Genomic DNA, 44912 nt, shown 5'->3' with positions numbered 1-44912 from the left:
CTTAGGCTCGCTCTCCTCTGATCGCAGGTGCTTCTTCACGGTGTTGCGAGCCAGGCCTGTACGCCTTGAGATCTCGCGGATGGACATCTGATCCCGCAATGCCCAACGTCTGATGACATTCAATGTCGCCACGTCTATCACTCCTAATTTCCCCCTGCTTTTAAAACAAGCAGAGTAGTGCCTACGTGGGTCAGTTTTGGATGGAAATTACTGCGCTAAGTGGATCAGATTTCGACGGAATTCAACAGTGGACCGCTTTTGAAGCTGCGGTCCCCGAAGAAAGAGAGAAAGCGGTGCTTTCCGCAATGCATGCTAACAAGGCCTATCGAACGCTACTTTCACCAGCAGAATCGCTGAATTCCCTTACCGTTGGAGCAGCACACGCGGACTCGCTTGTGGTTAGACAGCAGAACCACCATGCGATTGATCCTTTTGTTCGGGACGCACTGCCCAATCTTAGTTCTGCGCTCGGGTTGGGACATAGGCGAATTGTTAAGCCAGACATTCTGATGAACGGCGGACGTGAATTGGTTCAGATGAGGAGCACAAATCCGCATCTCCACATAGCGCCGGTGATGCTGACCCAGCGTGCATTCGGTCTTCTGGCTGCCGCCCCGGACCCGGTAGGTGCGAATCTCTCGAAAACCGCGCATACCTTCGGTACTAGTGCAGCAACAGCATTGGCAACTCGCGCAGCACATCAAATCCTCGATGCTCTGGTATTTGATGAATCTGCGGCCTTGCCTGACGCTCCTTCAGAATTTCACGGATTACTCGCAAAGACATTGCTGGTCCATGGTGCATCTTGGGGGACAAGTGGAGATTTGCTTGAGCCAATATTTGGGCCATCGGACACTCGGAAATACAACGAGAGAAAGGACAATGTCACGCGTCATCTCGGCTATGGTCCAGTAGATGTTCCAAGAACTCTGGAGTGCGCGCGCAACCGCGCGACGCTAATCGGATATGGAGAACTTGTGCCGGGCTACGCACGGCTTTACCGAGTCCCTCTCCCAAAGACTCTGAATGGCGCGCTAGATTTTCGAGCTGTTACCTTCACCATGGCATGGTTCTCGCCGGTCAATCCTCGTCATCAGGGCTACCGGGTTGCGGCCTTGGATATCACTCCAGGGGGTGATCCAAGCTACTCGTTGGCGCTGGGGCGAACGCCAGGTCAACCGAGCTTCGCCACGACAAAGCGGGGAAGCGTGCTTCATGAGCGAAGAGAAGGAGATAGGGCAGCGCCTTATGTGGACGGGGGTGACTTACTCATTCGAGTTTCATGTCGATCCGCAGCTGGAGAGTATGTTGAACCTGTTCCATACGCAATCGCGATATCTATTGAGGTTGGAGCGCAGTCTGCAATTGATGTGTATGACGAGGTCCGAGCTGAAATTGATGCAAGAGTGCGTGCGTGATGTCATCGTTCCGATTAGGTTAGATGAGCGTTTGTCGGAAGGCCGTAGGCGGGATCCCTGCCCACTCTTTGAACGCCCGAATAAAACTCTTCTCATTCCGAAACCCCGAAGCCTCGGCCACTTGCTTGATGGGCTTTGAGGTTCTCAGCAACAACTCCTTCGCCTTCTCAAACCGCACCTCATCCTTAAGCTGCTGCAGCGAAGCGCCTTCTTCCTGAAGCTGCCGGTGCAATGAGCGCGCAGACATATTGAGTGCCGCCGCCAAAGTCTCCGCATTGTGCGAAGCCACCGCCGGGTTCGCCAGCGCCTGCCGTACCTGCTCTACCAGCAACCTGTCGCGCCGGTACTGCAACACCGTCAACGGCAAAGCGCGCTGCAGCATTTGCTGCAAGGCCTTTTCATCACGCCGCAGTGGCAAGGCCAGGTAGCGCGCATCAAACCGTATCTCGGCCTGCGCTGCATTGAACTGCAGCAGCGGCCCGGGGAACATCAGCCCATAGGCCTCTACATGCGACGGCGCGGCAAACGGAAAGCGTGCGCCCTGCAGCGGAATGCGTGAATCCACATACCAGCAGGCCAGGCCGTGGATGTTGCGCAGCACGTGGACCAAAGCAAACTCACCGACCTGGCCGGGCTCTTTCTCCTCAACCGTAATGGCTGCGGTATCGCCGGATGTGGTGACACGCAGGGTGATGTCGCCGGCAATCAGGGCATGGTGTCGGCACCAGCGTTTGAGGGCCACGCCCAGGTTGGGTGAGCTGATGGAGGCGCGGGCCAGCATGCCGTAGCTGCCCCAGGGCAGTTTGCGGCTGAAGGCGCCCAGGCCTTCGTCGTCCAGTTCCTGCATGGCGGCGCCTGACAACAGCTCCATCTGGCGTGCGGTGATGTGGGCGTTGGCTTGCTTGAGTTGCGTTGGCGTGATCTGTGCCAGTTTCAGGGCTTCTTCCGGGCTTTGGTTGTAGCGTTTGTAGGCGGCTGCAATGCTTCTGGAAAAGGCCATGGGGGTGGCGGCTTTGGGTGGGGTGGTGGGCTTGGCGGGTGCTTTGGTGGGCATGGCGGCAATTTTCCGCTCAGGTGGCAGGATTTGCAACCTCGTTGGCTGTATGGATGGGGCGGGTTTTCGCTAAGCTGGCTCTTTAGCGCTAATCTGGCGCTAAGGTAGGGCCCACGCGCCCGAAGGTCTGGCGCAGGCCAGCCCCGTTTCAGCGCCTTTCACCCGTATTTCAGGAATTGCCATGCCCGCTCTGGAGACAAAACTCAACGCCCGCTCTGCCGACTTTCAGGCCAATGCCGCCGCCATGCAGGCGCAGGTAGACGACCTGAACGCGCAAGTCGCCAAGGCCGCCCTGGGCGGCGGCGAGGCCACGCGGGCGCGGCATGTGTCGCGTGGCAAGCTGCTGCCACGAGACCGCGTGCAGATGCTGCTGGACCCGGGCACGCCTTTCCTCGAGCTCGGCCCGCTGGCCGCCAAAGACATGTACCCCGATAGGGACGGCACCGACAGCGCACCCTGCGCCGGCGTCATCACCGGCATTGGCCGCGTCAATGGGGTCGACTGCATGATCGTGTGCAACGACGCCACGGTGAAAGGCGGCACCTACTACCCGATGACGGTGAAAAAGCATTTGCGCGCGCAGGAAGTGGCAATGCAAAACAACCTCACCTGCATCTACCTGGTTGACTCAGGCGGCGCCAACCTGCCGAATCAGGACGACGTGTTTCCGGACCGCGACCACTTTGGCCGCATCTTTTATAACCAGGCCAACATGAGCGCGCAGGGCATTGCGCAGATTGCCGTGGTCATGGGCAGCTGCACGGCCGGCGGCGCGTATGTGCCGGCCATGAGCGACGAGACCATCATCGTCAAGAACCAGGGCACCATCTTTTTGGGCGGCCCACCGCTGGTGAAGGCGGCCATTGGCGAAATCGTTTCAGCCGAAGACCTGGGTGGTGGCGATGTGCACACGCGGCTTTCGGGCGTGGCCGACCACCTGGCGCAAAACGACGCGCATGCGCTGGCCCTGGCCCGCCAGGCCGTGGCCAGCCTCAACAAAACCAAGCGCTTCGACCAGGCCCTGCGCACGCCCGTGCCGCCGCTCTACAGCCCGCAAGAGCTGCATGGCGTGATTCCGGTCGACCCCAAAAAGCCGTATGACGTGCGCGAGGTGATTGCCCGCATCGTCGACGGCAGCGAATTTCATGAGTTCAAGGCGCGCTTTGGCCCCACGCTGGTCTGCGGCTTTGCGCACATTGAAGGCATGCCCGTGGGCATCATCGCCAACAACGGCATTCTGTTTAGCGAATCGGCCCAGAAGGGCGCGCACTTTATCGAGCTGTGCTGCCAGCGCAAGGTGCCGCTGGTGTTTCTGCAGAACATCACCGGCTTCATGATCGGCCGCAAATACGAAGCAGAAGGCATTGCCCGCCACGGCGCCAAGATGGTGACGGCTGTGGCCACGGCCCAGGTGCCCAAGTTCACGGTAATCATTGGCGGCAGCTACGGCGCCGGCAACTACGGCATGTGCGGCCGGGCGTATTCACCGCGCTTTTTGTGGATGTGGCCGAACGCGCGCATCTGCGTGATGGGCGGCGAACAGGCCGCCGGCGTGCTGGCCACCGTGAAGCGCGACGCGATTGAAGCCAAGGGCGGCACCTGGAGCGCCGAAGAAGAGGCCGCCTTCAAGCAGCCCGTGCTCGACCAGTTTGGCCACCAGTCACACCCGTATTACTCCACAGCGCGCGGCTGGGACGACGGCGTGATTGACCCGGCGGATACGCGGCGTGTGCTGGCGCTGGGCTTGTCGGCCACACTGAACCAGCCGATTCCTGATACGAAGTTCGGCGTGTTCCGCATGTGATCAAAAAAGCCAGCCGGAAAGGACAAATGAGATGAACCATCTGAACATCCAGGTCGAGGCGCTGGTGGCGACCGTCACGCTGAACCGCCCCGACGTGCGCAATGCTTTCAACCAGGAGGTCATTGCCGAGATGACCCAGGCTTTTGTCGAGCTGGGCATGCACGACGAAGTGCGATGCGTTGTGCTGGCGGCCAATGGCCCGGCCTTTTGCGCAGGCGCCGACCTGAACTGGATGCGCAGCATGGCCGACTACACCCATGCGCAAAACCTGGAAGACGCGGGCCGCCTGGCGACCATGCTGCAGGCTGTTTATGAATGCCCCAAGCCGGTGGTTGCCCGCATACAGGGCGACGTGTATGCCGGTGGTATCGGTCTGGTGGCAGCCTGCGACATGGCTGTGTCAGTGGACACGGCGGGGTATTGCCTCAGCGAGGTGAAGCTGGGCCTGATACCCGCCACCATCAGCCCGTATGTGATTCGCGCGATGGGCGCGCGGGCGGCGCATCGCTATTTCCTCACGGCCGAGCGTTTTGATGCGGCCGAGGCCTTGCGCATTGGTTTTGTTCATGAGGTGGTGACGGCCGAGGCGCTGGACGCCAAGGTGGCCGAGCTCGTGAAGGCACTTGTCAATTCAGGGCCTGAGGCCGTGAAGCTGTGCAAGCAACTGGTGCAGGACGTGGGCGGCCAGCCCATCACGCCGGAGCTGGTGCAGATGACGGTGGAAAGCATTGCCGACGTGCGCGTGAGCCCCGAAGGGCGTGAGGGCGTTCAATCCTTCCTGCAAAAACGCAAGCCCTCGTGGCTGCCTTCAAAACCCGAATGACGCCATGAACACGCTGGACACCGCACAACTGATTGCTCTCGCCGGTGCATTGGGCTGGGCCAGTGGCGTGCGCCTGTACCTTGTCGTGCTGTTGACCGGTCTGGCCGGCTTTATGGGCTGGGTAGAGCTTCCGCAGGGCCTGCACCTGCTGTCCAACCCGGTGGTGCTGGGCATCAGTGGCTTCATGGTGTTCATTGAATTTTTTGCCGACAAGATTCCGGGGCTGGATTCGTTGTGGGATGTGGTGCACGGCGTGATCCGCATCCCTGCGGGTGCGGCGCTGGCCGCCGCCGTGTTTGGCGCAGACAACGGCCTCGGCGCATTGGTAGCAGCCCTGCTGGGCGGCACGCTGGCCGCTACCAGCTTTGCGGCCAAGGCCACGACGCGCGCAGCCATCAACACATCGCCCGAGCCCTTCAGCAACATCGGCGCCTCGCTGGTGGAAGACTCGCTGGTGCCGGCCGGCCTGTGGCTGGCGATTGCGCACCCGCTGGTGTTTGTGGTGGTGCTGGCTTTGGTGCTGGCGCTCAGCATCTGGCTGATCCGCGTTTGCTGGCGGTTCCTGCGTCAGCTGTTTATCCGCGTGGCTCGCATTTTCAGCGGCAGGCCGGACCCCGGCACCGCTTCCGCTTTCACCTTGAAGTCTCCTTTCTCAAAGAACGACCATGTTTAAAAAGATCCTTATCGCAAATCGCGGTGACCAGCGGCAAAGCCGCGCAGCAGCGAAGCTAAATTGCATGGCACGCGAAGCGTGCGCAGGGTATTTCACCGCGAAAGTTAACCATGTTTAAAAAGATACTCATTGCCAATCGCGGTGAAATAGCCTGCCGAGTGGCTGCTACTGCCAGGCGCATGGCCATCCAGTCTGTTGCGGTTTATTCCGATGCCGACGCGGGCGCCAAGCATGTCGGCTTTTGCGACGAGGCGGTGCACATCGGCGGCAGCGCGCCCAAAGACAGTTACCTGCGTTGGGAGCGCATCATTGAAGCCGCCAGGGCCACGGGCGCCGAGGCGATTCACCCGGGTTACGGCTTCCTGAGCGAGAACGAGGAATTTGCGCAGGCCTGTGCCGACGCAGGGCTGGTCTTTATTGGCCCACCGGCCTCGGCCATCAAGGCCATGGGCCTGAAGGCCGAGTCCAAGCAGCTGATGGAAAAAGCCGGCGTGCCGCTGGTGCCCGGCTACCACGGCAGCGACCAGGACCCGGCGCTGCTCAAACGCGAGGCCGACCGTATTGGCTACCCGGTGCTGATCAAGGCCAGCGCGGGCGGCGGCGGCAAGGGCATGCGCGCGGTCGACAAGACGGAAGACTTCGATGCGGCTTTGGCCTCATGCAAACGCGAGGCCATCAACAGCTTTGGCGACGATGCGGTGCTGGTGGAAAAATACGCCCAGCGCCCGCGCCACATAGAGATCCAGGTGTTTGGCGACACGCATGGCAATTACGTTTACCTGTTTGAGCGCGATTGCTCGGTGCAGCGCCGCCACCAGAAAGTGCTGGAAGAGGCGCCGGCGCCCGGCATGACGGAAGCCATGCGCAAGCAGATGGGTGAGGCCGCCGTGGCGGCGGCGCGTGCCGTGAATTATGTGGGCGCGGGCACGGTGGAGTTCATCGTCGAGCAGCGAGCCGACGGCAGCATGAATTTCTTCTTTATGGAAATGAATACGCGTCTGCAGGTCGAACACCCCGTGACGGAAGCGATCACCGGCCTGGACCTGGTGGAGTGGCAACTGCGCGTGGCCTCAGGCGAAAAACTGCCGCTGGCGCAAGATCAACTGCGAATCCACGGCCATGCCATCGAAGCGCGTATCTGTGCCGAAACACCCGACAACAACTTCTTGCCCGCCACCGGCACGCTGCACGTCTACAAGAAGCCGGCGCACACGGCATTTGAAAGAGGACAGGTCCGGGTGGATGACGGCGTGCGTGAAGGCGACGCGATTTCGCCTTATTACGACTCCATGGTGGCCAAGCTCATCGTGCATGGCGCCACGCGCGAAGAAGCGCTGGCCCGGCTGGACGATGCGCTGGCGCAGACCCGCATCGTGGGTCTGAGCACCAATGTGCAGTTCTTGCGCTATGTGGTGCGCAGCCCGTCGTTTGCCAAAGCCAACCTCGACACCGCGCTGATCCAGCGCGAAGAAGCTGTGCTCTTCAGGCAGGAGCCGGTGGGGCTGGCCATGGCGGGTGCGGCGGCGGTGGCCAAAGCACTGCTGGATGAGCGGGCCATGGAAGGCGCAGACCCTTTCAGCCGCCGCGACGGCTGGCGCTCGCATGGTGTGATGGAGCGCCGCTTTGAGTTTGAATTTCACGGCGAACCCGCCAAGGCAACGCTTGCCTATCTGCACGACGGTGCGCTGCGTCTGACGATTGACGAGGCATCGGGCCCGCTGGTATTTGCCGAAACCGCCCAGGGAATTGACGTGCAGTTTGCCGGCCAGCGCATGACGGCCGCCGTGTATGCCCAGGGCGAGCTGGACCATGTGTTCACCGCGAAAGGCGCCACGCAAATCCTTTCCATCGACCTGCTGGCGCATGCGGGCGAAGCGCAGGCCGAAGGCGGCCGCCTCACGGCGCCCATGCCGGGCAAGGTGGTGTCGTTTGCTGTCAAGGCGGGCGACAAGGTGAGCAAAGGCCAGCCACTGGCGGTGATGGAAGCCATGAAGATGGAGCACACCATTGCCGCGCCGGCCGATGGCGTGGTGCAGGAGCTGCTGTATGCACCGGGCGACCAGGTGAGCGAAGGCTCGGAATTGTTGAAAATAGCCGTTTGATTTTTACTTTGCCTTGATTCAAACGGGATTCTTTTCAATGCGCATCAGTTTTTGCTGTTCCGATATCAAACCCCAGCCTTGGGTAGACGGCCTGAAGGCCGAGTTTCCCGATGCGCAGGTGGAGTTGTGGTCCGCCGGCGCGGCGCCGGCCGACTACGCGGTGGTCTGGGCGCCGCCCCAGCAGTTCTTTGACGAGCAGCCAAAGCTCAAGGGCATCTTCAACATTGGCGCCGGTGTCGATGCGCTGATGAAGCTGCGGCTACCGGCAGGTGTTCCGGTGGTGCGGCTGGACGACGCCGGCATGTCCGTGCAGATGGCCGAGTTTGTGTGCCATGCGGTGATTCGCCATTTTCGCGAGCTCGATGGCTATGAGGCCGATATTGCCGAAGGCAAATGGTCGTACCGCAAGCCGCGGCTGCGCACCGACTATCCCATTGGCGTGATGGGCCTGGGCGTGCTGGGCGAGCGCGTCGGCCGCGCGCTGGCCCAGTTTGACTTTCCGGTCAATGGGTGGAGCCGGTCGCCCAAGACGATTGAGGGGGTGCGGTGCTTCTCAGGCGAAGTGGGCGGGCAGGATTTTCAGGAGTTCCTGGCGGCTAGCCGCATCCTGGTGTGCCTGCTGCCGCTGACGTCTGAAACGCGGGGCATCATGAACCTGGACACCCTGTCGCAGTTGCGGCCCGGCGGCTATGTCATCAACGTGGCGCGCGGCAGCCACCTGGTCGATGGCGACCTGATCACGCTGATCGACAACGGCCACCTGGCGGGCGCCACGCTGGATGTATTCCATGTTGAACCGCTGCCGGCAGATCACCCTTTCTGGAAACACCCGAAAGTCACGGTAACCCCGCACACCTCGGCCCGCACGCTGCGTGAGGAAAGCATTGCCCAGATTGCGGGCAAGGTGCGTGCCGTCGAACGCGGGGAGCGGGTTGCTGGTATTGTTGATCCACTGCGTGGCTATTGAAGCGGCTGTTGAAGCGCAGGCCCCGGAGTTTCATTGATGCCATCGTCCACATCTCACCGCCTGCTCAGTGTTTTGGGCTGGCTGTTGCTGGTGCCCAGCGGGCTGACAGCCCTGGGGGCTCTCTGGCTGCTGGCCTCAAGCCTGGGTCTTGGCAGCGACACCCGCACGGTAGCCGGGCGGGTGGTGGGACATGAAGCGTCCCGCCTGAAGCTCAGCACGGGCCAGAAAAGCATTGTCGAATTTTCCGCGCACGATGGCCGTACCCTGCGTGTGGCCGACCCCTTGGTGCGCCAGGGCGGCGCCATTCACAAAGTCGGTGAAACCGTGAAGGTGCGTTACCCGGCGGAAGACCCGGTGCAGGCCCAGATTGTGGGGTCGGTGCTGGTGCAGGGCTTTATCGGTGGGGTTCTGTTGTTGTTCAGTGCGCTGGGTGTGCTGGCCGGCTGGCTGCTTTTGTGGTTGCGCCCGCGCAGCGCGGCACCTGCGGCCGCCTGACCTTGAAATCGAATACGGAAAAACCATGTCCTTGCCCTCCAAAGTCAAAATTGTCGATGTCGGCCCGCGCGACGGCTTGCAAAATGAAAAAGCCCAGGTGCCTGCCGCCGTAAAGATCGAGCTGGTGCACCGCCTGCAGGACGCGGGCCTGACCGAGATCGAAGTCACGAGTTATGTGTCGCCCAAGTGGGTGCCGCAGATGGCCGACAACGCCGAGGTGATGGCGGGCATCAAACGCAAGCCGGGTGTGCGCTATTCGGTGCTGACGCCCAACATGAGAGGCTTTGAAGCCGCGATTGCGCCGCCGCGCGAGCTGTGGCCCGACGAGATCGTGGTGTTCGGCGCGGCCAGCGAGGCTTTCAGCCAGAAGAACATCAACTGCTCGATTGCCGAAAGCATTGAGCGCTTTCGCCCCGTGGTCGAGGCCGCGCGTGAAAAAGGCATTTATGTGCGGGGCGCGATGTCCTGCACCGTGGGGTGTCCTTATGAAGGCGACATTGCGCCTGAACGTGTGGACATGCTCGCCGGCCTGATGAAGGGCATAGGCGTGCAGCATGTGGGTGTGGCCGACACGATTGGCGTGGGCACGCCGCTCAAGGTGCAGCGTGCCATGGAGGCGACGCTCAAACATTTCGACATCAACGATGTCTCCGGGCATTTTCACGATACCTACGGCCAGGCGCTGGGCAATACGCTGATGGCATTGCAGATGGGCGTATGGCAATACGACACCTCATCGGCCGGCCTGGGCGGCTGCCCGTTTGCCAAGGGCGCGACGGGCAATGTGGCGACCGAAGATGTCGTATACATGCTGCATGGCATGGGCATTGAGACGGGCATTGACCTGGACAAGCTCATTGATGCGGGAAAATTCATCAGCGATTTTCTGGGGCGCAAGCCGAACTCCCGCGCGGCAACCGCGCTTCTTAACAAACGAATGAATTGACATGTGTGGCGCTGAATTGAAATCGTTACCGGAAGGCGTGCAGCGGGTTGCCGCAGTGCTGCTGGACAGCGGCCACCTGCATGCACCCGTCATGCTCGACGATGCCGCGCGCACCGCGCAGCAGGCGGCCGATGCATTGGGTGTGCAGGTGGGCCAGATTGCCAAGAGCATTATTTTTCGCCGCAAGTCCGACGATGCCGCCGTGCTGGTGGTGACGTCCGGCGACCAGCGGGTCGATGAAAAAAAGGTCGAGGCCATGGTGTGTATCGACGGCAAGCGCCTGGCACGGGCCGATGCGGAGTTTGTGAAGGCGCGCACGGGGTTCTCCATAGGCGGTGTGTCGCCGCTGGCGCATGCCACGCCCTCCGTGACGCTGATTGACCGCTCGCTGTTCCGCTTTGAAACCGTGTGGGCCGCCGCGGGCCACCCGCATGCGGTGTTCCAGCTGTCGCCGCAGGAGCTTGAGCTGCTGACGGGCGCGCCGGTGGCGGACTTTGCGGTGAATGTGGACGAAGACAAACTGGCACGCAAGCATGCGATCGAACTGGTGTCCCTGCGCGCGGCCACACTCGACGATGAGCCCGACGTCCCGTCGCCCTGCATTTCCGTGTGCCGCATGAACGCAGCGTCGGGCCTGTGCGAAGGCTGCTTTCGCACGCGCGATGAAATCGCGCAGTGGAGCGGCGCTGACGATGCCGGCAAGCGCCATATCTGGACATCCATCGGGCAGCGCATGACTGCGATGCAGCCATGACCGGCGAGAACACGACGATGAAGCCGGCAGCCGGTGATGCGCCCGCGATCAAGCACATCACATGCTACTTCGACGTCATTTCGCCTTATGCCTTTTTGGCTTTTGAGCGCCTTCCCGAAGCGCTGAAGGGTGTGAGCTACAGCGTGGCGTACACGCCGGTGCTGTTCGCGGGCATGCTCAAGCACTATGGCCAGCTGGGCCCTGCGGAGATCGCCCCCAAACGCGACTGGACCTACCGGCAGGTGCTGTGGCTGGCACACAGCCTGGGTATCGCGATGAAGATGCCGGCCAGCCATCCCTTCAACCCCTTGCCTTTGCTGCGCCTGGCTGTGGCCTGCGGCCCCGAGGGGCAGGGCGGCACGCCCAACCGCTATGCGTGCGAAACCATCTTTCGCCATGTCTGGGGCGAAGGCGGTGAAGCCGGCGATGCGGCCCGTTACGAAGCGTTGGTCAAGCAGCTCGCGCCTGCGCGCGATGTACAGGACGAGGGCGTGAAGGCGCAGCTTAAAAGCAATACGGAAGCGGCGATTGCCAAGGGCGTTTTTGGTGTACCGGCGTTTGAAGTCGACGGCAAAATTTTCTGGGGCCTGGATGCGTTGCCGATGCTGCGCGAGTACCTGCTCGGCAGTCCCTGGTTTGAGGGTGATGGCTGGAATGCCGTGTGTAAGGTTGCGACGGGCATTCGACGCGGGGCCTAAGAAGGTTTTAAGCGTTTTCCCTGAGGTGCTTCGCATGCTGAAAAGTTCTTCAAGGGTTTCCCCTTGACTTGTCAGCCACGCATAAGTTTCGTGAAAGCTCCTGTTAGTTTCACGTCAGAGCTAGGTCAGCCACAACCAAAATAATGAAGGTAGCTTCCATACCGGAAGTCTCATTATTTTGGAGACAACATCATGGCAACAGCCGTCGACAACAGGCCGATGACAGCCGAGCAGAAGAAGGTGATTTTCGCCTCCTCGCTCGGCACCGTATTTGAGTGGTATGACTTCTACCTCTACGGTTCATTGGCAGCCATCATTGCCAAGCAGTTCTTCAGCGGACTGGACTCGGGCTCTGCCTTCATCTTTGCGCTGCTCGCTTTTGCAGCCGGCTTCATCGTGCGCCCCTTCGGCGCGCTGGTGTTCGGCCGCCTGGGCGACATGATCGGCCGCAAGTACACCTTCCTGGTCACCATCGTGATCATGGGCCTGTCGACCTTCATCGTCGGCCTCTTGCCCAACTACGCATCCATCGGTGTCGCCGCCCCGGTGATCCTGATTGCCCTGCGCATGCTGCAAGGCCTGGCGCTCGGCGGTGAATACGGTGGTGCAGCTGTCTATGTGGCCGAGCACTCGCCACAGGGCAAGCGCGGCGCCTACACCTCCTGGATCCAGACCACAGCCACGCTGGGCCTGTTCCTGAGCCTGCTGGTCATCCTGGGTGTGCGTACCGCCATGGGCGAAGTCGCATTCGCCGACTGGGGCTGGCGCATTCCGTTCATCGTGTCCATCCTGCTGCTGGCCGTGTCGGTCTACATTCGGTTGTCGATGAACGAATCTCCTGCCTTCCAGAAAATGAAGGCTGAGGGCAAGACCTCCAAGGCACCGTTGTCCGAGTCTTTCGGCCAGTGGAAAAACCTGAAGATCGTGATCCTGGCGCTGATCGGCCTGACCGCCGGCCAGGCTGTGGTGTGGTATTCCGGCCAGTTCTACGCGCTGTTCTTCCTGACGCAGGCGCTCAAGGTCGACGGCCCCACGGCCAACATCCTGGTGGCTTATTCGCTGATCCTGGGTACGCCTTTCTTCGTGATTTTCGGAACGCTGTCCGACAAGATCGGCCGCAAGCCCATCATCATGGCCGGCTGCCTGCTGGCTGTGGTCACCTACTTCCCCGTGTTCACTGCGCTGACCAAAGCCGCCAACCCTGACCTGGCCGCGGCACAAGCCAAGAACAAGGTGGTTGTGACCGCCGACCCGAAAGAGTGCTCGTTCCAGTTCAACCCGACCGGCACCGTCAAGTTCACCAGCTCCTGCGATATCGCCAAGCAGGTGCTGGCAGGCGCTTCGGTGAGCTATGACAACGTCGCCGCACCCGCCGGCACCGTGGCCACCATCAAGATCGGCGAAACCGCCATCCCCAGCTACAACGCCAAGGGCCTGAGCGCCGACGACGCCAAGAAGAAGGACGCCGAGTTCAAGAAAGCGGTCGCGGACGACCTGAAGGCTGCCGGCTACCCGAGCAAGGCTGATCCAGCCAAGGTCGACAAGGTCATGGTCACGGTCATCCTGTTCTATCTGGTGCTGCTGGTCACCATGGTGTACGGCCCGATCGCCGCCATGCTGGTGGAGCTGTTCCCGACGCGCATCCGCTACACCTCCATGAGCCTGCCGTACCACATCGGTAACGGCTGGTTCGGTGGCTTGCTTCCCACCACGGCTTTTGCCATCGTGGCGCAGACCGGCAATATGTACAACGGCCTCTGGTACCCGATCATCGTCGCCGCCATGACGCTGGTGGTTGGCACCTTGTTCATCAAGGAAACCAAGGACGTGGATATTTACGCCAACGACTGATGGGTATTTGCGCCGGTGCGGGCCAGGAGCCCGCACCGGTCTTTTCAGGCTGAAAAGCCTTGTGTTTTTTACGGGCCCTCGTCATCCATTTGCCGGGGGCTTTTTTTTGGGAGAAAGAAAGATGTGGAAAATTGTTGTGGGTTTTATCGTGATTGCCGGGCTGGCATTATTTCTGTTGAACAAGGGCGGCGATATTGATCTGAGTGGTGAAAAACATGGTGCTTCGCGGCTGGATGTACCTGTTGTTGCGGCTGCTTTTGGGGTTGGTGCGGGCGGTTGAGTGAAGGGATCAGGCTGGCAGCGCGTGGCGCATTCGCAGGCAGGACAGTGCCGCGACATGCCCGAAATAGGTGCGGCGCAGGTAAAAATGAGGTAAATTGAATTAACAGAGACAAAACAAGCCATTACAGCGTCTCTGAATATCAAGCACCGCATGGTGGCGCCCTCGCGCATTTACTGGAGACCAGCCGATGATTTACACCAAGACGGAAGCCGGCCAGACCGCCGTACAGAACCGAACCGTCGCATTGACCCCCCGGCAGCGCTCTGCCTTCATCATGTTTGACGGCAAACGCAGCATGGCCGATGTGGTCAAGGCCACCTCAGGATTCGGCGTAACCGCAGAAGACATCAACCACCTGATTTCGCTGGGCCTGCTGGCACCGCTGGCAGTGCAGCCGCCTGCCGAGCCAGTCCCTGAGGTGTCGGCGCACAACGCCGACGGCAGTCCCACCCTGAATGCGCAAGAGCATTATTCAAGGGCTTACCCCATCGCCACGCGGCTGACGGCCGCCCTGGGCCTTCGGGGTTTCCGGCTGAACCTTGCGGTGGAAGCCGCAGGCGACATCGACAAGCTCAAGGAGCTGGCACCCAAGATCAAGGAAGCTGTAGGCCCCGAGAAGTTCAAGGAACTTGAGCAGGCGCTGTACGGTTGAGCAAACCCGTACGGCTTGGCGCCGCAGGTGTGCGAATTCTCAAGCAGGGGCCGCGATCCGGCTATGCCGGGCGCAAGGCGCCTGTCCCCCTTGGGGGGAGGTGACGCTACACGAAGTGAGCGTCGGCAGGGGGAATCTTCAAACCTGCATGGCTTGGCCGCGGGTCTGCGAATTCTCAAGCAGGGGCCGCGATCCGGCTATGCCGGGCGCAAGGCGCCTGTCCCCCTGGGGGGAGGTGACGCTACACGAAGTGAGCGTCGGCAGGGGGGGTGCTATTTATCTCTTGAATTTTCCGTCGGTGCCGATGATGGACAGATCGGCAAAATCCAGCCCGGTATGGTCTTCGGGGCTGTAGCTCACTTCCAGCCCGCCGATATCAATCTTGCGCATGCCCTCCAGGGCCGCCTGGAGTTTCTCGCGCGTGGGTTTGGCGCCTGCCCGGCGCAAGCCCTCCACCAAGACCTTTGCAGCAGCAAAACCTTCCAGCATCGCGGGGCTCACGTCGGCTTGCCCCTTGGCCTTGGCCAGCTCCTGTGCCTCCTTCACCATGGGGAAGGCGATGGAGCGCTCATACGGAAACACCTGCGTGACGATCACGCCACGGGCGTTGTCGCCCAGGCTTTTCACAAAGCCGCCCGAGGCATTGTTCGAAAGCGTCACGATCTGCGCCGTGGAGCCGCCCGCGCGGAAGGCCTTGATGCCGTCGACCACGGCCTGCCCTGAGGCCACCATGATGACGGCCTGCGCGTTGGATTGGTAAACCTTGGGTGCGATCGGCGCGAAGTCGGGTTTGGAGCGGTCGAATTTTTCCAGTACAGCGGGCTGCAGCTTGGCAGTCGTCAGCCCTTTTTGCGCGCCCATCACGCCGTCAGCGCCGAAGCTGTCGTCGGCATACACGATGCCGATACGCGTGATGCCCATGGAATGCAGGTGAGTGACCGCTTTCTCAGCTTCACGCTGGTAGGTGGCGCGTACGTTGAACACATGTTTTTTGACGGGCTGGTGCAGCACCATGGCACCGGTAGAAGGGCCGACCAGCGGCACGCTGTTTTTGTCGAGCAGCGGAATGATGGCTTCGGTATGGGGTGTACCGCGGGTCAGGAACATAGCCAGCACGTTTTGTTCTTCAATCAGCTTGCGTGCGTTTTCGACCGCCAGCTTCGGATCGAATTTGTCGTCGAGCGACACCAGCTCAATCTTTTGCCCGCCCACGCCGCCCTTGGCATTGACGGCGTCGATGTAGAGCTTGGCGCCTTCCGTGGTTTCCTTGACGCCGGCGCCCACGGGGCCGGTGAACCCTGCGGTCTGCCCGACAAGGAGTTGCGCATGGCTGGCCTGGGCCACGGCCACCATCGCGATGGCGGCGCACCATCTGCTGAGTTTTCTCATGTTGTTCACAGTATCTCCATCCGGGTGAAATGATGTATCCATAAGTGAAGCATGAAAGCGCAAAAAATGCGATCAGGAAAACCAGAAGCCGCCCTAATTGACGTAGCTAAAAGTGTGCAAAAAGGATATTAATCCCTACGTCCTGCACAGCCGATTGCCCTGTCTAGAATGTTTGACCTCTTCAGGAAAGACTGCACTCATGTCCCAGGGAATCATCCGCATTCGCGGCGCGCGCCAGCACAACCTCAAAAACCTCGATCTGGATATCCGCACCGGTGAAATGACGGTAGTTACAGGGCCCAGCGGCTCGGGCAAATCCTCCCTGGTCTTTGACACGCTGTTCGCCGAAGGCCAGCGCCGTTATGTGGAAACCTTCTCGGCCTACGCACGGCAGTTCCTGGACCGCATGGACAAGCCGGCCGTCGACAAAGTGGAAGGCGTGCCGCCCGCCATCGCCATCGACCAGACCAACCCGGTGCGCAGCTCGCGCTCCACCGTGGGCACCATGACGGAGTTGAACGACCACCTGAAGCTGCTTTACGCGCGCGCCGCGCAGCTCTTCGACAAGCAGACCGCCCAGAACGTGCGCCACGACACGCCTGAATCGATTTATGCCGAGCTGATGGCGCGCACCAAAGAGGGGGATCCGCGCGTGGTGTTGACCTTTCCGGTTGAGTTGCCCGGCAACACCAGCGCCGAGCAGGTCGAGCAGTGGCTGTCTGTCAGCGGCTTCACGCGCGTGCATGCCCAGCGGGACGTGGCCACGCCGGCCGGTCCGCACAAGCTGCTGGACGTGGTGGCCGACCGTTTTCGCACCCACGCGGTGGAAAAAGCCCGTGTGATGGAAGCCATCGAGACGGCATTGAAGCGTGGCGGGCGACTGAACATCTATGTAAAACACGCAGAGGATGGTCAACCGGATGTGATGTGGCGCTTCTCTACTGGCCTGCATTGCCCCGACAGCGACCTGCGTTATACCAACCCCACGCCTTCGCTGTTCTCTTTCAATTCGGCCATGGGTGCCTGCGAAACCTGCCGCGGCTTTGGCCGCGTCATCGGCGTCGACTACGGCCTGGTGATTCCCAACGACAAGCTCACCCTGCGCGCCGGCGCGATCAAGACCATCCAGACCCCGGCCTGGAAAGAAGCGCAGGACGACCTGCTGCGCCACGCCGAAGCGGCGGGCGTTCCGCGCGACACGCCCTGGTACAAGCTCACGCCCGAGCAGCAGGGCTGGGTCATCAACGGCACACCGGGCTATAAGGACGGCAACTGGAACAAGCAGTGGTACGGCATCAAGCGCTTCTTCGAATACCTTGAAAGCAAGGCCTACAAGATGCATATCCGCGTGCTGCTGTCCAAATACCGCAGCTACACGCAGTGCGAAACCTGCGGCGGCGCGCGCCTCAAGCTCGAGTCTTTGCTCTGGCGCCTCGGTTCCAAAGAAGCCGCAGATGCGGTGCTGCCGCCCAGCCAGCGCTTCATGCCGGTGGGCGTGCACTGGAGCCGTGAACAGCTCGAAGCCCTGCCGGGCCTGGCGTTGCACGACCTGATGCGCCTGCCAATTGACAGGCTGCGGCAGTTCTTCAGCGGCCTCTCACTCGACGTGATGGGCGACGATGCCGAATTGCAGGCGCTCAAGTCGCTGTTCGAAGAAATCCAGACCCGCGTGAAGTACCTCTGCGATGTCGGGATCGGCTACCTCACGCTCGACAGGCAAAGCCGCACGCTCTCGGGCGGGGAAGTGCAGCGCATCAACCTCACCACGGCACTGGGCACCTCGCTCGTCAACACGCTGTTTGTGCTCGACGAGCCTTCCATCGGCCTGCACCCGCGCGACATGAACCGCATCACCCAGGCCATGCACCGCCTGCGTGACGCCGGCAACACGCTGGTGGTGGTCGAGCACGACCCGGCCGTCATGCTGGCAGCCGACCGCCTGATCGACATGGGCCCCGGCCCGGGCGAGAAGGGCGGCCAGATTGTGTTTGACGGCACGCCCGACGACATCAAACATGCCGACACGCTGACCGGCGCCTACCTCGGCTCACGCAAGCAGGTGGGCATGGGCTTCAAGCGCGCGGTGACTGACAACACCCCGCGCCTCATCCTCGAAGGCGCGCGTGACCACAACCTGAAGAACCTGACCGTCGATTTTCCGCTGCAGCGCCTGGTCTGCGTGACCGGCGTCAGCGGCTCGGGCAAGTCCACGCTGATGCAGGACATCCTGGCGCCGGCCTTGCTGCGCCAGTTCGGCAAGGCGACTGAAACGCCAGGCCTGCATGACCGCCTGATGGGCGCCGACCACCTGACCGACGTGGTGTTTGTTGACCAGTCGCCCATCGGCAAGACGGCGCGCTCCAACCCGGCCAGCTATGTGGGGGCGTGGGATGCGGTGCGCGACCTCTTCGCCCTGGCGCCCTTGGCCAAACAGCGCAGCTACACCGCCACCAAGTTCAGCTTCAACAACGGTGACGGGCGCTGCCCGACCTGCGGCGGTTCGGGTTTCGAGCATGTCGAGATGCAATTTTTGAGTGACGTCTACCTGCGCTGCCCCGACTGCGACGGCAAGCGTTACCGCGCCGAGATCCTTGAAGTGACGATTGAGCGCAAGGCGATTGGCGACGTCAAGCCGCGCCTGCTCAATGTCTCTGACGTGCTGGACCTCACGGTGAGCGAGGCGATTGCCCTCTTTGCGCAAGACCGCGAAGTGGTGCGCGCGCTGCAACCGATCGTCGACGTAGGCCTGGAATACGTGAAGCTGGGCCAGCCCGTGCCCACGCTGTCGGGCGGTGAGGCGCAGCGCCTCAAGCTCGCGGGTTTCCTCGCCAATGCCAGCAAAACCACCAGCGCCAGCAAGCAGGCGCTGGCGCTCAGGCAGCCGGGCCGCGGCACGTTGTTTTTGTTCGACGAGCCGACCACCGGCCTGCACTTTGACGACATCGCCAAGCTGATGCGCGCGCTGCGCAAGCTGCTTGAAGCCGGCCATTCGCTGATCGTCATCGAGCACAACCTCGACGTGATCCGCTCGGCCGACTGGCTGATCGACCTCGGCCCCGAAGGCGGGGAGGGCGGTGGCCTGCTGGTGGCCCAGGGTACGCCTGAAGAGGTGCGCCAGCATCCGACTTCACACACTGCGCTGGCGCTGCGCGAATACGAGCAGGCCATGGGCAAGGTGCACGGCGTTGAAGAGTCGCGTCCCAAGGTCTGGGCCACACGGCCGGCGTTTTCCAACCTGATCCAGATCGTCAACGCCAAAGAGAACAACCTCAAGAGCCTGTCGGTCGACATTCCGCGCGGCAAGTTCAATGTGGTGACCGGTGTGTCGGGCTCGGGCAAATCAACGCTGGCGTTTGACATCCTGTTCAACGAAGGGCAGCGGCGGTATCTTGAATCGCTGAACGCCTACGCACGCAGCATCGTGCAGCCGGCCGGCCGGCCTGAAGTGGATGCGGTCTACGGCATTCCCCCCACCGTGGCGATCGAGCAGCGCCTGTCGCGCGGCGGCCGCAAGTCCACCGTGGGTACGACCACCGAGGTCTGGCATTTCCTGCGCCTGCTCTACGTGAAGCTGGGCATCCAGCACTGCACCAAAGACGGCGCAGCCGTGATGCCGCAAAGCCCGGAGAGCATTGCCGCACAGCTGATCAAGACCTACCGCGGCCAGCATATCGGCCTGCTGGCTCCGCTGGTGATTGCCCGCAAGGGCGTCTACACCGAGCTGGCCGACTGGGCGCGCCCACGCGGCTACACGCATCTGCGCATCGACGGCGAATTTTTGCCGACCACGGGCTTTCCGCGCATTGACCGATTCAAGGAACACACGGTCGAATTGCCGATTGCCGATATCCATGTCTCGCCCGACAACGAGGCCGCATTGCGCGCCGCACTGGCAACCGCTCTGGAGCACGGTAAGGGCGTTGTCCATGTGCTGGCCCCGCTCGATGGCCTGCGCGGCGCGATGATGGCTGGCGCCAGCGCCAAAAACATCGGCAAGCTGATCGCTTTCTCAACCAAGCGCGCCTGTCCGATCTGCGCCACCTCGTATGCCGAGCTGGACCCGCGCCTCTTCAGCTACAACAGCAAACACGGCTGGTGCCCCGACTGCGTGGGCACGGGCGTGAAGCTCACCAAAGAGCAGCGCAAGGTGTTTGACGACTCGGTGATGGACGACGACAACAAGGGCCGCGAGCAAAGTTTTGCCGAACCCGAGGTGGAAGACGTGGCCGGCACCGCCTGCCCGACCTGCGAAGGCACGCGGCTCAACGCCAAGGCCCGCGCGGTGAAGTTCGCCAGCGTCGGCATTGCCGACATCGCGGCGCTGTCGGTGACGGACGTGCGGGGTTGGGTTGAAAAACTCGCCCTGCTGGGCCGTGAGGCCGGCATCGCGCGCGACCTGATTCCCGAAATCAAGAGCCGCCTTGAATTCCTCGAAGACGTGGGCCTGGGCTACCTCACGCTGGACCGCGGCGCGCCCACGCTCTCGGGCGGCGAGGCGCAGCGCATCCGTCTGGCGGCGCAACTCGGCTCCAACCTGCAGGGCGTGTGCTATGTGCTGGACGAGCCGACGATTGGCCTGCATCCGCGCGACAACCAGATTTTGCTGAGCGCGCTGGGCAAACTCAGCGACCGCGGCAACACGCTGGTGGTGGTCGAGCACGACGAAGACACGATCCGCCGCGCCGACAACATCATCGACATCGGCCCCGGCGCAGGCAAGCGCGGCGGCACGCTGGTGGCGCAGGGCACGGCGGCGCAGCTGTCGGCGGTGCCGGAATCGCTGACGGGCCGCTACCTGGCGAACCCCTTGATTCACCCGCTGCAGCTGCGGCGCGAAACGCGCAAGGGCGCAGCGCCGGTGGCCGTGGCGAAGGAAGCAGCCGTCGACGTGAACGCCAAACCCGTGAGCAAGCAGAAGGCGGCCACGCTCAAAGCCGCCGCTTTGAAAGCCGCCGCAGCCAGTGCCAGCGCGCTGCACAATGCGGCGCCCGCGGCGGCCGGGCCTTTCACCTCCTGGCTCACCGTGGTCAATGCCGACCTGCACAACCTCAAGGACGTGTCGGTCACCGTGCCGCTGTACCGGCTGGTGGCGGTGACGGGTGTATCGGGTTCGGGCAAATCAACGCTGGCGCGCGACGTGCTGCTGACCAATGTGCACGCGGGTGTCATGCAGCGCTCGACCAAATCTGGGCGCGATGCCGACGACAAGGGCAAGACGCCCGACTGGACCGGCTGCGAACGCATCGAAGGCTATGCGGCGGTAGACCGCGTGCTGGAAGTCGACCAGACGCCCATCGGCAAGACGCCGCGCTCCTGCCCGGCCACCTACATCGGTTTCTGGGACACGATCCGCAAGCTTTTTGCCGACACTCTGGAAGCCCGCGCGCGCGGCTACAGCGCCGGGCGCTTTTCCTTCAACACCGGCGAAGGCCGCTGCCCCACCTGCGAAGGCGCGGGCGTGCGCACCATCGGCATGAGCTTCTTGCCCGACGTGAAGGTGCTGTGCGAAACCTGCCACGGCGCGCGCTTCAACCCCGAAACGCAGGCCGTGACCTGGCGCGGGAAAAACATCGGCGACGTGCTGAAGATGGAAGTGGACGAGGCGGTGGATTTCTTCTCTTCCATGCCCAACATCAGCCACCCGCTGCAGTTGCTGAAAGACGTGGGCCTGGGTTACCTCACCCTGGGCCAGCCTTCGCCGACGCTCTCGGGCGGCGAGGCGCAGCGCATCAAGCTGGTGACCGAGCTGAGCAAGGTGCGCGACGACATCACGCGCCGCGGCCAGAAGGCGCCGCACACGCTGTATGTACTGGATGAACCCACCGTGGGCCTGCACATGGCCGACGTGGAAAAGCTGATCCACGTGCTGCACCGCCTGGTCAACGGCGGGCACAGCGTGGTGGTGATCGAACACGACCTGGACGTGATCGCCGAAGCCGACTGGGTGATCGACCTGGGGCCGGACGGCGGCAACGCAGGTGGGCGCGTGGTGGCTTCGGCACCGCCTGAGGCGGTGGTGAAGCTGGGCACGCACACCGGGAAGGCTTTGCAAAGCGTATTGAACAGATAGTAGATAGCACCCCCGTCGGATTCATAAGCTCACCCCCGTCCAGGCTCACTGCGTGTAGCCTGTTCCCCCTTGCAGGGGGCGGTGAATTAGTTCACCCCGTCGGACGCTCACTTCGTGTAGCGCCTTCCCCCTTCCAGGGGCGGCGCCTGCGGTCTGGCTAAGCCAGTCCCGCGGCCCCCTGCTTGCAGGGGGGCTTATGGTTTGCTATTGAATTGATAGCTGCTTGCGTTCGTCCTGTATGGTTGAAACGCTTAAAACGCTTTAAGATTTGGCTGACGCCGACGTGACAAGCTTTCAGGTGTTGCCCTGATGCAATGGCGGCTTGCTGCACGCATGATATGGGCTTCAAGCCGCCATACTTTCAGGATCAGGAGATACACCGATGCAACGCCGCCCTTTACTGCAGATCACCGCCGCCCTGGCCATTTCCCTCGCCGGCGTGTGGGGTGCGGCCCATGCGCAAAATTTCCCGGTCAAACCGATCAAGCTGATCGTCGCCTTCCCGGCGGGCGGGCCCACCGACATCACCATGCGTTCGCTGGCCGACAACGCCTCGAAGATTCTGGGGCAGACGGTGATCGTTGAGAACAAGCCCGGCGCGGGCGGCACCCTGCCGGCCCAGCAACTGCAAAGCGCGCAGGCTGACGGCTACACGCTGGCGCAAATTCCGCTGGGCGTGTTTCGCCTTGGCTACACCACCAAAATCAACTGGGACCCGGTCAAGGACATCAGCTACGTGATCAATGTGACTGGCTATGCCTTCGGCATCGTGGTGCCTGCCGACAGCCCGTTCAAGACCTGGGCTGACTTTGTCGCCTATGCCAAGGCCAACCCCGGCAAGCTGACCTACGGCTCGACGGGCACGCTGACCAGCCCGCACCTGACGACCGAGCTCATCGCACAGAAGGCCGGCATCGAGCTGCAGCACGTACCCTACAAAGGCAGCGCTGACCTGATGCTGGCACTGGTCAGCGGCCAGCTGATGGCGGGCGCCGACAGCACCGGTTTTGCGCCGCAGGTCGAGGCCGGCAAGCTGCGCGTGCTCAATACCTGGGGCGAGAAGCGGCTCGACAAATTCCCGAACGCGCCCACGCTGAAAGAGCTGGGCTACGACATCGTGCAGAACTCGCCCTTTGGCATAGGCGCACCCAAAGGTACGCCGCGCGAGGTGGTCAAGCGCCTGCACGACGCCTTCAAGAAAGCGATGGAAGAACCGAGCTACGTCGCGGCGCTGGGCCGCTACGACATGCTGCCCAACTACCTGAGCTCCGCGGACTACACGAAGTTTGCGCAAGACACAGTTGGGCGCGAAAAAGTGTTGATAGACAAGCTTGGGTTAGCCAAGCCCAACTGAAATAAGCACACCCCTATCGGGACTCACTGCGTGTAGTCCCTTTTCCCCTTGCAGGGGACGAGGCTTGCGGCCCGGCAAAGCCGGTTCCGCGGCCTCCTGGGCTTCTTCGGGTCTATTTGCTGACCGGGTTTGCCAAGACAAACAATTCGTCGGCTAACTGTTCCGCCAACGCGGGCTCTACGCCAGCACCAAAAATCAACCGGTAAATGATGGGGGCCATCATGTGGTCCAGCACCTGCTGCACGGTGGGTGTGGCGTCGCCGCGGGCCTGGGCGCGTTTGACCAGAACCGTGGCTTCGTTGCGGCGGTTTTTCAGGCAATTGGTTTCTTCTGATCCCGCCAGCGCGGCAGCGGCCTTCAGCAGTGAGGCATTGCCTGGCTTGTTGAGGTGGTTGATCAGTTCTTTGGCCCAGGCCGTGAGTTCGGCTTTCAGGTCGCCCGTCTCAGGCAGGGGGCGGTTCGGGTCCAGCCGCTGCTGGGCGGTTTCGCCGAGCAGGCCGTTCACGTCGCCCCAGCGCCGGTAAATGCTGGAAGCACTCACGCCGGCGCGCTCGGCCACGGCCGGCACGGTGACTTTGTCGCGGCCCTCCTGGGCAATCAGTTCTTCCAGCGCCTTGCGCACCACGATTTGCACCTGGGCGCTGCGTCCGCCGGGGCGTTTGTTCTGGGGCGTTTGGGAGGTGCTCATCAGGGCGAATTTTAGCCTAAAAGCAATGATGTTTGCGTTAATTTTGCAGTTGGCGTAGAATTTGCAAACGCAAATAAATTTGCTTTAAGAAAGTCGAGCGTTTCCCCATGACTGCACCAGCCGCCCCCTCTTTGCAATCATCACCCACCAAGGCCGCCCGCTGGCAACTGCCGCCCGCAGCCGCCTTCCCTCTGCTGGCGATCCTGCTGTTCGCGTTCTTCGTGGCGGGCAGTGCGCCGTCGCCGCTGTTTGTCGTGTTCCAGCAGCAGTGGGACTTTTCGCCCGCGCTGCTGACGGTGGCCTTTGCGATTTACGCGATTGCGCTGCTGGCCTCGCTGCTGGTGGCCGGCTCGCTGTCTGACCACATCGGCCGCCGGCCCGTGGTGTTTACCGCTTTGTTGCTGCAGGCCGGCGCGATGCTGACCTTTTTGCTGGCCGAAGGCATAGGCGGCATCATCGCCGCGCGCATCGTGCAGGGCATCGCCACCGGCATGGTCGGCGGCGCGCTGACGGCGGCGGTGGTGGAAGCCGCCCCCGCCGCGCAGAAACGCCTGGGCGCGATGATCGGCAGCGTTTCGCCGCTGGCGGGCTTGGCCGTGGGCGCGTTGCTCACCGGTATCGCCGTCAAGTTCACCTTGCACCCGGTGCCGCTGGTGTTCGGCGTGCTGGTCGCCATCTGCGTCGTGGGTGCGGTGGCCACGCTGTTCCTGCCCGAAAGCGTCACGCCGCGCCCCGGCGCGCTGGCTTCGCTGGTGCCGCGCATCTCGGTGCCGGTGCAGGCGCGCGCCGAATTTGTGCGCGGCGTGCCGACAATGCTGGCGGTGTGGTCGCTTGCGGGCCTGTACCTGTCGCTGGTGCCTTCCGTGCTGCAGCAAATCTTTGGCATCCACGACGGCATCGTTAACGGCCTGGCCATTGCGGCCTTCTTCGGCCTGGGCGCTGCTTCGCCGACTTTGTTGAGGCGCTTTTCGCCCGTGCGCATGAGCGCCATCGGCATGAGCTTGCTTGCCGTGGGCGCAGGTCTGGTGGTCCTGTCGCTGGTCACCCGTTCCGTGGCGCTGTTTTTCGCGGGGACGGCGCTGGCCGGTTTCGGCGGCGGCTCGGCTTTCTCCGCGCAGGTGCAGACGCTGGCGCCGATGGCACAGCCGCACCAGCGAGCGGAGTTGTTTTCTGCGCTGTACGCCATCAGCTACCTGGCCTTCAGCGTGCCCGCCATGCTGGCAGGCCGCTTGATCGCGCCGCTGGGCTTGCCTGCCACGGTAGAGGGTTATGCCGCGCTGGTTCTGGCGGTAGCGGCTCTCGGCGCCTGGTTGCGCTGGGGCTCAGTGCGCCGCCAATATAGCTAACCCCTGCTGACGCTCACTTCGTGTAGCGTCCCCTCCCCTTCAGGGGACGGTGCCTGCGGCCGGGCAAAGCCCGATCCGCGGCACCCGCTGAGGTAACGCGGGGCAGCCGCGGTTGTTAATCCAGTAAAGCGCGCGCCATTTCGGTGAAACCTGCGCCGCGCTCGCCCTGGGTGACATAGCGCGGCAGGTGCGCCAGCTGCGGCACAAAGCGCGCGATGTTGGCCACACCCACGCTGTTGGCAAAGGTCTTGAACATCAGCTGGTCGTTGGTCGAATCGCCCACATAGACCCATTGATCCATCTCGGCGTCCAGGTCGCGCTGCCAGAGCTGCCGGACTATCCAGCGCGCGCCTTCGAGCTTGTTGTGGTTGCCATACCAGCCGTTGATGTGGATGCTGCTGACGGTGGCGTGCATGCCCTCGCTTTTCATCAGCGCCACCACCGCAGCGATTTGCGCGTCGCTCAAATGCACAAACTCACTGTGATCGATGGCGATGTCGGTTTCGCGGCCCGGCGAGTCGGTGGCGCGGGTGATGCCTGGCAGCTCGCGCTCGATGCGCGCCAGCACGGCCTGCATGCGGGCGAAGTTGGCGTCGCGAGTCGCCGCATCCTGTTGATACAGCTTTGATAGCGGCTTGCGCCCGTCCTGCTTGGTCTGCCGGCCATTTTCCTGTTCGGAAAGCAGCGCCACCGCACCGTTTTCGGCCACGATGGCATCCACCGGCCAGGTCACTGCGAAGGGTTCGCTCCAGCCCACCGGCCGTCCTGTGATGGCCACGACCTTGAAACCTCGCGCTTTCAATTCGCCCAGCGCAGCCAGCGCATCGGCCGTGATGGCGCCTTCAGTGGTCAGGGTGTCGTCGATGTCGGTGAAGACGCCGGTGATGCGGCGCCGCTGGCTGTCCGGCCAGGTGTTCAGTTCTTGCATGGTGAAATTTTCGCACTGAATGTGGCCCCCACGCTCCCCCACTTCGTGTGGGTCGCTGCCCCCCGAGGGGGCCGCCCGCCTGTGGCCCGGCAAAGCCGGTTCCACGGCTCATGCTGGCTTGAAGATTCAGGGCGGATGCAGCGGGAGTATTTCACCAGTGGGGGCCGAGGGTCCGGCTTTGCCGGCCCCAGGCGCCGCCCCCTTGAGGGGGGAACGGGCTACACGCCAGTGAGCCTGGACGGGGGTGATTTGTTATAATCATGGCTTCCTGAGGAGCGTTGCAACCCACTCCATGTGGTCTAGGCTCAGGACTTTCATTTGCAACCACGCTCACCCGCATGTGCTTTCAAACCGGGTGAGGCTAACAACAAACTCCCCGATTGACGTACAGGCTCGTGGCTATTTTGCCCAGTTTGACCTATGACTTTTGGAGTTACCAAATGAGCGCCGTCCTGAAACCTTCCACCGACTACACCATTGCCGATATTTCGCTTGCCGCCTGGGGCCGCAAGGAACTGAACATCGCGCAAACCGAAATGCCCGGCCTGATGGCCATCCGCGAAGAATTCGCGAAGGCGCAGCCGCTCAAGGGCGCACGCATCACCGGTTCGCTGCACATGACGATTCAGACCGGCGTGCTGATCGAAACCCTGCAGGCCCTGGGCGCTGAAGTGCGCTGGGCTTCGTGCAACATCTTCTCGACGCAGGACCACGCTGCCGCCGCGATCGCCGCCGCCGGCACGCCGGTGTTCGCCATCAAGGGCGAAACCCTGGCCGACTACTGGGACTACACCCACAAGATCTTCGAATTCAGCGGTGCCAAGGGCACGCCTGAAGAAGGCCCCAACATGATCCTGGACGACGGCGGCGACGCAACGCTGCTGATGCACCTGGGCACCAAGGCCGAAAAAGACGCCAGCCTCATTTCCAAGCCCGGCAGCGAAGAAGAAATCTGCCTGTTCAACTCGATCAAGGCCAAGCTCGCGCAAGACCCGACCTGGTACAGCCGCCGCCTGAAGAACATCATCGGTGTGACCGAAGAAACCACCACCGGCGTGTTGCGTTTGAATGAAATGTCGGCCAAGGGCACGCTGGCCCTGCGCGCCATCAACGTGAACGATTCCGTCACCAAGTCCAAGTTCGACAACCTGTACGGCTGCCGCGAATCCCTGGTTGACGCCATCAAGCGCGCCACCGACGTGATGGTCGCCGGCAAGGTTGCACTGGTTGCCGGCTACGGCGACGTGGGCAAGGGCTCTGCACAAGCCTTGCGCGCCCTGAGCGCCCAGGTGTGGGTGACCGAGATCGACCCGATCAACGCCCTGCAGGCCGCGATGGAAGGCTACAAGGTCGTGACCATGGAATACGCCGCCGACAAGGCTGACATTTTTGTGTCCGCCACCGGCAACAAGAACGTCATCACCTATGAGCACATGGCGAAGATGAAAGACCAGGCCATCGTCTGCAACATCGGCCATTTCGACAACGAAATCGACGTTGCTGCACTCGAAAAATGCACCTGGGAAGAGATCAAGCCGCAAGTCGACCACGTGATCTTCCCGGACGGCAAGCGCATCATCCTGCTGGCCAAGGGCCGCCTGGTCAACCTCGGCTGCGGCACCGGCCACCCGAGCTTCGTGATGTCGTCGAGCTTTGCGAACCAGACGATCGCACAGATCGAGCTCTTCACCAAAAAAGACGCTTACGAAGTGGGCAAGGTCTATGTGCTGCCCAAGCATCTTGACGAAAAGGTCGCCCGTTTGCACCTGAAGAAGGTTGGCGCTGTGCTGACCGAGTTGAGCGACGAGCAGGCTGCGTACATCGGTGTCAGCAAAGCAGGCCCGTACAAAGCCAACACCTACCGCTACTGATCCCGCGCTACTGCGCGGCCGTGATGCGTCGTTGCGGGTCCCTCCATGAATCCTCACGTACCTCCAGTACGCTCCGGTTCATGGGTCCTCCCGCGCCTAGCCTGACGGCCGCTCGCGACGCGCTGAGCCCTTTTTTTCTGGAACTACATGCGCGCTGACCTATTCCTCGTCGAACACGGCCATGCCGCCACCCGCTCCCAGGCCCAGCGCCTGATTGCGTCGGGTGTGCAGTGGCGTCCTGAAAGCGACGCTGCCTGGAAGAAGGTCGCCAAGAACGGCGACGAGATTCCGCCCGGCGCTGAACTGCAGTTGCTGGACACCACCGAAGCCAAGTACATCTCGCGCGGCGGGCTCAAGCTCGAAGGCGCGCTGAAAGCGACCGGCCTGAAGGTGGATGGCTTGCGCTGCCTTGACGTGGGCCAGTCCACCGGCGGCTTTACCGACTGCCTGCTGCAGCACGGCGCCATGCAGGTGGTGGGCGTTGATGTGGGCCATGGCCAGCTGCACGCCAGCCTGCGTGAAGACCCGCGTGTGGTTTGCGTCGAGGGTCTGAATGCCCGTTCCATGACCGCCGCCGACCTGGTGGCCGGCCATGCGGGCGACAGCGGCGACATGGATTTTCCGGATGACTTCGATGGCGATGGGGATGACGCCGACCTGGATGAAGCGAGCCTGGCCGCAGAAGCCAACTTCGACTTCCTGACGGGCGACCTGTCTTTCATCTCGCTCACGCTGGTATTGCCCGCCGTGGTTCGCCTGCTCAAACCCGGCGGCGACCTGCTCATGCTGGTCAAGCCGCAGTTTGAATTGCAGCCTGGCCAGATCGGCAAGGGCGGCATCGTGCGCGACCCGGCGCATTTCGAGTTTGTCGAAAAGCGCTTGCGCGACGCCTGCGCAGCGCTGGGGCTGGAAGTGAAAGCCTGGCTGCAGTCACCCATTGAAGGCGGCGACGGCAACCGCGAATTTTTTATCCAGGCCGTCAAGGGCCAGGACGTGGCGGGCGAAGACCAGCCGCTGCCGGCCGCGCCGCAGCGCAAGGTGGCCAAGCGCGTGCCACGCAGCGAAATGCGCGCCTCCCGCGCGCCGCACGAAGACTCCGAACTTGCGCATGCCGGCCAACCTGGCCCTGCACGTGGCAAACGGCGTGACAACAAAACCGATACGACAAACAACGACGAGTGAGATCCGTGATGAGCCTGAACCTTCCCCTCAGTTTTGAATTTTTCCCGCCCAAGACACCTGAAGGCGCCGAGAAGCTGCGTGTGGCGCGCCAGGCGCTGTATGCGCACAAGCCCGAGTTCTGCTCGGTGACGTTTGGCGCGGGCGGTTCCACGCAGGACGGCACCTTTGGTACGGTGAGCGAGATCCTGGCCGAAGGCGTGGCGGCGGCCTGCCATTTCTCGTGCGTGGGTGCGACCAGGGCCACCGTGCGCCAGCAACTCACCACCTTGCAGATCATGGGCGTGAAGCGTCTGGTGGCCCTGCGCGGCGACCTGCCCAGCGGCTACGGTGCTGGCGGCGAGTTCCATTACGCCAGCGACCTGGTGGCGTTTATCCGCGCCGAAACCGGCGACGCCTTCCACATCGAAGTGGCCGCCTACCCGGAGATCCATCCCCAGGCCAGATCGGCCGACGCTGACCTGCAGGCCTTTGTGCAAAAGGTCAAGGCCGGCGCCAACTCGGCGATCACCCAATATTTCTTCAACGCCGACGCCTACTATCGTTTTGTCGACGACGCGCAGGCCCTGGGCGTGGACGTGCCCATCGTCCCCGGCATCATGCCGATCACCAGTTCCACGCAGCTCATGCGTTTTTCCGATGCCTGCGGCGCTGAGATTCCGCGCTGGATCCGCCTGCGCCTGCAGGGCTTTGGCGACGACACCGCGTCCATCAAGAGCTTCGGCCTTGATGTGATCAGCGGTTTGTGCGAGCAGCTCTACGCAGCCGGCGTGCCCGGCATCCATTTCTACACGATGAACCAGGCCGCAGCGACGACCGAAATCATCGGGCGACTGCAGCGCGCCTGAGGCCGCCATCCATGCTGCAGGGGGCCTGCCGGTCTGCCGTCACCCTCAGCGCTGCGGTGCTGCTGGCCCTGCTGGCCGCGTGTACCACGCCGCCGTCCAACAAGTCATCCACCGCGCCGGGCGCTGGTACTGCTGCACCGGTGCCGCGTCCTTCACGTCCCGCCACCGATGCATCACCCGTGATCGGTGAGATGGCCGACGAGGTGCCGCCTTCTGCCGCTGCACCCAGGCCGTCGCTGCTGGCCGGCGAAGTGCCCCGCGAATTCCAGCGCGGCCAGGCTTCCTGGTACGGCCCGCGTTTTAACGGCCGGCGCACCGCCAGCGGAGAACGCTTTGACATGCAGGAGTTCACCGCTGCGCACCGCACGCTGCCTTTTGGCACCATGGTGCGTGTGCACAGCCTGGTCAACGGCCGCGACGTGGACGTCCGTATTACCGACCGCGGCCCCTACAGCGGCAACCGCATCATCGACCTGAGCCGTGCCGCGGCGGAAGAGCTCGGCATGCTGGGCATGGGGCTGAAGGAAGTTGTGCTGCTGGTGCCGGAGTCCACGCCGGAGGTCGCGACGACACCCGCGCCTGCGGCCCGGAAGCGCCCGCCTGCAAGGCGGCGCCCAACGGCGCCGCGTACGCCGCGCTGACCGAGGCGCGCTCGCTCAGTTCACAAAAGTCACGTCGTCCCTGGGCTGAGGCGGGATCTTGATGGCCAGTGCCTTGACGGGCCCGCTGGTCACCAGCGTACCGCCGTGTGCCGTGCCTTTGGGAATGATGATCAGCGTGCCCGGCTTGAACTCCTTGCGCTCGCCGCCCAGCCACATGGCGCCACTGCCTTCGATGATGTACTGGATCTCGTCGGTTTTCGGGTGAATGTGTTTGGCCACATTGCCGGACTGAATGCCGATGGTGGCGTTGTCGGTGATGACCAGCCCCTTCGCATTCATTTCGGGATTCGGTGTGCCGGGAATGTCGCTGTGCTTGAGCGCGGCGAGGTCAATCATCGCCGGCGCCAGGGGCACGGCCTGCGCGTGCGCATCGGGCAGGGCGTGCTGGGCCAGCGGCGACAGCGCAATCCCGGCCACAAAAGCCAGGGTGATGGAAAAGCCGAGGACGGTGGTGGTATGGCGCATGGAATCCTTTTTGTGGGGTGTTGTGTATGGGCGGGCCAGTATGCCCATGTTGCGACGGGCTTGCCAATAGCGGTGACCCGACCCGCAACCGGTCTTTTCGCTTCGCCGCAGATCTTGCCGCCACAGCCCTGAGTTGCTTGCTGTTTTGCTATCTATTTAATAGCTGCTTGCGCCTGCCCCCATTGAATTGAAGGCACTTTTTGCATTAAAAATAGCCTTAAAACCGCCCGGGAAACGGCGTCAAGTCGCCGTGAACGCTTCCGGAACCGCTTTTGACGCTGTTTTTGGGGCTTTTTCATGCATGAAATTGGCCTCTAGATCAATAAATACGGGCGCAAGCAGCTACGAATTCGATAGCGACTTGAAGATTCGCCCGATGATCGCGTTGTCGGCACAGACGGTGTGGGTTCGGGTCAGCGTTCGACCGGCTTCACCTGCTTCACCCGGCTGCACACAGGGTCAATCCAGCCGCCAGCGCAAACCGCTTCAATTTATTAGAATTTCAGTAATTCCTGAAAATTCAATAACCCAAAGAGGCCCCGCGCCATGAACCTTGCCCCCCTGACCCAGCGATTTGTCCTCCATTTCGGTGAAATGGGCAGCCGTTGGGGCATTAACCGGACCGTGGGGCAGATTTATGCCTTGCTGTACGTCTCGCCGCGGGCCTTGAATGCCGATGAAATCGGCGAGGCGCTGGCGTTTTCACGGTCCAACGTCAGCATGGGGCTGAAGGAGTTGCAGTCGTGGAACCTGGTGCGGCTGCAGCACCTGCCGAACGACAGGCGCGAGTATTTCAGTGCGCCGGAAGACGTCTGGGCCATCTTCCGCACACTGGCCGAGGAACGCCGCAAGCGCGAGATTGACCCGACGCTTTCAATGCTGCGCGATGCGCTGATGGAACACCCGGCCAACCAGGACGACATTCACGCCCAGGCGCGCATGAAGCAGATGCACGATTTGATCGAGCTGATGACGGGCTGGCTGGCCGATGTGCAGAAGATGGACTCGGCCACGCTGATGAGCCTGATGAAGATGGGCGCCAAGGTGCAGAAGCTGCTGGAGGTCAAAGACAAGGTCGCCAGCAGCATGAAGGCCGGTTTGACAGGCCGCACCGCATCCAGCAAAGTGGCGGCGAAGCCCTCCGGCGAGCTTCCCGGCCCAGCAGCACCCGCTGCCAACCTTCCCGACGAAAACAGGAGTTGATGATGGACGGTTTAGACGCATTCCTGTTGGCCCGCATCCAGTTCGCGGCCAACATCACCTTCCACATCCTGTTTCCCACCATCAGCATTTCGCTGGGCTGGGTGCTGCTGTACTTCAAGCTGCGCTTCGTGAAAACCAAAGCGCAATACTGGATGGACGCCTACCAGTTCTGGGTGAAAATTTTCGCGCTGACCTTTGCCCTCGGTGTGGTCAGCGGCATCACCATGAGCTTCCAGTTCGGCACCAACTGGCCGGGCTACATGCAGAAGGTCGGCAACATCGCCGGGCCGCTGCTGGCCTACGAAGTGCTGACAGCCTTCTTTCTGGAGGCCACCATGCTGGGCGTGATGCTGTTTGCGCGTGAACGCGTGAGCGAAACCATGCACACCATCGCCACGCTGCTGGTGGCGGGCGGCACCACGCTGTCGGCTTTCTGGATATTGGCGCTCAACTCCTGGATGCAGACGCCGGCGGGTTTTGAAATGATCAACGGCCAGGCGCATGTGACGAGCTGGTTCGAGGTGATCTTCAACCCCTCTTTTCCTTACCGTCTCACGCACATGCTGCTGGCGTCGGGGCTCACGGTGGCCTTTCTGGTGGCGGGCGTTTCGGCCTACCGCTGGCTGCGTGATGACCGCGGGGCCGAAGTCATGGCCGGTCTGAAGACGGGCATCTACATGGCCGCGATGCTGATTCCGCTGCAGATCGTCGCGGGCGACCAGCATGGCCTGAACACGATGGAGCACCAGCCGGCCAAGCTGGCCGCCATGGAAGGCATCTGGGAAACCCAAAAAGGCGTGCCCGCGGTACTGTTTGCGCTGCCCGACCAGGCCACCAAATCCAACCGCTATGAAATCGGCATTCCCAAGCTGGCGTCGCTCTACCTCACGCACAGCCTGGACGGCGAGGTCAAGGGCTTGAACGAGTTCGAGGGAAAACATCCGCCGGTGGCGCCGGTGTTCTGGGCCTTTCGCATCATGGTCGGGGTGGGCGTCCTGATGCTGCTGGTCAGCTGGGCCAGCGTGTGGCAATTGGCACCCTGGAAAAAAGACCCTGACCGTACGCTCACCGTATGGCATGCGCGAGTTCTGGTCGCCATGACATTCGCAGGCTGGATCGCGCTGATCGCCGGCTGGTATGTGACTGAAATCGGCCGGCAGCCCTGGCTGGTGACGGGCGTGCTGACGGCGGCTGATGCCGCCTCAAAAGTGCCTGCGCCACGCATTGCGTTGACGCTGACGCTTTACCTCGCGCTGTACGCGGTGCTGCTGGTGTCTTATGTGTCGGTGGTGTTTTACCTCGCGCGGCACAGGAAACATGCGGACAAGCCGTTCGGCGATGACAGCACCGCCGGTGAGCCCGAGAAGGACCTCAACGTCGTGAACTACCCCGAAAAAGAAGGAGCCTCCAATGCTTGACCTTGCCCCTGACCTGACGCAAGCCGCCGGCTGGATGCCCATCGTCTTCCTGGTGGTGATGGGCCTGGCCATGCTGGCCTATGTGATTCTTGACGGCTACGACCTGGGCGTGGGCGTGTTGATGCGCACCGCCGGCGATGACGACAAGGACACCATGATCGCCAGCATCGGCCCCTTCTGGGATGCCAACGAAACCTGGCTGGTGCTGGGCGTTGGTATTTTGCTTACCGTGTTTCCGCTGGCGCACGGCGTTATTCTGGGCGCGCTGTATTTGCCCGTGGCCTTCATGCTCATCGGCCTCACGCTGCGCGGTGTGGCCTTTGACTTCCGCGTGAAGGCGCGCGCCAGCCACAAGCCGCTGTGGAACCGCATGTTCTACACCGGCTCGCTGCTGGCGAGCTGGTCGCAGGGCTACATGCTGGGCTCGCTGATCACCGGGTTTGCGGCGACCTGGTGGACGATCGTGTTCAATGCCGTCATCGGCGCGGCGCTGGTCGCGGCGTACTGCCTGCTCGGCGCCGGCTGGCTCATCATCAAATCCGAAGGTGAATTGCAACTGCAAGCCGTGCGCTGGGCCAGGCGCAGCCTGCTGTTCACTGTGATCGGTATCGGCGCCATTTCGGTGGCCACACCGCTGGTGAGCCAGAGCATTTTCGACAAATGGTTTTCGTTTCCGAACATCGTGCTGCTGCTGCCGATCCCGGCAGCCACGGCGGTGCTGTTCGGTGTGATTTTCCGCAGCCTGCAGCGCCTGCCTGTGCGCCTGGCGCAGGGCAATGAATACGGCGCCTGGGTGCCCTTTGGCGCGACGGTGGGCGTGTTTTTGCTGGCCTTCTACGGCCTGGCCTACAGCCTCTTTCCGTGGCTGGTGATCGACAAGCTCACGATCTGGCAGTCGGCCAGTGCGCCCGAGGCCATGGGCGTGATCCTGGCCGGCGCGGCGGTGGTGCTGCCGATGATCATCGGCTACACCGTGTTCGCTTATCGCGTGTTCTGGGGAAAAAGTACCGCTCTGAAATATTGACCCCCACGGTCGCTCACTGCGTGTAGCTCCCTGCCCCCCGAGGGGGCCGTTGCGCCTGTGGCCCGGCAAAGCCGAAAAATGGGCATACCCCTATCGGGCTCACTGCGTGTAGCCCTTTTCCCCTTGCAGGGGACAGTGCCTGCGGCCCGGCAAAGCCGGTTCCGCGGCCCCTGCTGAGTTAAAGAGTTCTTTGGGCATTACCAGTGGGGGCCGAGGGTCCGGCTTTGCCGGCCCCAGGCGCCGCCCCCTGAAAGGGGGGAACGGGCTACACGAAGTGAGCCTGGACGGGGGTTATAGACTAATCTCAGGCGCGGGCGCGATGGATTCGAGTTCGAGCAGAAAGGCTTCGGCTGATTCGTAGCGGTGCTCGGGGCTTTTGGCCATCAGCTTGTTGACGACACCTTGCAATTCTGCGTGCACTGCGGGCAGGGCGGGGGTGTCGGCATTCAGGTGTTTGGCCAGCAGCAGCTCGAGCGATTCGGCAACGTAGGGCCTGCGGTTGGCCAGCATTTCAAACAGCATCACGCCCAGGCTGTAGAGGTCGGACTGCGCCGTTACCTTGCGGCCTGTGGCCTGCTCGGGGCTCATGTAGTAGGGCGTTCCAACGACGTCACCGTGGTGGGTTTGGGTCAGGCCCATGCTGGGGGCCTGCAGCATGGACTTGGCAATGCCGAAGTCGGCCAGCGCCACGCTGCCGTCGGCGCGCAGCATGACGTTTTCAGGCTTGATGTCGCGGTGGACGATGCCGTGCGCATGGATGGCCGACAGCGCCTGGGCGACCTCGCGCGCCACCGTCAGCGCCTGCGAGCGGGCCAGGTCGGGCCCGAACAGGCTGCGCAGGTCACCGCGTTCGAAGTACTCCATCGCGATGTAGGCGTGTTCGTCGGTGAATCCCTGGTCGTAGATCTTGATCACGTGCGGATGGTCGATCTTGCAGAGCAGGGCGTATTCCTGGATGAAGCGCACCAGGTGTTCCGAGGCTTCCTTGCCGCGTGAGTCCAGCACTTTGAGCACGATCGGCAGGCCGTCGGATTCACGCTCGCTCAGGTAGACCTCGGTCATGCCGCCGGCGCCGATCTTGCGCGTGATGCGGTAGCCTTTGAGGCGTACCGCCTCGCTGCTGGCGTCAAACCGCAGGTCTTTCAGCGCCGAGAGCTTGGCGTCCAGCGCGCCCTTGACCGCGCGTGCGGTGATGTCCGAATTGGCGCGCACGGCGTCGCTGATCTCGCTGGCGCGCTCGGTCAGGCTGGCCATGCCGTGGATCTTGTCGTCCATGGTGGTGATGAGGCCCGTGACCTCGGCCACATCGATGGCGAGGTTGCGGCCGGGCAGCGAAAGCGAGGTGTGGATGCCGGTCTGGATACCGGTGCCGGCTTCGCCGAGCGTCTGCTCGCTGGCCATCACCGTCCAGCCCTTTTCTTCGGTGGCGTCTTCCAGCCGCGAGGCCAGCGTCACGGTTTCGCCCACGGGCGTGAGTTCCTTGGTCTGCTGCGTGCCGAGCTGGCACAGCGTGACGGCGCCGCTGTGGATGCCGATGCCCATGGCAAACGGCGGCAGCGCGCGGCCGCCGAAGCGCTGCTCCAGCCAGTCGCGGAATTCATGCGTGGCCAGTGCCATGGCAAGAGCCGCAGAAATGGCGCGGCGCGGGGCCGGCAGCGGCGAGCCGGTGAGGGTGTCGACAAACACCGCCATCAGCCCGTCGCCGACAAACTTGATGTGCCGGCCGCTGTTTTTCAGCACGGGTTCGGAGATACGCTCAAAATATTCGGTGAGCAGTTGCGACACTTCCGCGGCATTGAGTTTTTCAGCCAGCGAGGTGAAATTGCGGATGCTGGCCACCAGCACAGTGGCATTGGGCAGTTCTTCGGTTTGCGCGCTGGCCGGAATATCAACCGGTACGCTGTCGGGGCGGCTGCCGCTGATGCGGCTGGCAAAAGCTGCGCGCAGGCGTTCTTCGCCGGCGGCCACCCCCGAGTCGATGGCTTCACTCACCCGTGCTTTTTTCTTCAGCTGCGCATTGACGGCGTCGAGCAGCTCGGCACGGCTGAAGGGTTTTGACAAATAGTCGTCGGCGCCGGCCGTCATGCCGCGGCGCATGCTTTCGCGGTCGTCCAGCGCGGTCAGCAGCATGAAGGGGGTGTTGACCAGCAGCGGGTCGGCGCGCACGGCTGCCAGCAGTTCAAAGCCGTTCATGCCGGGCATGCCGACGTCGGAGACGATCAGGTCGGGGCGGCTTGCGCGGGCCTGCTCCAGGCCCTGCCGGCCATCTGCGGCCGCGGCCGTTTCAAAACCTTCAAGCTTGAGCAACCGCACGATGTTGCTGCGGATGGCGTCGTCGTCCTCAACGATCAGGATCAGGGTCATGGGGTTCCTTGAGAAATGGGCAAGCTGATCGTGAACTGTGTGCCTGCTCCCGGCATGCTTGCCACCTCGATTTTGCCGTGATGCAGGTCAACGGCGTGTTTGACAATGGCCAGGCCCAACCCGGAGCCCTGGCGGTTGCCTACATTGGAGCCGCGGTGAAAGCTCTCGAACAGGCGTGGCAGGTCCGAGGGCGGAATGCCGATGCCTTCGTCGCTGACGCGCAGGATCAGGTGGTCCCCGGACGCGTCCTGCCGGCGGTCCAGCGTGAGCACCACCACACTGCCGGCGGGCGAATATTTGCAGGCGTTGGCCAGCAGGTTGCTGGCAATGTGCCGGACCAGCCGTTCGTCGAGCAGGACCAGCTGCGAAAAAGCGTCGTGGCCGATGGGGGCTTCAAATTCAATCGCATGCTGGCCGGCGTCGCTGGTGTGCATTTCGGTCACGAGCTTGCGGCACAGCGCCGCGATATCCAGCGGTTTCAGGTTGAGCTTGAGTTTTCCTGCGTCGGCCTGCCCGACGGTGAGCATGTCTTCAAGCATGCCCTGCATGCGTTTGACCGCGATCACCAGGTCGGCCATGATGTCCTGGCGCTCGCGGTGCGTGATTTTTTCGCCGTAGTGTTCGATCAACTCTGCGGACGACAGGATCGTGGCAAGCGGCGTGCGGAATTCATGCGAGGCCATGGACACAAAGCGCGTTTTCAGCTCACCCAGCTCGCGTTCGCGCGCCAGGGCCCGCCGGGCTTCTTCGTCGGCTACCTTGCGCCGGGTGATGTCCACGTAAGTCCACACGGAGCCTTCTTGCGGGCGGTTGCGGTCGAGCGCCGAGCCGTCAAGCTGAACCCAGATAAGCTCGCCGCTTTTGCGGCGCATGCGCGTTTCCAGCGAGAACGATCCGGTTTGCGCGATCTGCGCGTAGGCGAGTTCGCCGGTGCGTTCGAAGTCCTCGTCACTGGGATAGTGAACGCGCGTCTCCTTGCCCAGCAGCTCGGCCGGGCTGTAGCCGAGCATGGCGGCCAGCGTGCGGTTCAGCCACTGGTGGCGCCGTGCCTTGAGGAAGGTGACGCCGACGGCGGTGGTTTCGAGGATGGCTTCGCGCTGCGTCAGCGCGGTCTTGAGTTCTTCGTCCAGCCGGCGGCGCTCGCTGATGTCGGACATGAGCACGAGCAGGGCAGGTTCGCCATCCCACTCAATGCGCGTGCCGTAGATGCTGGCCCAGCCGGTGCGCAGGTCCGGCGCCATCGTTTCGCGCGGAGGCGTGATGAAGCGGGCCTCGTAGGCGCTGACCATGGTGCCAGACTGCATGAGCTCGCGCTGGCGCTGCACCATGCCGCGGTCGTCAGGATGGATCAGGTGCATGGACGGCAGTCCGGTGAGCGTCAGGCCGAACATGGTCTGGGCGCTGGTATTGGAAAAGCGCACGATGCCTTTTTGCACCACCAGGATCACGTCGTTGACGTTTTCCACGACCGCCCGGTAGCGCTCGGCGGCTGATCGGGTCAGGGCCTCGAGTCTTTTGCGTTCGGTGACATCTTTCAGGAAAAAAAGGTCCGCCGGCGCACCTTCCCAGTCCACCAGCACGCCATTGATTTCCACCCAGGAAATCGTGCCGTCGTCGCGCTGGAATCGCGCCTCAAACGCCGGGACGACGTTGCCGGCGGCGCGCAGCTTGTGCTTGCCGGAAACAAAGTTGCGGTCTTCCGGATGGATGAACTCGATCATGGGCCGGTCGGCCATGGTGCCGGCCTCTGTACCCAGCAAGGCCAGGCACGGCGGATTGGCAAAGCGCAGCAGGCCTTCCTGCCCGACGCAGATGTTTTCGGTCGCGAGGTCCACCATGGTCTGGTAGCGCGCCAGCGATGCACGAAGTTCCTGGGTGCGAAGCGCAACCCGGCGCTCGATTTCACTTTCCATGTCCTCTGGCGTGCCCATCGCCATCCCGCTTGCTGTGCCGGGGTTGATTCCCGTTTCCGCAGGCCTGGCCGTTTTTCCACGCACGCGCGGTCCACGGCCCGGCGTGTCCGGGGCGGCGGATGGGAGAGCTTGAGCCTGGACGGGCATGTTAGTGGTGGAGCACCGAGGGAGCGGGGAGAGCCAAGAGGAAAGGAAGAAAAGAAAGCGGAAATCAGGACGCAGGAAGCAGGGGAAACACGGCGGGAAAATGAAGGCGCAGACTTTGGGAAAGCTTACGGGGCAACCTTGCCACAACTCACTGCGGCGGTAAAGACAGGAAAGTCTGGGCGCACAACACAGCCAACCTGGCATAACCGGCTGGCGGTGTCGGCTGCCATGCCCCCCTTGCAGGGCGTCGTCCTGAAAGCCTTAGCCGCCATGCTCCAGCGTGAAGCCGGCATTGCGGTCTTGCCCCAGCAGGGCCACCATTTGCGGCAAGGCCGCTTGCAGCTCTGCCTTGAGGGTGTGGGGCGGGTTAATGACAAACATGCCGCTGGCAGGAAGGCCTGGCCGTACCACATCACCGGCGGCATCTGTTGTTAATTTGCTCGATTTCACCGTTAAAGCGGCATTCAGCCAGCTTCGGCTGGCTTTCACGGCCAGCGTCTTGAGCTTGCGGGGCAAGTCATGGGCTTCCGGCCGCGGAATGATGGGGTACCAGACGACATAGGTGCCGGTGGCGAAGCGCTTGACGGCGTCTGCCATGCAGGCCGACACACGCGCGTAATCGCTCTTCATTTCATAGCTGGGATCACACAGCACCATCGCCCGGCGGGCGGGTGGCGGCAAAAAGGTCTTCAGGGCTTCAAAGCCGTCTTCGCGCGAAACCGCCACCTGGCGGCCGACACCCAACTGTTCAATGTTGCCGGAAAGCGACTTGAAATCGGTGGGATGCAATTCAAACAACTTGAGCTTGTCGCGCCCGCTCAGGAATTGCTGCTCGATGAAAGGGGAGCCTGGATAGATCTTCAGGTGCGCGATGTCGCCGCTTTCGGCGAATTGCGGGTTCAGGCCGCGCAGCAGGTCGATGTAGTCCTGCAGGGCAGGCGCCCAGCCGCCAGCGGCTGGTTTGGTGGCGGCGGGCTTTGCTATGGTTTTAGGAGCTGCTTGCGCCCGCTGTACTTGGGCTGGAGCCGGTTTTGTCTCGGAAGCAGATTGGGAAAGCAGCCTGAAAATGCCTTCCTGGGCCTCACCGCTGGTTTCGGTGTAGTCGCCGTCAAGCCGGTACAGGCCCGCGCCCGCATGCGTGTCGATCACGGTCAGCGCCGTGTCTTTCTGGGTCAAATACTTCATCAACGCGATCAGCGTGGTGTGCTTGAGCACGTCGGCGTGGTTGCCTGCGTGGAAGGCGTGGCGATAGGAAAACATGGGTCTATCCTACCTTCTTGCATGGGGGAAATGCCTCAAACCCGGCTGAATATTGACGCAAGTCCTTGATTTTTCATATAATCGTGGGCTCTGCAGCGCCTAGTGGTTCCGCGGCAGAGCTTGAAATACTGCCTAAGAGGTTCTCATCAGAAGAACACCGACCGCAGAAAAGAACCCGACAAACCATTTTTTCGAAAGAAAACTCATGAAAACGTTCAGCGCAAAACCCGCTGACGTGACGCACGAGTGGTTTGTGATTGACGCGACCGACAAGGTCCTCGGACGAGTAGCCAGCGAAGTTGCTCTCCGTTTGCGCGGCAAACACAAGGCCATTTATACGCCTCACGTCGATACCGGTGACTTCATCGTCATCATCAATGCAGCCCAGCTGCGCGTCACCGGCGCCAAGTCGACTGACAAGATCTACTATCGCCATTCCGGTTATCCAGGCGGCATCACTGCCACCAATTTCCGCGACATGCAAGCCAAGCACCCCGGCCGCGCTTTGGAAAAAGCCGTCAAGGGCATGCTGCCCAAGGGCCCGCTCGGCTACGCCATGATCAAGAAACTCAAGGTGTACGGTGGTGCAGAGCACCCGCATACCGCCCAACAGCCTAAAGTGCTGGACATCTAAGGAGCCATTGATGATTGGTGAATGGAACAATGGCACCGGCCGTCGCAAATCCAGCGTCGCCCGTGTGTTTATCAAAAAAGGCACCGGCAAGATCACGATCAATGACCGTGACATCCAGGTGTTCTTCGGTCGTGAAACCTCGATCATGATCTGCCGCCAACCCCTGTTTCTGACGAACCACGTCGAGACGTTTGACATCATGGTCAACGTCCACGGCGGCGGCGAGTCCGGCCAGGCCGGCGCAGTGCGCCACGGTATCACCCGTGCGCTGATCGATTACGACGCAACGCTCAAGCCGGCCCTGAGCCAGGCCGGCTTTGTGACCCGCGATGCACGTGAAGTCGAACGTAAAAAAGTCGGTTTCCGCTCAGCTCGCCGCCGCAAGCAGTTCAGCAAGCGCTAATCCGCTCTCGCTGTTCCCCAAAAAAAGCCGCCTGGTTCACCTGGCGGCTTTTTTCATGGCCGAAGCATTTGTGTGGCGCCCGCAACGCCCTGTCAATGCTTTGTAAGCGTTTAGTTTTCCTGATGCAAAGCCTTACCCGGCTTTACGGCTGAATCGGGCGGTTCAGCGGATGTCTGCGTGCACAATGCAGCTCCTCGAACCGAAAACTGCAGGGTCCCCGATTTGAAATTTCGCCTGTTTCGCCGCCGGCTGACGATCAGCTCCCCGCGCATGTCGGTGCGCAGCTCGCTTCCCTGGCCCTTGCGGTGGATCGCCGGTGCCCTGATGCTGGGGTTTTCCGCAGCGGTCGCCCTCTGGGCCTTCGAGTTCGGCAAGGGGATTGCGGGCGTGGATACCGATGCCAGGGAAGAGATCAGCGTATTGCGTCAGGAAGTGGTCACTTTGCGTGCAGACCGCGACAGGGCGCAATCGATTGCCAATACTTCAGGCAGTCTGCTCACGGCCGAAAAAGCGGTGCAGGAAAAGATGATGAGCCAGATCCGGCAGCTGGAGAGCGACAACCGCAGCCTGCGTGACGACCTGGGATTTTTTCAGAAGCTTTTGCCGGCTGGTAGCGCCGAGGTTGTCGCCATCCGCAGCCTGCAGGCCGAGGTATTGTCGGGAACCCAGCTCAAATGGCAGGTCCTGGTGATCCAGCCCGTCAAGGGTGCGCCTAATTTCAACGGGAAACTTGACCTGACGGTTCATGGCACGCAGGACGGAAAACCCTGGACGATGACTTTGCCCGGTGGACCGCAAACTTTACAGTTCAAACAGTACCTTCGTGTGGAAGGTGTCCTCGACTTGCCCCCCCAAGCCATGGTACAAACAGTTACAGCTAAAGTCATTGAGGGGACAGCGGTCAGATCTGCCCAGACCTTCAAGCTTTGAGAATTTCCCCCCGATTTCCCCTTCCACCGCCACCCCCCAGCACAGGAACCTTTGTATGTTTGGAAAAAAGAAGCAGCCGCCCATCAAAAGCCTGATCGCCCAAGGCAGCTGCATTGAGGGCAACCTGAAATTCACCGACGGCCTGCGGATCGACGGTGAAGTGATCGGCGACATCCGTGCCGCCGAAGGCAGCTCCAGCATTCTGGTGATCAGCGAGTCCGCCACCGTGACCGGCCATATTCATGCCGACCATGTGATCATCAATGGTCGGGTGATGGGCCCTGTCCACGCCTCCGAGCTGCTTGAATTGCAGCCCAAAGCCAAAATCGAGGGCGATGTCTCTTACAAGGCGCTTGAAATGCACCAGGGTGCCGTCATATTCGGACAGTTGCGCGCTACCAGCCACGCGGAGCTGGAAGAAAAACCCACGCTCAAACTGGCCGCCAACAACATCTGATTAATTGGGCGAATTGAGCGAGTAAGCGCTCACAAATAGACCGCACGACCTAACACGCATGGGCGTTATGGTTGATTGAATTGCTGTACTATTTGCCCATAAGTGTCACCAGAGGCTTGAACGCCTCGAATCGCGAACCCTGATTCGCTTTATGTATTGGAGTCCCCATGAGTGCCGTTGCCGAAAATATTCAGACCGAAATGCCCGCGCCCTTTGTCTTCACCGACAGTGCCGCGTCCAAAGTGGCTGAGCTGATTGCCGAAGAAGGCAACCCGGATCTGAAGCTGCGCGTCTTTGTGCAGGGCGGGGGGTGCTCCGGTTTCCAGTACGGTTTCACCTTCGATGAAATCACCAACGAAGACGACACCACGATGACCAAAAATGGCGTGTCCCTGCTGATCGACGCCATGAGCTACCAGTACTTGGTGGGCGCCGAAATCGACTACAAGGACGACCTTGAAGGCGCGCAATTCGTCATCAAGAACCCCAACGCCACCAGCACCTGCGGCTGCGGATCCAGCTTCTCGGCCTGAGGCGGAACTCAACGCCTTCGCTTTAAAAGCCGCCTTCGAGGCGGCTTTTTGCTGTCCGGCCATCTTCCCGTCTTCTTCATTCCTCATGCGGTGAACCAAGTTCGCCCTTTCGCATCTCTCATCCATGCAGGCAGAAGAAAAATCATTGCGCATGCTGCTCTGGCTGGTGGCCATCGGCTTTTTCATGCAGACGCTGGACGCCACCATCGTCAACACCACCTTGCCGGCCATGGCCCGCAGCTTCGGCGAAAGCCCTTTGCGCATGCAGTCGGTGGTGGTGGCCTATTCCCTCACCATGGCCATGCTGATCCCCGCGTCCGGCTGGATCGCCGACCGCTTTGGCACGCGGCGGGTGTATGTGGGGGCGATCTCGCTGTTCGTCATTGGCTCCGTCGCCTGCGCGCTGTCCGGCAACCTGATGCAACTGGTGGCGGCGCGTGTGGTGCAGGGCATGGGCGGGGCGCTGCTGCTGCCAGTGGGCCGGCTGGCCGTGCTGCGCGCCTTTCCGCGTGAGCGCTTTTTGCAGGCCATGAGCTTCATTGCCGTGCCGGGCCTGGTTGGCCCGCTGATCGGGCCCACGCTGGGCGGCTGGCTGGTTCAGGTGGCTTCCTGGCACTGGGTGTTCCTCATCAACATTCCGGTAGGGGTACTGGGCTGCGTGGCGACGCTTTTCTACATGGAGGACAACCCACGGCTTCAAATGCCGCGTTTCGACCTGCCGGGCTACCTTTTGCTGGCTTTTGGCATGGTGGCCGTGTCGCTGGCAGTGGATGGGCTGTCGGGCCTGGGCCTGAAACAGGCCAGCGTGCTGGTGCTGCTGGTGTTCGGCATGGCCAGCCTTACCGCCTACTGGCTGCATGCCGCCAAGCGGCCCGATCCGCTGTTTTCGCCTCAGCTGTTCTCGATTCCGACGCTCAGCATCGGATTGCTGGGCAATTTGTTCTCACGCCTGGGCAGCTCATGCATGCCTTTCCTGGTGCCGCTCCTGCTGCAGGTCAGCCTGGACTATTCGCCGTTGCAGGCCGGGATGATGATGGTGCCGGTTGCCGTGGCCAGCATGCTGGTCAAGCGCGTCACCACACCGCTGATCACGCGCTACGGCTATCGCAGGGTGCTGGTGACCAACACCGCGCTGGTGGGCCTGACGATGGCGAGTTTTGCTTTCGTGACACCGGCGCAGCCGCTGTGGCTGCACATCCTCCAGCTGGCGTGTTTTGGCGCAGTCAACTCGATGCAATTCACTGCGATGAACACCGTGACCCTGCGTGACCTGGACAGCCGCATGGCCAGCAGCGGCAACAGTTTG

The 44912-nt window shown here is 62.2% G+C and carries 38 protein-coding genes and 1 riboswitch (1 of these 39 running past the window's edge); of the genes, 29 read left to right on the top strand and 9 right to left on the bottom strand.

Going from position 1 to position 44912, the window contains the following annotated elements:
• Positions 1 to 141, bottom strand: a 141-nt coding sequence (locus tag AC1DYQ_RS21850) for a winged helix-turn-helix transcriptional regulator (RefSeq protein ID WP_477685834.1), incomplete at its 3' end; no start/stop codon positions are given.
• Between the two features lie 44 nt (positions 142 to 185).
• Here AC1DYQ_RS21850 and AC1DYQ_RS21845 point away from each other — a divergent pair.
• On the top strand, positions 186 to 1418 hold the full coding sequence (locus AC1DYQ_RS21845) for a S8 family serine peptidase (protein WP_477688558.1): 1233 nt from the start codon (positions 186 to 188) through the stop codon (positions 1416 to 1418).
• 19 nt (positions 1419 to 1437) lie between these two features.
• On the opposite strand, the gene AC1DYQ_RS21840 is transcribed toward AC1DYQ_RS21845, so the two are convergent.
• Positions 1438 to 2472: an AraC family transcriptional regulator gene (locus AC1DYQ_RS21840; protein WP_477688557.1), complete on the bottom strand. Its 1035-nt coding sequence runs from the start codon at positions 2470 to 2472 to the stop codon at positions 1438 to 1440.
• Between the two features lie 181 nt (positions 2473 to 2653).
• Between AC1DYQ_RS21840 and AC1DYQ_RS21835 the strand changes: the two genes are divergently transcribed.
• From AC1DYQ_RS21835 to AC1DYQ_RS21780, 12 genes are all read left to right on the top strand, one after another.
• Positions 2654 to 4276: a carboxyl transferase domain-containing protein gene (locus tag AC1DYQ_RS21835; protein WP_477688556.1), complete on the top strand. Its 1623-nt coding sequence runs from the start codon at positions 2654 to 2656 to the stop codon at positions 4274 to 4276.
• Positions 4277 to 4307: 31 nt separating this feature from the next.
• Positions 4308 to 5099 carry an enoyl-CoA hydratase/isomerase family protein gene (locus AC1DYQ_RS21830; RefSeq protein ID WP_477688555.1) on the top strand — a complete coding sequence of 264 codons (792 nt, stop codon included), beginning with the start codon at positions 4308 to 4310 and terminating at the stop codon, positions 5097 to 5099.
• Positions 5100 to 5103: 4 nt separating this feature from the next.
• A complete protein-coding gene (locus AC1DYQ_RS21825) occupies positions 5104 to 5772 on the top strand; it encodes a DUF4126 domain-containing protein (RefSeq protein ID WP_477688554.1) in 669 nt (222 codons plus the stop codon).
• A gap of 110 nt (positions 5773 to 5882) precedes the next feature.
• Positions 5883 to 7874, top strand: a complete 1992-nt coding sequence (locus tag AC1DYQ_RS21820) for an ATP-binding protein (protein WP_477688553.1) — start codon at positions 5883 to 5885, stop codon at positions 7872 to 7874.
• A gap of 37 nt (positions 7875 to 7911) precedes the next feature.
• A complete protein-coding gene (locus AC1DYQ_RS21815; protein WP_477688552.1) occupies positions 7912 to 8841 on the top strand; it encodes a 2-hydroxyacid dehydrogenase in 930 nt (309 codons plus the stop codon).
• 36 nt (positions 8842 to 8877) lie between these two features.
• Entirely contained in the window at positions 8878 to 9336 is a 459-nt protein-coding gene (locus tag AC1DYQ_RS21810; protein ID WP_477688551.1) for a DUF3592 domain-containing protein, read from the top strand.
• 25 nt (positions 9337 to 9361) lie between these two features.
• A complete protein-coding gene (locus AC1DYQ_RS21805; RefSeq protein ID WP_477688550.1) occupies positions 9362 to 10282 on the top strand; it encodes a hydroxymethylglutaryl-CoA lyase in 921 nt (306 codons plus the stop codon).
• A 16-nt stretch (positions 10283 to 10298) separates the two neighbouring features.
• Positions 10299 to 11036, top strand: a complete 738-nt coding sequence (locus AC1DYQ_RS21800) for a YbaK/EbsC family protein (protein ID WP_477688549.1) — start codon at positions 10299 to 10301, stop codon at positions 11034 to 11036.
• 47 nt (positions 11037 to 11083) lie between these two features.
• The gene (locus tag AC1DYQ_RS21795; protein WP_477688559.1) at positions 11084 to 11734 is read left to right on the top strand and encodes a 2-hydroxychromene-2-carboxylate isomerase; all 651 of its coding nucleotides are present in this window, start codon (positions 11084 to 11086) and stop codon (positions 11732 to 11734) included.
• 192 nt (positions 11735 to 11926) lie between these two features.
• Positions 11927 to 13585 (top strand): MFS transporter, encoded by a 1659-nt coding sequence (locus tag AC1DYQ_RS21790; protein WP_477688548.1) that lies wholly within the window; start codon positions 11927 to 11929, stop codon positions 13583 to 13585.
• A 121-nt stretch (positions 13586 to 13706) separates the two neighbouring features.
• Positions 13707 to 13865: a hypothetical protein gene (locus tag AC1DYQ_RS21785; protein ID WP_477688547.1), complete on the top strand. Its 159-nt coding sequence runs from the start codon at positions 13707 to 13709 to the stop codon at positions 13863 to 13865.
• 190 nt (positions 13866 to 14055) lie between these two features.
• A complete protein-coding gene (locus tag AC1DYQ_RS21780) occupies positions 14056 to 14520 on the top strand; it encodes a hypothetical protein (protein ID WP_457282875.1) in 465 nt (154 codons plus the stop codon).
• Positions 14521 to 14796: 276 nt separating this feature from the next.
• On the opposite strand, the gene AC1DYQ_RS21775 is transcribed toward AC1DYQ_RS21780, so the two are convergent.
• Positions 14797 to 15909, bottom strand: coding sequence for an ABC transporter substrate-binding protein (locus AC1DYQ_RS21775; protein WP_477688546.1), 1113 nt, complete (start codon positions 15907 to 15909; stop codon positions 14797 to 14799).
• Between the two features lie 199 nt (positions 15910 to 16108).
• On the opposite strand from AC1DYQ_RS21775, the gene uvrA reads away from it, so the two are divergent.
• Positions 16109 to 21979: an excinuclease ABC subunit UvrA gene (gene uvrA, locus AC1DYQ_RS21770; protein WP_477688545.1), complete on the top strand. Its 5871-nt coding sequence runs from the start codon at positions 16109 to 16111 to the stop codon at positions 21977 to 21979.
• A 382-nt stretch (positions 21980 to 22361) separates the two neighbouring features.
• Complete coding sequence (locus AC1DYQ_RS21765; RefSeq protein ID WP_477688544.1) at positions 22362 to 23333, top strand: Bug family tripartite tricarboxylate transporter substrate binding protein; 972 nt, start codon at positions 22362 to 22364, stop codon at positions 23331 to 23333.
• Positions 23334 to 23445: 112 nt separating this feature from the next.
• On the opposite strand, the gene AC1DYQ_RS21760 is transcribed toward AC1DYQ_RS21765, so the two are convergent.
• On the bottom strand, positions 23446 to 24021 hold the full coding sequence (locus AC1DYQ_RS21760) for a TetR/AcrR family transcriptional regulator (RefSeq protein ID WP_477688543.1): 576 nt from the start codon (positions 24019 to 24021) through the stop codon (positions 23446 to 23448).
• Positions 24022 to 24128: 107 nt separating this feature from the next.
• On the opposite strand from AC1DYQ_RS21760, the gene AC1DYQ_RS21755 reads away from it, so the two are divergent.
• Positions 24129 to 25367 carry an MFS transporter gene (locus AC1DYQ_RS21755; protein WP_477688542.1) on the top strand — a complete coding sequence of 413 codons (1239 nt, stop codon included), beginning with the start codon at positions 24129 to 24131 and terminating at the stop codon, positions 25365 to 25367.
• 115 nt (positions 25368 to 25482) lie between these two features.
• Here the strand turns inward: AC1DYQ_RS21755 and AC1DYQ_RS21750 are convergent, their stop codons facing one another.
• Positions 25483 to 26295, bottom strand: coding sequence for an HAD-IIB family hydrolase (locus AC1DYQ_RS21750; protein ID WP_477688541.1), 813 nt, complete (start codon positions 26293 to 26295; stop codon positions 25483 to 25485).
• A gap of 264 nt (positions 26296 to 26559) precedes the next feature.
• Positions 26560 to 26634: riboswitch (S-adenosyl-L-homocysteine riboswitch) on the top strand.
• A 101-nt stretch (positions 26635 to 26735) separates the two neighbouring features.
• Between AC1DYQ_RS21750 and ahcY the strand changes: the two genes are divergently transcribed.
• The 4 genes from ahcY (at position 26736) to AC1DYQ_RS21730 (ending at position 30834) form a co-directional block, all read left to right on the top strand.
• Complete coding sequence (gene ahcY, locus AC1DYQ_RS21745) at positions 26736 to 28166, top strand: adenosylhomocysteinase (RefSeq protein WP_477688540.1); 1431 nt, start codon at positions 26736 to 26738, stop codon at positions 28164 to 28166.
• A gap of 147 nt (positions 28167 to 28313) precedes the next feature.
• Positions 28314 to 29348 carry a TlyA family RNA methyltransferase gene (locus AC1DYQ_RS21740; protein ID WP_477688539.1) on the top strand — a complete coding sequence of 345 codons (1035 nt, stop codon included), beginning with the start codon at positions 28314 to 28316 and terminating at the stop codon, positions 29346 to 29348.
• 8 nt (positions 29349 to 29356) lie between these two features.
• Positions 29357 to 30193: a methylenetetrahydrofolate reductase [NAD(P)H] gene (gene metF, locus AC1DYQ_RS21735; RefSeq protein WP_477688538.1), complete on the top strand. Its 837-nt coding sequence runs from the start codon at positions 29357 to 29359 to the stop codon at positions 30191 to 30193.
• Between the two features lie 11 nt (positions 30194 to 30204).
• A complete protein-coding gene (locus AC1DYQ_RS21730; RefSeq protein ID WP_477688537.1) occupies positions 30205 to 30834 on the top strand; it encodes a septal ring lytic transglycosylase RlpA family protein in 630 nt (209 codons plus the stop codon).
• Positions 30835 to 30849: 15 nt separating this feature from the next.
• Here the strand turns inward: AC1DYQ_RS21730 and AC1DYQ_RS21725 are convergent, their stop codons facing one another.
• Entirely contained in the window at positions 30850 to 31320 is a 471-nt protein-coding gene (locus tag AC1DYQ_RS21725) for a cupin domain-containing protein (RefSeq protein ID WP_477670057.1), read from the bottom strand.
• A 546-nt stretch (positions 31321 to 31866) separates the two neighbouring features.
• Between AC1DYQ_RS21725 and AC1DYQ_RS21720 the strand changes: the two genes are divergently transcribed.
• The 3 genes from AC1DYQ_RS21720 to AC1DYQ_RS21710 are packed head-to-tail and all read left to right on the top strand — an operon-like array spanning position 31867 to position 34965.
• Positions 31867 to 32523, top strand: coding sequence for a GbsR/MarR family transcriptional regulator (locus tag AC1DYQ_RS21720; protein ID WP_477651344.1), 657 nt, complete (start codon positions 31867 to 31869; stop codon positions 32521 to 32523).
• Between the two features lie 2 nt (positions 32524 to 32525).
• The gene (locus AC1DYQ_RS21715; protein ID WP_477688536.1) at positions 32526 to 33941 is read left to right on the top strand and encodes a cytochrome ubiquinol oxidase subunit I; all 1416 of its coding nucleotides are present in this window, start codon (positions 32526 to 32528) and stop codon (positions 33939 to 33941) included.
• Positions 33934 to 34965 carry a cytochrome d ubiquinol oxidase subunit II gene (locus AC1DYQ_RS21710; protein ID WP_457282893.1) on the top strand — a complete coding sequence of 344 codons (1032 nt, stop codon included), beginning with the start codon at positions 33934 to 33936 and terminating at the stop codon, positions 34963 to 34965. Before AC1DYQ_RS21715 ends, AC1DYQ_RS21710 begins: the two co-directional genes overlap by 8 nt.
• 291 nt (positions 34966 to 35256) lie before the next feature.
• On the opposite strand, the gene AC1DYQ_RS21705 is transcribed toward AC1DYQ_RS21710, so the two are convergent.
• From AC1DYQ_RS21705 to AC1DYQ_RS21695, 3 genes are all read right to left on the bottom strand, one after another.
• On the bottom strand, positions 35257 to 37329 hold the full coding sequence (locus AC1DYQ_RS21705; protein WP_477688535.1) for a protein kinase domain-containing protein: 2073 nt from the start codon (positions 37327 to 37329) through the stop codon (positions 35257 to 35259).
• Positions 37326 to 39242, bottom strand: a complete 1917-nt coding sequence (locus tag AC1DYQ_RS21700) for a sensor histidine kinase (protein WP_477688534.1) — start codon at positions 39240 to 39242, stop codon at positions 37326 to 37328. Before AC1DYQ_RS21700 ends, AC1DYQ_RS21705 begins: the two co-directional genes overlap by 4 nt.
• A gap of 408 nt (positions 39243 to 39650) precedes the next feature.
• Entirely contained in the window at positions 39651 to 40649 is a 999-nt protein-coding gene (locus AC1DYQ_RS21695; protein ID WP_477688533.1) for a 23S rRNA (adenine(2030)-N(6))-methyltransferase RlmJ, read from the bottom strand.
• A gap of 205 nt (positions 40650 to 40854) precedes the next feature.
• On the opposite strand from AC1DYQ_RS21695, the gene rplM reads away from it, so the two are divergent.
• From rplM to mdtD, 6 genes are all read left to right on the top strand, one after another.
• Positions 40855 to 41283, top strand: a complete 429-nt coding sequence (rplM, locus tag AC1DYQ_RS21690; protein ID WP_007867557.1) for a 50S ribosomal protein L13 — start codon at positions 40855 to 40857, stop codon at positions 41281 to 41283.
• 10 nt (positions 41284 to 41293) lie between these two features.
• Complete coding sequence (rpsI, locus tag AC1DYQ_RS21685; protein WP_007867568.1) at positions 41294 to 41686, top strand: 30S ribosomal protein S9; 393 nt, start codon at positions 41294 to 41296, stop codon at positions 41684 to 41686.
• 222 nt (positions 41687 to 41908) lie between these two features.
• Entirely contained in the window at positions 41909 to 42616 is a 708-nt protein-coding gene (locus AC1DYQ_RS21680; RefSeq protein ID WP_477666786.1) for a DUF6776 family protein, read from the top strand.
• Positions 42617 to 42671: 55 nt separating this feature from the next.
• Entirely contained in the window at positions 42672 to 43073 is a 402-nt protein-coding gene (locus AC1DYQ_RS21675; RefSeq protein ID WP_457282898.1) for a bactofilin family protein, read from the top strand.
• Positions 43074 to 43240: 167 nt separating this feature from the next.
• Positions 43241 to 43606, top strand: coding sequence for an iron-sulfur cluster insertion protein ErpA (gene erpA, locus AC1DYQ_RS21670; protein ID WP_122955163.1), 366 nt, complete (start codon positions 43241 to 43243; stop codon positions 43604 to 43606).
• Between the two features lie 124 nt (positions 43607 to 43730).
• A protein-coding gene (gene mdtD, locus AC1DYQ_RS21665; RefSeq protein ID WP_477688532.1) for a multidrug transporter subunit MdtD crosses the window boundary here: on the top strand, positions 43731 to 44912 show its 5' portion. The gene runs 240 nt beyond the window's last position; the window shows 1182 of its 1422 coding nt (coding positions 1–1182); the start codon lies at positions 43731 to 43733; the stop codon falls past the right edge of the window.

The sequence above is a fragment of the Polaromonas sp. P1_F4 genome (genome assembly GCF_056405675.1).
The sequence above is the reverse complement of the archived record's forward strand: the minus strand, read 5'-3'. Positions and strand labels throughout refer to the sequence as shown.

Bases quoted from the DNA above. Each gene is read 5' to 3' on its own strand.
- AC1DYQ_RS21705 (WP_477688535.1), bottom strand. From the start codon at position 37,329: ATGACCCTGATCCTGATCGTTGAGGACGACGACGCCATCCGCAGCAAC.
- AC1DYQ_RS21775 (WP_477688546.1), bottom strand. From the start codon at position 15,909: ATGAGAAAACTCAGCAGATGGTGCGCCGCCATCGCGATGGTGGCCGTG.
- AC1DYQ_RS21760 (WP_477688543.1), bottom strand. From the start codon at position 24,021: ATGAGCACCTCCCAAACGCCCCAGAACAAACGCCCCGGCGGACGCAGC.
- AC1DYQ_RS21835 (WP_477688556.1), top strand. From the start codon at position 2,654: ATGCCCGCTCTGGAGACAAAACTCAACGCCCGCTCTGCCGACTTTCAG.
- AC1DYQ_RS21755 (WP_477688542.1), top strand. From the start codon at position 24,129: ATGACTGCACCAGCCGCCCCCTCTTTGCAATCATCACCCACCAAGGCC.
- AC1DYQ_RS21790 (WP_477688548.1), top strand. From the start codon at position 11,927: ATGGCAACAGCCGTCGACAACAGGCCGATGACAGCCGAGCAGAAGAAG.
- AC1DYQ_RS21825 (WP_477688554.1), top strand. From the start codon at position 5,104: ATGAACACGCTGGACACCGCACAACTGATTGCTCTCGCCGGTGCATTG.
- AC1DYQ_RS21830 (WP_477688555.1), top strand. From the start codon at position 4,308: ATGAACCATCTGAACATCCAGGTCGAGGCGCTGGTGGCGACCGTCACG.
- rpsI (WP_007867568.1), top strand. From the start codon at position 41,294: ATGATTGGTGAATGGAACAATGGCACCGGCCGTCGCAAATCCAGCGTC.
- AC1DYQ_RS21840 (WP_477688557.1), bottom strand. From the start codon at position 2,472: ATGCCCACCAAAGCACCCGCCAAGCCCACCACCCCACCCAAAGCCGCC.
- AC1DYQ_RS21730 (WP_477688537.1), top strand. From the start codon at position 30,205: ATGCTGCAGGGGGCCTGCCGGTCTGCCGTCACCCTCAGCGCTGCGGTG.
- uvrA (WP_477688545.1), top strand. From the start codon at position 16,109: ATGTCCCAGGGAATCATCCGCATTCGCGGCGCGCGCCAGCACAACCTC.
- AC1DYQ_RS21785 (WP_477688547.1), top strand. From the start codon at position 13,707: ATGTGGAAAATTGTTGTGGGTTTTATCGTGATTGCCGGGCTGGCATTA.
- AC1DYQ_RS21780 (WP_457282875.1), top strand. From the start codon at position 14,056: ATGATTTACACCAAGACGGAAGCCGGCCAGACCGCCGTACAGAACCGA.
- AC1DYQ_RS21740 (WP_477688539.1), top strand. From the start codon at position 28,314: ATGCGCGCTGACCTATTCCTCGTCGAACACGGCCATGCCGCCACCCGC.
- AC1DYQ_RS21720 (WP_477651344.1), top strand. From the start codon at position 31,867: ATGAACCTTGCCCCCCTGACCCAGCGATTTGTCCTCCATTTCGGTGAA.
- AC1DYQ_RS21750 (WP_477688541.1), bottom strand. From the start codon at position 26,295: ATGCAAGAACTGAACACCTGGCCGGACAGCCAGCGGCGCCGCATCACC.
- AC1DYQ_RS21725 (WP_477670057.1), bottom strand. From the start codon at position 31,320: ATGCGCCATACCACCACCGTCCTCGGCTTTTCCATCACCCTGGCTTTT.
- metF (WP_477688538.1), top strand. From the start codon at position 29,357: ATGAGCCTGAACCTTCCCCTCAGTTTTGAATTTTTCCCGCCCAAGACA.
- AC1DYQ_RS21710 (WP_457282893.1), top strand. From the start codon at position 33,934: ATGCTTGACCTTGCCCCTGACCTGACGCAAGCCGCCGGCTGGATGCCC.
- AC1DYQ_RS21715 (WP_477688536.1), top strand. From the start codon at position 32,526: ATGGACGGTTTAGACGCATTCCTGTTGGCCCGCATCCAGTTCGCGGCC.
- erpA (WP_122955163.1), top strand. From the start codon at position 43,241: ATGAGTGCCGTTGCCGAAAATATTCAGACCGAAATGCCCGCGCCCTTT.
- AC1DYQ_RS21765 (WP_477688544.1), top strand. From the start codon at position 22,362: ATGCAACGCCGCCCTTTACTGCAGATCACCGCCGCCCTGGCCATTTCC.
- AC1DYQ_RS21810 (WP_477688551.1), top strand. From the start codon at position 8,878: ATGCCATCGTCCACATCTCACCGCCTGCTCAGTGTTTTGGGCTGGCTG.
- rplM (WP_007867557.1), top strand. From the start codon at position 40,855: ATGAAAACGTTCAGCGCAAAACCCGCTGACGTGACGCACGAGTGGTTT.
- AC1DYQ_RS21695 (WP_477688533.1), bottom strand. From the start codon at position 40,649: ATGTTTTCCTATCGCCACGCCTTCCACGCAGGCAACCACGCCGACGTG.
- AC1DYQ_RS21805 (WP_477688550.1), top strand. From the start codon at position 9,362: ATGTCCTTGCCCTCCAAAGTCAAAATTGTCGATGTCGGCCCGCGCGAC.
- AC1DYQ_RS21675 (WP_457282898.1), top strand. From the start codon at position 42,672: ATGTTTGGAAAAAAGAAGCAGCCGCCCATCAAAAGCCTGATCGCCCAA.
- ahcY (WP_477688540.1), top strand. From the start codon at position 26,736: ATGAGCGCCGTCCTGAAACCTTCCACCGACTACACCATTGCCGATATT.
- AC1DYQ_RS21700 (WP_477688534.1), bottom strand. From the start codon at position 39,242: ATGGAAAGTGAAATCGAGCGCCGGGTTGCGCTTCGCACCCAGGAACTT.
- AC1DYQ_RS21815 (WP_477688552.1), top strand. From the start codon at position 7,912: ATGCGCATCAGTTTTTGCTGTTCCGATATCAAACCCCAGCCTTGGGTA.
- AC1DYQ_RS21820 (WP_477688553.1), top strand. From the start codon at position 5,883: ATGTTTAAAAAGATACTCATTGCCAATCGCGGTGAAATAGCCTGCCGA.